The organism is Sphaerisporangium sp. NPDC088356 (assembly GCF_040685555.1).
Taxonomy (GTDB): Bacteria; Actinomycetota; Actinomycetes; order Streptosporangiales; family Streptosporangiaceae; genus Sphaerisporangium.
In genome coordinates this window covers 1-57,671 of the sequence record NZ_JBFBIK010000028.1, presented here as the reverse complement: position 1 = coordinate 57,671, position 57,671 = coordinate 1, and the positions used below count along the sequence as shown (strand labels likewise).

The window sequence follows — 57,671 nt, the reverse complement described above, 5'->3', positions numbered from 1 at the left end:
GGCGTCCGCGAAATCGCCGAGGCGGGCTTTCTGCCCGGCCCTAAGGGCGCAGGGAACCGCCCCCGCTCCCGGAGGCCGGGCCGTACGGGCAGGCGCCGAGGGTGCGCGCCTGCTCGTTCACCTGCTGCCGGCCCCCTGGCCGGGGGCGCGGGACCGGATGGGCGAGGCGCGGAACACGCCGTCGCCGCCGGAGCCGGACGATATGTCTGAGAGCCAATGGCGGACGGCCGTGACGTGCGTGAAACGGGCCCCTCCCGAAAGGTCGGGCCCGGCGATTCTCACCTGTGCCGGCTGGGCGGGGAGTGTGGGAATGGCGGGCTCCTAACGGGCGGCTCACACACGTGGCGGCCATCCACGCTTACCGGTGAACATGCCACGCGATGACGGGCCGGCTCAACCCCCTGCCGCGTTCCGGAACCCCTATTTCGTCCCTTACCGGAAAGCAGGGTCCTCGGGCGGTCCACCCCCTATTAACGTCGGGATGGCATTGTGCGGCGATCGGGGTATTCATCGCGGCGGGGCGGGCCGGCGGCATGCGAATCCGAGTCGACACCGACGCGCCGCCGCGGCCGGACGGGGGCCGCGGGCGGCTAACGGCCGCCCGTACGCGGACGTGAGGTCCGCTACCACTCACGTGCCGGGAAGCGAGGGGCGGCGACGGTCCCGGGCGCGGGTGGGGGTCGGCGTCCCGCTCGGCACCCGGGGCTCGGCGCGAGCGCGGCCACCCGGATAGGGGAACCCCTACCGGGAGGGGTGGGACAGGGGGGGTTACAGGGGGGATTAGGGGGTGACGTGATTCGGGGAACCCTTATTAGGTTTGCGACTAGCGCATACCCGCGTAATCTGCCGGAGAGATTTCCACATGACGCGACACTATTTTTTCATGTGTCATTCCGATCCCGTGGTCGCCGAATTGGTTCGCAGAGGAAACCGGGTCACCTACCTGACCGCGCAGAGCATGGCGGCCATAGTGGAAAAGACCGGCCGGCCCGACATGACCGTGTACGACACCTCTATCCTCATCGAGCAGTACCTGACGCGGACCGGCTGATGGGCGGGGCGCTCGAGTTCCGCGTCCTTGGACCGCTAAGAGTGTTCAAGGACGGTGCTGAGCTGCAGATCTGCGCGAACCGGGAGCTGGCGATCCTGGCGAGCCTGGTCCTGAACGCCAACCGCGTCGTCAGCGTCGACCGGCTGATCGAGACGGTGTGGGCGGGTTCCGCGCCGCGGAGCGCCTGGAGGCAGATCGCCATCTGCGTGTCGAGGCTGCGCCGGACGCTGGGTGCCGGCGCGATCGAGACGTCCAGTCCCGGCTACCTGCTGCGGGCGGGCGCCGACACCATCGACTGGCTCCAGTTCAGGGCGCTGGTGGCGCGGGCACGCGGCGAGGAGGCGGGGAGGGACAGGGAGGACACCGTCCAGCTGCTGCGCGAGGCGCTGGCGCTGTGGCGGGGGAACCCCTTCGAGGATCTCCGTGGCCTGCGCTACGACGTGGCGCGCATGGAGGAGTCACGCCTGGAGGCCATGGAGGCGTGCCTGGAGCTGGAGATCGAGCTCGGGCACCATCACGAGGTCATCCCGGAGCTGCTGGCCCTGGTGGCGGAGTGCCCGTTCCGCGAGCGGGTGCGGGCCCAGCTGATGCTGGCGCAGTACCGGGCGGGACGCCGGGCCGAGGCGTTGCGCACGTACCAGGAGACGCGCAGGTACCTGCTTGAGCAGATCGGCCTCGAACCGGGCCCGGCGCTGCGGCGGCTCCACGACCAGATACTCAGGGACGAGTCCGCGCTCATGCGGCCCCCGGCCCACAGGCCAGGCACGGGCCTGGTCGTCCCCTCCCAGCTGCCCCCGCAGGTCCTGCCGTTCGTGGGCAGGAACGAGGAGACGGTCGCGCTGGACGTGGCGATGCGTCCGGACCCGGGGGTCGCGGTGCCGGGCACGATGGTCGTGAGCGGCCCGGCCGGTGTCGGGAAGACCGCGCTGGTGCTGCGGTGGGCGCACAACCGGATCGACTGGTTCCCCGACGGCCAGCTCTTCGCCGACATGGGCGGGAACGGTGAGGGCCCGGCGCCGGAACCGGACGCGGTCGTCGACCGGTTCCTCAGGGCCCTCGGCGTGCCGGCCGCCGAGATCCCCTTGGACCAGGCCGAGAAGCTGGCCCTCTACCGCAGCTGGACCGCCCGGCGGCGGCTGCTGGTGGTGCTGGACAACGCCAGGGACAGCGAGCAGGTACGGCCGCTGCTGCCCGGCGGCGCGAACTGCCGGGTGATCGTCACCAGCGCCGATCCCCTCGACGAGCTCGTGGCCAGGCAGGGGGCGCACCGCGAGTTCGTGCGGCCACTGGCCGCCGAGGTGGCGAGGGAGCTGGCGGACATGCTCGTCGGCGCGGCGCACGCCCGGCTCGGTGCGCAGACGGTGACGGACCTCGTCGCCACCTCTTCAGGAAACCCCCTGTCCCTGCGCCTGGGCGCGGCCAGGATGTGCTCACGGGCGGGGCCCCGTCACGACCTGGCCAGGATCGCGGCCAGCGCGCCGGCCAGCTCGTCCTGCGACGCCTCCCCGCCGGGCGACCGCCAGCCGACGTGACCGTCCGGGCGGATCAGTACGGCGCCGGTCGCCGCCACGCCGTACTCGTCCGCCCAGGTGGGCGAGGTGAGCGGGGTGGAGCCGTCGGGGGAGATCTCGACGGTGGTGAGCGCGACGCCGTACTGGTGCGCCGCTTCCTTGGCGGGCTGGAGCCAGCCGCCGCCCGCCGGGGTCATGAGGGTGAAGCACGGGCCGAGCAGGTCGAGCGTGGACACCCGGCCCGCCTGCGCCGACAGCCAGACGTGCGGAGCCCGGTGACCTGGGCGGGCCGTCGGGACGTAGGTCCGGTAAGGATCGTCAGGCGCGGGCTCGGGCGTGCCGTCGGGAACCACGGCGTCCGACCGGTAGTGGAAGCCGAGGATCAGCCCTTCGGAGCTGCGGCGGCCGGCCTGCTGCTCGATCGAGTCCCGCATGGAGAGCCGTCCCCGCATCATGCGGAACGTGATGAGGGCGTTGACCAGGCTCTCCTCGACCGTCCGGCTCGCGATCGGACGGCGCTCGGCCTCGTAGGTGGCCAGCAGTTCCTGCCCGGCGGTCCCGCGGAGCACGGCGGCGAGCTTCCAGGCGAGGTTGTGCGCGTCCTGGATGCCGCAGTTCATGCCGAACCCGCCCTGCGGGGTCGCCACGTGCGCGGAGTCCCCGGCCAGGAAGACCGGGCCGTCGCGGAACCCGGTCGCGACCACGGCCTGCTGCAGCCACGGCATGACGCCGAGGATGCGGACGGGCAGGCCGGGGATGCCGACGGCCGAGCGGACGGCCGCCACGCACACGTCCTCGGTGAAGTCGTCCGCGCTCCCGCCCGCCGCCGGGTCGTACCCGGTCTGCAGCATCCACCGCCGCCGGTTGTCCACCGCCTCCACCGCGCACGGCGGGTCGCTGCGCAGGAAGGACAGCGCGGCCCGCCGGTCGGCGGGCAGGCCGCCGAGGTCGGCGTCGAACATGACGCTGATCATGTGGCCCATCGGGGGAGGCCCCTCGACCCCGATGCCGAGCCCGTCGCGGATGGTGCTGCGGCTGCCGTCCGCGGCCACAAGATACCGCGAGCGTACGAGCGTGCGGCCCTTCTCCGACTCGACGACCGTCTCCACGCCACTTGGGGTGGTTCGCGTCTCCGTCATGGCGGTCGCGAACCGGACCTCCGCCCGCGACTGCTCCTCGGCGTGCCGGCGGAGGATCACCTCGAGCAGGTCCTGGGAGCACAGGCAGGTGTACGTCGGGCTCTGCGGGGCGTCCTCCTGGATCGCCGCGGCGGCCCGGAGGAAGTCGGGGGCCGCCAGGGATGTGCCGACGCCCACCGCCAGGACGCCCTCGCGTGGCATGCCGGTGCGCTCGACCTCCTCCTGAATTCCCCAGGCGCGAAAGAGCTCCATGGTCCTGGTGGAAATGAGGCGCGCCTTCGGGAAAATCGACGTTCCCGGATGCTTCTCGACAAGGAGTGAGGATATTCCGTGCCGAGAGAGCTCAATGGACGCGGACAGGCCGACCGGGCCGCCGCCGACGATCAGAACTTCGACATCGAGCGTATCCATGGTGTCAGGGTGATATATGCCGTTATCTCAGTCAATGCAGAGATAACTCCATGATGCAGGCGTGATATCTCGCCCTAGTAGCTTTTCGAGCAGATCCCCAATTGTTTGATTCGCGGGCAAACCCCTGGAGGCGATGATGCTCTTTGCCGAAGGCTCCGTGGCCCTGGTGACGGGCGGGTCGCGCGGCATCGGCCGGGCCGTCGCGCTCGACCTGGCCAGGGAGGGCGCTCACGTCATAGTCAACTACGGCCGGTCCGAGCAGGACGCCAAGGACGTCGTGGCCCAGATCGAGAGCGAGGGCGGCGGCGCCACGGCCGTACAGGCGGACGTCACCGACGAGGACGCCGTGCGGCGGATGTTCCGGGGAGTGCGCTCCGACCACGGCCGGCTGGACGTGCTGGTGACCAACGCCGGCGTCACCCTCGACCGCTACCTCATCGCCATGAACCTCGACCAGTTCCGCCAGCCGATGGACATCAACGTCACCGGCACGTTCCTGAGCTGCCGGGAAGGCCTGCGGCTGATGCAACACCAGCGCAGCGGGGCGATCGTGACGATCTCTTCGAGCAGCGGGCTCGACGGCGGCTTCCCCGGCCAGACGAACTACGTGGCGTCGAAGGGCGCGATCATCGCCTTCACCAGGGCGCTGTCGAACGAGGCCGCCCCGCACGGGGTGCGCGCCAACGTCGTGGCGCCCGGCTTCGTCTCCACCGACATGACGCGCAAGGTGCCCACCGAGCTCAGGAAGCAGTACGAGTCGCGCATCCGGCTGGGCCGCATCGGGCGGCCCGAGGAGATCGCGTCGATCGTGAGCTTCCTCGCCTCGGACAAGGCGTCGTACATATCCGGCGCGGTGGTGGTCGCCCACGGCGGCGGCCTCTCGTGAGCCGTTCCCGCACCCTGAGCCGGACCAGAACCACAAGCCCGCCCCGATGCCCAAGGAGGATAGATGACCATCGATGAGCTCCGTGCGAAGGCCGCCGAGCGTCAGCAGACCTGCACCCAGATCAAGAAGATGATCGTGTCCCGGCTCGACCTGGAGATCCAGCCTGAGTGGATCACCGATGACCAACCGCTCTTCGGGCGCGGGCTCGAACTGGACAGCCTCGATGTCCTGGAGCTCTACGTCGCCATCGAGGCGGAGTTCGGCGTGGCGCTCTACGACAGCGAGATGGCCGTCTTCGGCTCGGTGTCCCGGCTCGCGGACGAGGTCAACCCCGCGTTACGGGCATCGGCATGACGCTCGACGTGGCGGCCGAGGTCGCGGCCGACCCCTCGGCGGGCACCACGGCCGCCACGCTGGCCGGCGCGGTGGCCGACACTGTGGCGCCCGTCATCTCGGGGCTGACGAACGACCAGATCCGCGAGGTGCTCCCGCACCGCTGGCCGATGCTCCTGCTCGACCGCGTGGGCAGGGTGGAGCCGGGCGTGAAGGGCACGGCCACCAAGAACGTCGCCGGGACCGAGCTGTGGTTCCAGGGCCACTTCCCGAGCGAGGCCGTGCTGCCCGGCGTGGTCATCGTCGAGGCGATGGCCCAGCTCGCCGGGGTGGTCTTCGCCCTCGCGGGTGCGAGCAGGATCAGCTACCTGGCGGGGGTCAGGTCGATGCGGTTCCGCCGGCCTGTCGTCCCGGGCGACCAGCTCGTCCTGTCCGCCGAGCGCACCGGGGGCGGCGGAGGCTTCGCCGAGTACCGGGTGTCGGCGCGGGTGGATGGCCACGTCGCCGCCGAAGGAAACCTCACGATCGCCGACCCGGCCGGCAACGTCTCCGTACGAAAGGTGTGAACCATGGCTACCGTCCTCGCGAACCTGCATCCGGAGGACACCGTTTACGGTCAGGTGGGCGACGCGTCCGTCCCGCTGCGCTTCTCCGCGGTCTCCGACGAGTACAAGGTGCTGAGGGAGCGCGCCGCCGTGCTCGACCTGAGCGGCCACAGCCTCATCGAGGTCACCGGTGACGGCGCCGTCGACTTCGCGCAGCGGGTGATCGCCCGCGACGTCGAGTACCTCACCTCAGAGCGCTGCATGATGAGCCTCGTCCTGGATGAGTCCGGCCAGGTCGTCGACCAGGTGCTGGCCTTCGGCCGGGAGAACGGCATGCTGCTGGAGAGCTCCTGCGGCGCCGGCACGCGCCTCCTCGCGCACCTGAGGGAGCACAACGACGAGGGCGTCGAGATCACCGACCGCTCGGAGGAGCTGACGGTCCTCGGCCTGGAGGGCCCCTACGCCTGGGGCGTGGTCGGCCGGCTGATCGACGGCGAGCTGGCCTCGCTGCCGTTCGAGTCGGTCGTGGACACGAACTGGGGCGACACCGAGATCATCTTCGCGCGGACCGGTTTCACCGGCGAGTACGGCTACCAGATGATCGTGCCGCGCGAGGCGGCCCCCGAGCTGTGGGCGCAGGCGGTCGAGCACGCCGGGGCGGCGGGGCAGGAGGCCCTGGAGCTGGCGATGCTGGAGGTCCGCCAGCCGATACCGCGCCACGAGGCCACCGACGGGACCTCGGTGATCGAGATCGGCGCCAACTGGCTCGTCGACGTCACCAAGGACGAGTTCATCGGCAAGGACGCGGTGCTCAAGGCGCTGGAGTCCGGCCAGGGACGCCGCACCGTCGGCTTCAGCGGCGGGGCGTCCGTCCCCGCGCCGGGAGCCAGGGTGCTGGCCGGCGGGCAGGACGTCGGCGAGGTGGTGCACGCGGTGCACAGCGTCGGCCTCGGCACGACGCTCGGCCTCGCGCGGGTCGACGCCGACCTCGCCGCCGCGGGACTGGAGTTCACCGTGGACGACGCCGAGGTCACCACGCTGACCAGCCCCTACATCGTTCCCAAGAGCTGGAGCATCCCGATCATCTGATCCGCGTCGATCGTCTGATGAGGAGACAAGCATGGCGCTGCGGCCCGTCGTCGTCACCGGCCTGGGAGTCATCTGTGCCATCGGCCGCGATCCCGCGGAGTTCTGGCAGCGGCTCATGTCCGGCCAGGGTGGCCTCACCCCGGTCGAGGACGAGACCTTCGCGGTGTTCGAGGCACGGCACGCGGGCCAGGTTCCCGACGAGTGGATCTCCGGGCAGCTGCCGGACTCCGACGCCGCCCTGGACCGCACCGCCCGGCTCGCCCTCATCGCGGCTCGCCAGGCGGTCGAGCAGGCGGGGCTGACGGACGACGACCTCGACCCCGACCGGTTCGGGATCATTCTCGGCAAGTGCCAGGCGACCCCCGACGCGGCGGGGCGCTACCAGCCCATGCACCGCACCGAGGACGTGGTCGCCGGGCGGCTGGGCATGCGTGGGCCACGCATTCTGGTGTCGACCGCGTGCGCGGCCGGCGGCAACGCCGTCGGCCTCGCCAAGGACAAGATCCTCACCGGCGAGGCCGACGTGGTCCTCGCGGGCGGGGTGGACCCGCTGCTCTTCGGAACCTACGCGGGGTTCGCCGGGCTGAAGGCCCTCAGCACCGGCCCCTGCCGCCCGTACAGCCACTCCGACGGGCTCAACCTCGGCGAGGGGGCGGCGTTCCTGCTGCTGGAGCCGCTGGACCGGGCGCTCGCCAGGGGTGCCACGCCGCTGGCCGAGGTCGCGGGGTACGGGCTGTCCGCGGACGCCTACCACGCGACCGCGCCGGACCCCACCGGGCGGGGCGGGGCGAGCGCCATGCGGCGCGCGCTCGCCGACGCCGGGCTGACCCCGGACGACGTCGGCTACGTCAGCGGTCACGGCACCGGAACCCCGGCCAACGACACGATGGAAGCCAAGGTCATGCGGGTGGTGTTCGGCGAGCGGGCGGGGCAGGTGCCCACGAGCAGCATCAAGTCGTTCGTCGGGCACACCCTGGGCGCCGCGGGCGCGGTGGAGGCGGTCGCCAGCGTGCTGGCGCTGCGGCACGGCACCGCGCCGCCCACCATCGGCTTCGCCGACGACGCCGTGCCCGGTGACCTCGACTTCGTGCCCAACGTGGCCAGGGAGATGGCCATCGACACCGTCGTGTCCAACAACTACGCGTTCGGCGGCAACAACGTCTCGCTCGTGCTCACGACGCCTCGGGGCGAGCGGGGCCACGACGAGCTGCCGCGGCGCGAGGCCGTGATCACCGGCCTCGGGCCTGTCAGCGGCCTCGGCGTCGGCATCGGCGAGGTGACCGAGGCGGTCGTCGCCGGCCGCCAGGCCCTCGGGCGGTCTCCCTCCCTGGACGGCAGGACGTTCGCGCCGCGCTCGCTGTGGCGGCACATGAACAACCTGTCCCGCATGGCGATCGCCGCGTCCCGGCTCGCCTGGGAGGACGCGGAGCTCAAGCTGCCGAGGAAGGACCTGGACAACGTCGGGCTGGTGTTCGCGACCGGCGCCGGGTCGGCCGAGAGCACGGGCGGCTTCGACGACAGCATCGCGGCCGACCCGAACAAGCCGGCCGTGCTCAGCTTCTCCAACGTCGTGCTGAACGCCACGGGCGGCGCGGTCTGCCAGACCCTGGGCCTGCGCGGGCCGACCACCACGATCTGCAACGGCGGGGCGTCGGCCTCGATCGCCCTGGACTGCGCACTCGAGATGATCAGGGCGGGCAAGGCGGACGTGGTGCTCGTGGTCGCGGCCGACGAGACGGTCGCGGCCGTCCCGAAGGACGCCGCGGTCTCCCCGTACGACAGCTGGCCCACCGGCACGGTGCCCGGGTCGGCGTCGGTCGCATTCGTGGTGGAGTCGGCGGAGCACTGCGCGGGGCGCGGCGGGCGGCCCTACGCCCGCGTCCTCGGCACCAGCCACGCCGGCGCCGGCGGGGACGACGGGCGCGAGCCCATCGCGCGCGGTCTCACCCGCCTCCCGCAGGCCCGTCCCGACCTGGTGGTCGGCGCGGGCACCGGCGGCTCGCACGACGCCGAGGAGGCCGCCGCGGTGCTGGAGGCCGCGCCGGGCGCCGTGCTCACCACCTCTGCCGGGGCCACCGGCGACTGCCAGGCCGCGACCGGGGCGATGAACATCGCCCTGGCGGCACTGGCGATCCGCGACGGGATCGCGCCCGCCCTCACCGGCCTCGCGTCCCCGCACGTGGGCGACCTCGACTCCTACGTCACCAAGCCCAACCTGCCCGACCCGGTCGGCCAGGCGCTCGTGCTCACCTCAGCACCCGAATCCGTCCGGGGCGCCGTCCTGCTGGGGGCGCCATGACCGGACCGAGCGAGGCCGCCGGTGGTCACGGGGCAGGCGCGGGAAGCCTCATGACCGGCACCCCCTTCGACGTGACGGAGACCGACCGGCTGCTCACCACCACCCGGTCCGTGCGGCGCCGGCTCGACCTCGACCGGCCGGTGCCCCGCGAGGTCGTGGAGGAGGCGCTGGAGGTCGCCGTCCAGGCCCCGACCGCCAACAACCACCAGAACTGGCGCTGGCTCGTGATCGGCGATCCCGCCGTCAAGGAGAAGATCGCCGAGCTGACCCTGACGTCCTGGCAGTTCCACAGGAACGACATGTGGACCAACGCAGGCAGGCGCAGGAACAACAGCCAGGCGCGCAGGAACTACGAGTCTGCCGAGGCGCTCGTCGAGACGATCGCGCGGGTGCCCGTCCTGGTCATCCCGTGCGTCCTCGGCAGGCCGCCGGACGTCGCGGCCATCAACGCCGCGTGGGACGACCGGATGTCCGGCAAGGACGCCGACGACCCGGGGCACCTGGTGCGGCACGGCTGGATGCGGGCGAGCATCTTCTACGGCTCGATCTTCCCGGCCGTCTGGTCGTTCCAGCTCGCGCTGCGCAGCCGGGGGCTCGGCAGCACGATCACCTGCATGCACGTACCCCACGAGCGGCAGGTAGGCGAGCTGCTCGGGATCCCGACCGGGGTCACGCAGGTCTGCATGATCCCGGTCGCTTACACGGTGGGCACGGAGTTCCGCCCGGCCGATCGATACAGCGCCAAGGAACGCACGTACTGGGAGAGGTGGGAGGCATGACCGTCGACTACGCCGACGTCGTCATCGTCGGAGGTGGCATCTCGGGCGCGTCGGCGGCCTGCAGGCTGGCCGCCGGCGGGCTGTCGGTCGTGCTGCTCGAAAAGCAGGAGACCTACAAGGACCTGGTGCGCGGCGAGTGGCTCGCCCCCTGGGGCATCCGCGAGGCCCAGCGGCTGGGGGTCTACGACTGCTTCTCGGCCGGTGGCGGCTGGGAGATCCGCGAGTGGATGACCTGGGACGAGGCCGTCTCCGGCGAGGAGGTGGAGGCGGTGGACATGACCCGCTTCATCCCCGGCATCGGTGGGCCGCTGTCGTTCCCGCACCACGCCGTCTGCGAGCTGATGGCCGCGCAGGCCGTGGAGAGCGGGGCCCGGCTGGTCATGGACGCGGCCCGCATCGGCGTCACCGCGGGCGCCGAACCGGTGGTGACCTACCAGACCCCCGAGGGCGAGCACGAGATCAGGGCCAGGATGGTGCTCGGCGCCACCGGGCGCGGCTGCACCGTCGGCCGTCAGATCGGCATCACGATGCGCAACTCCATGCACCACTGGGGCGGCGGCATGATGGTCGAGGGCATGGACGGGTGGCCCGCCGACGTGCAGGCCATGGGCACCTCGGGCGACGTCATGTTCATGGTCTTCCCCCAGGGGTACGGCCGGGCGCGCCTCTACCTGAACTTCCCCACGGTGAACAAGCACCGCTATCGCGGGCCCGGCGGCGTGGAGCGCTTCCTCGCCGCCTTCGAGCTCGAATGCCTGCCCGACCGGGGCAAGGCGGTGACCGAGGCCATCCCCGCCGGGCCGCTCTCGGTGTGGCCGTCGGTGTCCAGCGTCCCAGAAGGGCCGCCGCTGAGAGAGGGCGTGGTCCTGATCGGCGACGAGGCCGGAAACGCCGACACGGTGCTCGGCACCGGGCTGTCGTGCGCCATGCGGGACTCAAGGACCGTCTGCGACATCCTTCTCGCCGGCGACGACTGGTCGCCGGCGGCGTTCGACCCCTATCTGGAGGAGCGGGCGTTCCGCCTGGAGCGCCTGGACTTCGGCGCGTCGATCATCAGCAGGCTGCACGTGGAGTTCGGTGAGGCCGCCGTCGAGCGACGGCGCCGGGTCCGCCGGCTCATGGCGAAGAACTTCGCCGCGCAGGTGACCGGGCTGCTCAACATGGTCGCCCCCGAGGACGTACCCGAGTTTGGCTTCAGCGAGTTCTTCGCTGAGCGGCTGTTCAGGGAGACGGCATGAACGAGAAGAAGACGGCGCGGGTCAACGACGTCGACATCGCCTACGTCGACGAGGGCGAGGGCGACCCCGTCATCCTGCTCCACGGCTTTCCCGACTCCTCCTACCTGTGGAGAAACCAGATACCAGCGCTGGCCGAGGGCGGCTTCCGGGTCATCGCGCCGGACCTGCGGGGATTCGGCGACTCCAGCAAACCGCAGGAGATCGAGGCCTACGGGATGCAGACCATACTCAACGACGTCGTCGCGCTGACCCTCAAGCTCGGCATCCGCAAGCCGCACATCGTCGGTCACGACTGGGGGGCGGCCATCGCGTGGATGTACGCCTTCCTGATGCCGCGCAGGGTCGACCACCTGGCCGTGCTGTCGGTGGGGCACCCGGGCGTCTTCGCCAACCCGTCGATCGAGCAGCGGGCCGCCTCCTGGTACATGCTCTTCTACCAGTTCCCCGGCGTCAGCGAGGAGCTGCTGCGCCGCAACGGGTGGCGGCTGTTCAAGGAGATCATGGGCAGGGACGGCGACTACGACCGCTACCTGCGCGACCTGGCCAGGCCCGGCGCCCTGACCGCCGGGCTGAACTGGTACCGGGCCAACCGGTCGCCCGAGGCCGAGCTGCGGCCCGCCAGGCCGTTCCCGCCGGTGCTGTCGCCGACGCTCGGCATCTGGTCCTCCGGGGACAAGGCCCTGCTCGAAGAGGGCATGTCGGCGTCCGGCAAGTACGTCAAGGGGCCGTGGCGCTACGAGCGTATCGAGGACGCCGGCCACTGGATCCCGCTGGACGCCCCCGACCAGGTCAACAAGTTGCTCCTCGGCTTCCTCGGCACCGAGCGGGCCGCCACTGACGAAAGGCGCCCTCGGCGACGGCTGTAGGCGGAAGGGGGTGGGCTCATGCTTGGCTATCTGTTCCCCGGACAGGGCACCGTCCGCGTCGGGATGGGCGCGTGGCTGCGCCGCAGGCCGGCGGCGCGCGACCGGCTCGACGAGGTCGACGACCTGCTGTCGCGGCCGATCTCCCCGGTGTGCGCGCGGGGGCCGCTGGAGCGGCTGGTGGCGACCGAGCACGCGCAGGTCGCGGTGACCGCGTGCAACCTCGCCGCGCTCGCCGTGCTGTCGGAGGAGGGGTTCGAGCCGGGCGTGGTCGCCGGGCACAGCGTCGGCGAGCTGAGCGCCCTGCACGCGGCCGGCGTGCTCGGCCTGGCCGACACCGTCCGCCTGGTGGAGCTGCGGTCCCGGCTGATGGCCGGCGTCGGCGTCATCGGGGGGATGCACGCGGTCATGGGCCTGCCGGTCCCGGAGGTGGAGGAGCTGGCAGCCGAGGCGGGCACCGACGACGAGCCGCTGGTGGTGGGGCTGGAGAACGCGCCCGGCCACGTGGTCGTCTCCGGCGCGCTTCCCGCCCTCGAACGGCTGGGGGCGATCGCGTCCGGCGCGCGCAAGATCGTGCCACTCCAGGTGGGCAACGCCTTCCACTCACCGCTGATGGCCGCGGCCGTACCCGGCTGGGCCGAGGCGGTGCGCGCCGCGCCGATGAGCCCCCCGCGCGTCCCTGTGGTCCCCAACGTCACCGGCGAGCCCACCACCGACCTGGAGGTGATCAGGGAGGCCCTGGTCGCCCAGCTCACCGGGCGGGTGCTGTGGACGCGCACCGTGGCCGCCGTGGACGAGATCGCCCCGGGCGTCGAGGTGGGCGACAGCAAGGTCCTCGCCGGGCTCTCCCGGCGCGCCGGCGCGCGCTGCCTGAGCATGGCGGACCCGGCCACGCTCCGGCGCCTGCCGAGGGAGCGGGCGGCATGAACCGGTGGGGGAGCGCGATGGTCGGCTTCGCCGGGCTCTCCAGGCCGGAGGAGCTGGTCGGCGACATGCGGCTGGAGGAGGTCTACACCCCGGCCGAGCGCCTGCGGTCGGGGTCCGGCCGCTCGCTCCAGCACTGGGCCGGCCGCCTGGCCGGCAAGTACGCGGTCCTGCGGCTGCTCGGCGTCCCGCCGACGGCCGAGCACCTCGGCCAGGCCGAGGTGCTGCCCCGGCCCACCGCCAACTGCGCGAGGACCGCCGCGTGCCACGCAGGGCACCCGCCCGCCGTACGGCTCGGCGGGGCGCTGGCGGCCGCGGCCGAGCCCGGCCGGCAGATCCGGCTCTCGCTCAGCCACACCTCCGGCCGGGTGCTCGCGGTGGCGGTCGCCTCGGGGCGGCTGCCCGAAGACGAGATCGGCGGGGACTGACATGGACGTGAGGAAGATCGCGCAGGAGCACCTGGAGGCCTGGCAGGCCGGTGACGCCGCCGCCGTGGCCGCGTCGGCCGCCTCCTACAGCGACCCGGACTCCGGCGGCGCGCTGAGCGGGGACGCGCTGGCCGCGCACGCGGCCGAGGTGCTGGCCCGCTTCAAGCAGCTCCGCTTCCTGGTCGACCGCGTGACCGGCGACGAGGAGGCGGCCACCCTCTGGTGGACGCTCCAGGCCGACCACCGCGCCCCCTACCTGGGCATGCCCGCGGTCGGCGGGGCCGTCAGCGTCACCGGCACCGATCTGGTGACCCTCGGCGAGGACGGCGTGCACGTACGGCGGTGCTTCGATCGGCTCGCGGTCGCCGATGCGCTGGGCTACTCGGCGCGGTTCGTGCCGGAGGCCGACGAGGTGCGGGAGTTCGGCACCAGCGCCCGGGCCACCGCGGGGCGCACGGAGCGGCCCGGGGCCCTGACGCTGACCTGGCTGGAGATCCGCGACGACGCGGAGGCCGCCGACGTGGACCTGCTGAGCGTGGAGATCGTCAAGTCCCTGAGCGCCTCCAAGGGCTTCCTCGGCGTGGCCACCTTCGACATCGGGGACCGCAAGTTCACCCTGAGCGCGTTCGACCGCCCCGAGTCCGTCCGCGCGGTGCACGCGAGGCCGCACCAGCGGGCGATGCGCCGCTTCTTCAAGAGCGGGCTGTGCACCCGGGCGTTTACCAGCGTCTGGCTTCCCTCCGCCGTACGCGACTACGCCCGCTGCCCCGAGTGCGAGGGCGTCGTGAAGGCCGGGGAGGGCGCGGCCTGCGGCTGCGGGTGGGTTCCCGAAGACGTCTCCCTACTGTGACTGGAGCAGCCATGTCCGATTTCACCACCGAGCACAGGCTCGGCGACGGCACCCGGCCGGCCGTGGTGTTCATGTCCGCGCTGTTCGCCGGTGGCTGGATCTGGGACCACCCCTTCCGGCACCTTTCGGCGGCCGGCTGGGGGGTCCTGCGCACCAACGAGGCGATCTGCGCGCTCGACCGTCAGGTCGCCGGATCCATCGAACGCCTCGGCGACGCGCTGCTGGAGGCCTGCGACGCCGCCGGGGTGGGGGACGTCATCGTCTGCGCCAACTCGCTCGGCGGCCTGGTGGCGATCGACCTGGCCGGCCGTCGACCCGATCGGGTGCGGGGCATCGTCGTGAGCGGCGCCCCCGGCCTCACCGCCGACCCCGACGTCGGGCTGAGCTTCGACCGCAGGGGGAGCGTGCGGCCCGTCGGCGAGGAGTTCGGCGACCGCATGATGGCCGCCCTGTTCCACAGCGAGGAGCGCTTCTTCACCGACGAGCGGATGGAGGAGGTCGGGGCCATGCTCCTCCAGCCCTCCGCCATGGTCAGCATGGCCCGCAGCCTCAAGGCCACCCGCAAGTACCAGGTCAAGCCGGCGCTGGACAAGGTGGCGACCCCGTCGAAGTACATCTGGGGCCGGCACGACCGGATGACCCCGGTCGACCCGTGGCTGACCGTGCTCGCGGAGTACCCCGAGGCCGAGGTGGTGGTCGTCGAGGACAGCGGGCACATCCCGATGATCGAGCGTGCCGAGGAGTACACCGCCCACCTGGAGCCCTTCGTCACCCGCTGCGCCCAGGTCCCGGCATGACCTCGCCGGTGCTGATCGGTGTGGACATCGTGGAGGCCGACCGGCTCGCCCGGGCGGCCGGCCGCGGCGGGGCGGTGTTCAGCGGCCACATCACCACGCCCGCCGAGCGGGAGCTCGGCACCGGCGAGGAGGCGTTCCCCGTCAAGGAGAGCTTCATCAAGGCCGTGGGAGGCCGCCCGCCCGGGTTCAGCTGGCACGACTTCGAGGCCCTGGCCGAGCGGCCCGCCGGGTGGACCGGCCGGCTGCTCGACGAGGCGGCCGAGGAGCTGACCGCCTCGACCGGCCTCACGCTGACCGGCGGCGCGACCTACGCCGTACGCGGTGCCTGCCGCCGCGCCGCCCTCGTACGGCTCGCGTCACACCAGGCCCCCATGGAAGGCGCGGTGGCGGGCGCGGCCCGGTGGGGGCACAGCGCAGGGCTGCTCGTCTCATTGGCGATCGTCTTCGTCGACAGGAAGGGGGAGTGATGTCCCTTGTGAGGTCGGTCCAGCCCGGTGAGTCCATCCAGCGGGCGCTCGACGAGGCCGGACCCGGCGCGCGGATCCAGCTCGCGGAGGGCACCTACGCGGGGAGCGTGTGGATCAGGCACGGCGGCGTGACGCTGAGCGGCATGGGCCAGGGGCGGACCCTGCTGGTCCCCGGCGACGCACCGCCGCCGGACGTCCCCCGCCTCCACGACGCGTCCGAGGACGTCGTCAGCGGCGTGAGCGTGCACGGTGAGGGCGTCGGCGACGTCACGATCGACGGGCTGACGGTGAGCGGGTTCTCCGGCGCGGGCGTCTACGCGCACTCGGTCGAAGGCCTGGCGGTGAAGGACGTCGAGGCCAAGGACAACGCGGTCTGGGGCATCTACGTCCGCGAGTCCACCCGCTGCGAGGTGGTGGGCTGCCGGGCGTCGGGCAGCCAGTACGGCGGCATCGCGCTGAGCTTCTGCCCGAAGGCCGAGGGGCGGATCGCCGGGAACGAGACCTTCGCCAACGCCTTCGGCATCTTCGTCGACAACTCCTCCGCGGCCCGGGTCGTGCGCAACATCAGCCACGGCAACGCGATCGGCATCATGCTGCTGAATCAGACCTACGAGGGCGAGCCAGACGGCGGCGTCCGTGACTGCCTCGTCGCAGGCAACGAGATGCGCGGCAACGGGCTGGCCAGCGGCGCCGAGCCCGACGGGCTGGGCGCGGCCGGCCCGCCGATCTCCGGGGTGGGCCTCGCGCTGATCGGGACCCACCGCGTCAGCGTCGTGGACAACCTGATCCACGACAACCACCCGAGCGGCGAGTCCGTCATGGGCGGCGCGTTCGTCCTCGGCTCGTCCAAGGACTGGGGAGGCGATGAGGCCGTGGACAACCACATCCTGTGGAACCAGGTCACCGGCAACAGCCCGCTCGACTTCCAGATCGACGCCGACCTGGACCGGCAGACCTTCGCCGGCAACCTGGCGGACAAGGGCGTCCCCGAGGACGCGGGCGGGTGGCGACGATGACCACGGCAGTGCCCCCGATGCCGGCCATGTCCTGCGCGGGCCTGAGCAAGAAGTACGGTGACGTCGTCGCCGTCCAGGACGTCGGCTTCTCCGTCGCCCCCGGCGAGGCCTACGGGCTGCTCGGCCCCAACGGCGCGGGCAAGACCACGACGATCGGCATGCTCGTCGGGCTGCTGCGGCCGGACACCGGCACCGTGCTGGTGGGCGGCACCGACCTCGCCGCCGACCCGATGAAGGCGAAGTCGAAGATCGGCTACGTGCCGCAGGAGATCGCCCTCTACCCCGAGCTGACCGGCCGGGAGAACCTGCGCTTCTTCGGCAGGCTCTTCGGCCTGCCGCACCGCGCGCTCGTCAAGCGCATCGACGAGGTGCTCGAACTGGTCGGGCTGTCCGACCGGGCCGACGGCAAGCTGGACACCTACTCGGGCGGCATGAAGCGGCGGATCAACATCGGCGCCGCGCTCCTGCACGAACCCGAGGTGCTGATCCTGGACGAGCCGACCGTCGGCGTCGATCCGCAGAGCCGCAAGGCCATCCTCGACGGCGTGGAGCGGCTCGTCGCCGGTGGCATGGCCCTGCTGTACACCTCCCACTACATGGAGGAGGTGGAACGGGTCTGCGACCGGGTCGCGATCATCGACCACGGCAGGATCGTGGCCGACGGCACCCGCCACGAGCTCGTCTCCATGGTCGGCAGCGCGGACAAGATCGAGCTGACGCTCGACGGGGACGTGGACGTCGCCTTCGCGAAGCTGCGGACCGTGGAGGGCGTCATCGAGGCGGTCAGGACCGGCACCGGCTCGGTACGGCTGATCGCCGAAGGCGGCAGGTACCTGCTGCCCGCGATCATCACCGCCGTCGACGGCATCGCCACCGTGACCGCCGCCGAGGTCATCGAACCCGACCTGGAGGCCACCTTCATGCACCTCACCGGCAGCACCCTGCGGGACTGACCATGCTGAGATCGCTTCTTACGGTAAGCGCCCTGGAGCTGCGCACCCGGCTGCGCGACGGGACCGCCCTGGTGATCGCGCTGATCGTCCCCGTGGCCCTGGCGACCCTGTTCGGCCTCGCCCTCGGCGGGGACGACCCGCCGCTCCGGGCCACCGTGGGCTTCGTCGACCTGGACGGCGGGGAGTTCCCCGCCAGCGTGCGCAAGGAGGTGATGGCCACCAAGGAGCTCCAGGGCACGCTGACGCTCCGCGACCTGCCCAGCGCGCAGGAGGCGCGGAAGTCGCTCGACGCCGGGGACATCGGGTCGGCGATCGTGTTCCCCCAGGGGTTCAGCCGCAGCGTCGGGGCCGGTGACGGCGGCGAGGTGAACGTGCTCACCTCGGCGGAGGCCCCGCTCGCCGGCGTGGTGGCCAACGCCATCGTGGACCACATCTCCGCGCTGGTGGACGCCCGTACCCTCGCGGTCCGCGCGTCGCTCCAGGCAGGGGTGCCCGGCGACCAGGTCAAGGAGTTCGTGGAGCGCAACGGCGCGGCGGGACCCGCGCTGACCCTGACCAACGACCCCATGGCCGGCGGCAAGGTCGACCTGTCGGTCTACTACGGCTCCGGCATGGCGGCGCTGTTCGCCTTCTTCGTGGTGGGCGCGTCGTTCAGGAGCCTGCTCACCGAGAGGAAGCAGGGCACCCTCAACCGGATGCTGGCGGCGCCGATCCGGCCGTGGGTCCCGATCGTGGGCAAGGCGGTCGTCGGGTTCGCGCTGGCGGTGGTCAGCGTCTGCGTAACCTGGGCCTCCTCGGTGCTCATCTTCGGCTCGACCTGGGGCGACCCGCTGGCGGTGTTCACGCTGCTGGTCGCGCACGTCCTTGCGGCCACCGCGATCACCATGCTGGTGGCGAGCAGGGCCAGGACGGACGCCCAGGCCGACGGGGTGATCATGGTCATCTCGTTCGTGGCCGCGTTCTTCGGCGGCAGCCTGGTGCCGATGTACAACCTCCCCGACGTGCTGCGGAAGGTCGCCCTGCTCACTCCGAACGGCTGGACCTCGACGGCGCTGACCGGGCTGGCCGGCTCCGGCGGCGGCCTGGTCACGGTGGCCGTCCCGATCGCCGTCCTCTGCGCGATCGCGCTCGCGGCGAGCGGCCTGGCCGCACTCGGATTCAGGAAGGGGCTGCTCATATGACGGCACGTCCGATCGCGGGCCGGCTGAGGCCGCGTCCGGTCCTGGCGCTGGTAGCCGCCAACCTGCGCCGTCACTCCCGGGACAGGGTCGGCCTGTTCTTCATCGTGATCATGCCGTTCGTCACCATCGTCTTCGTCGGGATGGCGCTCGGCGGCGGCGCGACCGGAGCCTCCAGGCTGCCCGTCGGGGTGGTCGCCCACGGCACCGACCCGGTCACCGGCGCCGTCCTGGACGAGCTGCGCAAGCACCCCGACCTCGCGATCACGCCGGTGGACACCAAGGACGACCTGCGGTCGGCCGTCCGGGAGGGCTCCCTGGCGGCGGGCCTGGTCATCCCGGCAGGGTCGACGAAGTTCGAGCTGGTCATGACCCAGGCGAACGGCAGCGGCATGGCGGCGCGCAGCGCCGTCGACGTGGCGATCGGGAAGGTGGCCGCCGTGGTGGAGGCCACCCGGGCGGCGAGGACGGCCGGCGCGTCCCCGCAGCAGGCCGAGGAGTACGTGCGCGAGGCGCAGGCCCAGTCGGGCCGCGTCGCCGTGGTGTCGTCCGGCACGACGAGCGCCCATCCGCGTGGGTTCGCCTACACGGCCCCGGCCAACCTGCTGCTCTTCACCTTCATCAACTCCATGGCCGTCGCCGCCGCCCTGGCGGAGAGCCTCAGGCTGGGGATGATCCAGCGTTCCCTCACCGCGCCCGTCCGGCGGAGGTCGGTGCTCTTCGGGGAGGCGCTGAGCAGGTTCATCGTGGCCGTCGCCCAGGCGGTCCTGATCATGGTGGTGAGCACCGCGGTGTTCGGCGTCTCGTGGGGCGACCCCCTTGGAGTCGCGGCCGTCGTCGGGGTGTTCGCGCTCGTGGCCACCGGCGCCGCGATCCTGGTCGGCACCCTGGTGCGCTCGTCGCAGCAGGCCCCGGCGATCGGCCCGCCCCTCGGCATCGTGCTCGGCATGCTGGGCGGCTGCCTGTGGCCCAAGGAGGCCGCGGGAGAGCCCCTCAACACGATCGGCCACTTCTTCCCGCACGCCTGGGGCATGGACGCGCTGCTCACCCTGTCGAAGCCGGGCACGGGCATCGGCGCGGTCGTCCTCCCGGTCGCCGTGCTGGCGGGGATGGCGGCCCTCCTGCTCGGCCTCTCGCTGGTGCTGTTCGGCCGCCGTACCCGGACGCTCACCTGATCCGCCATCCGTATGTTGCACACCGGCCGTGACAAGACAACGAGGGGGAGTTCATGAAGACGATGGCCAGATTACTCGCGGGCACGACGCCGGTCGGCGCCGACCATGTGAGAGACGTGTATCGCTACGCCGCGAGAAAGGGCTCGATCGAGGCCCTGGAGGTGGCGGCGGCGGATCTCGGCATCGGGATCCACGAGATGCAGGAGGCGGTGGACCACCTCGTCGCCAGCCGCCTGCTGCGGACGGAGGACGGCGCGGGCCGGCGGTTCGTCCCGGTCGATCCGGAGGTCGCGACCGCGTCGCTGGTCTCCTCGGTCGAGCGCGAGATGTACCAGCGCCGCGAGCTGATCGACCAGATCCGCGAGCGCATCGACGTCTTCCGCCAGGACGACGCCGGTTCCGGCGGGCAGAGCTCGGGGTCCACCTCCATCGAGTACCTCGTGGGGTCCATGGAGGTCAGGGGCTTTTTGAAGATGGCGGGCGACGCGTGCCGCGACGAGGTGCTCATCCTGCAGTCGAGCAAGAGCGACGCCGAGGAGCTCTCGCCGGCCTACCTCCCGCTGCTCGGGCGGGGGATCACCGTGCGCATCATCTGCCAGCACCGCGACCGCGCGGACCTCTCCACGCGGATGAAGATCAAGAAGCTGACGGACGCGGGCGCGGCGGTGTGCACCACCAGCCACATACCGAGGTCCGCGGTCGTCTTCGACCGGTCGCTGGTGGTCCTGTTCGGCCTGTCCGACGGGGAGACCAACGTCGCCCGGGTGCACAACCACGGGGTCGCCCAGTTCTTCCTGGACCTGTTCGACCATCTGTGGGACGGGGCGACGCCCCTGGAGGGCGTGGAGTCCGGGTACGCCAACGTGGCCGACGACCTCCTCCAGGCCATCGCCGGGCTGATGGCCAAGGGCTACACCGACGAGATCGTCGCTCGCAAGCTCGGCATGTCGGTCCGCAGCTGCCGGCGTCACATCGCCACGCTCATGCGCGACCTCGACGCGACGAGCCGGTTCCAGGCCGGGGTCCAGGCGGCCCGCAGGTTCTCGGCGAACATCACATGATGGCGCCCGCGTTCGCTCGTCCGGCCCTGTCCGCCCGGCGACATCGGGTGTCATCGCGCGCGCCGCGTCCTGCCCTCCGAGGGCGCGCCGCGATGCCACCGGCGGCAGAGGTCACCGCGCGCCCTGCATCGCGACGGCCACGCCGGCCAGGCCCTCGGCCCGGTCGCAGACGAGCTCGATGCCGCGCACCAGCTCCTCCATGTCCATGCCGGGGTCCAGGCACATGCGGATGGAGCTGTTCGCGTCCTCGGGGCCGACCCCGATCGCCGTGAGCACGGGCGAGGGCTCCTGGGACGCCGAGTTGCACGCCGACCCGGTGGACAGCGCCACGGAGTGCAGGCTCGCCACCAGGCTCTCGCCGCGCACCCCGGGCAGGACGAGGTTCAGGATGTGGGGCACCCCCGCGTGGGGGCACCCGTTCAACCGCACGCCCGGCATGCGCGCGGTGAGCAGTCGCAGCGCCGTGTCCCGCAGCCGCGTGACCCGCTCCCAGTCGGCGTCGAGCCGGCGCAGCGCCAGCTCGCACGCCTTGCCCAGGCCCACCACCAGGTGGGTGGGTACCGTCCCGCTGCGCAGCTCGTACTGGCCGCCGCCGTAGGTGGTCGGGTGCAGGCGGCGGCGGATCTCCGGCCGCACGTACAGGGCGCCGATCCCCTTCGGCCCGCGTATCTTGTGGGCCGAGATCGAAAGGGTGTCCATCGCCGCGTCCGCCACGCTGATCGGGATCCGGCCGGCGGCCTGGGCGCCGTCGACGTGCAGCAGGCACCCGGCGGCGTGGCCGAGCGCGGCCATCTCCGAGACGGGCTGGATCGTGCCGATCTCGCTGTTGACCCAGGCGACCGTCGCCACCCGGGAGTGGACGTCGAGGAGCCCGGCGAAGCCGGCGAGATCCACCAGCCCGTCCGGGCGCACTTTCATCGTGCGGATGTCGATCCCCCTGCTGCCCAGCGCCCGGCCGATCGCGAGAGACGACTTGTGGTCGGTCGGGCAGAACAGCGCGTTGACCGGCGCGCGGTCGGCATGCGCGAACATCCCCAGCAGCGCGATGTTGTTGCTCTCGGTCGCGCCGGAGGTGAGGACGATGCTCTCGGGGGCGGCGCCGAGCAGCGCCGCCACCGACTCGGTGGCGGCGTCCACGGCCCGGCGGGCCCGCTTGCCGAGGACATGCGGCGACGACGGGTTCCCGAAGTCGTCCCTCAGGTAGGGCAGCATCGCGTCGAACACTTCGTCGTCCACGCGAGTGGTGGCACAGTTGTCCAGATAGATGACCTTCATTGTCCCGTTCCGTCACCGTCGGTGTTTCGCCTGCGCTGCCGGGTGCGTCAGCTGCGGAAGGTGCTGACCGTCACGAGCTTCGAGTAGATCTCGTCGGTGGACATCTCGCCGCTCCCGCCGGGGTCGGCGATGACGACGAGCATTCCCGGCAGCCGGTAGAGGTTGAGCGCGATGTCGACGCCCGTCTGTACGGGCGCGAGGCACTCGCCCGGCGCGAAGATGACGATGGCCCGGTAGCCGGCGCGGTAGACCTCCGAGATCATCTCGGTGATCTCGCCCGCGCATCCGGTGATGCCACAGCTGATCAGCGTGCGGTAGTTCCCCTCCGGGTCGAGGAAGGCCACCTCGGTGTCGTTCCTGGCGGAGTCGAGGACGCGCTTCTCCAGCAGCCCCTGCTTGACGAACTTGTCGGCGGCCTTCTGGAAGCGGTACTTCAGCCACGTCTCGGGGAACGACAGCGCGTGCTTGCGGCTCGAAAGGACCCGGTCCGGCGAGAGGCCGGAGTTGCGCAGGACCTTCTCGTACTCGGCGGGCAGCCGGGTGAACTCCTCGAAGAACTCGGCCCGCAGCTCGCTCGCGGGACGGCCCGCCGCCGGCACGTACTGCCAGTCGTTGATCAGCAGGAGCAGCCGTACGTCGTCGCAGGTCTCCGAGTAGGACTTGAGCAGGTCGACCGACATCGTCCAGCTGTAGCCGGGGAAGATCCCGACGCGGCCGGCGATCCTGCGCCGCATGGTGTCGGACTTCTGCTCCTCGATGACCCCGGGCACGAGCCGGCCGGAGGTCTCGTCCTCGAAGAGCATGAAGTGGCCACCCATGATGACCAGCTTGTCGAGGTCGAAGGCCGACAGTTCACGGTCGAGCGCCCGCCGGAGCTCCTGCTCCGAAGCGACCAGCTGGTGCGTCTTGGAGACACCGTTGGAGGGGCGGTCCGCGAGAGCGTCATTCATGTGAAACCACTCCGTCTTGCTCAAGTTCTGGGTTGGGGTAGAGGGCCCGATCGGGGTGATCGGGGTGATCGGGGTGAGCCGGGCGGCCAGCGCGCGTAGCGGCCGGGCACTGGTGAGCTGGTGGACGGAGATGCCTTCCCACCCATGGCCGGCGAGCGCGGCCAGCACCCCAGGGATCCGCAGGGCCCTTCCCCCGGCGGCCGTGTAGCTGCCGGACAGGTCGACGTCATCGAGCCCGTTCACCTGCCGCACGACGGCCGCCAGGATCCGCTCGGCCTCGCCCATCGGGGTGGCGGCCTCGTCTCCTGCGGCCTCGTCTCCTGCGGCCTCGATCCGGCCGAGGCCGGCCAGGTCGTCCCCGGCCGGCGGCGGGGGCGCGAAACCCGCCAGCCGGGCGACGTCGCTGATCCGCAGGTCCGCCGACGGGTCGTCGTGCGCCTGGAACACGGCCTCGTAGCCCCGTAGGAACCGCTCCATGGCATCGGCGTCCATCACCGTGGAGACGGCCTTGAGCGTGACGACGACGGCGTCCCGCCACTCGTCGATGCGGAAGTAGGTGTCGCCGCCGTGGTGAGCCCAGCCAGACGGCGTCGCGCTCCAGGTGAACTTGGTGCGCCTGGCCTTGGTGTCCCGGGACGCCTGCTTGATGAAGTTCAGCTCCGACCCGATACGCACGTCCTGGCCGCGCCGCGAGCTCTCGCGTGACACCAGCTCGACGACCTCGTCATAGGGGACGTAGGAGTTGGCCTGCGCCCGCTCGAAGTGCCGCGCGACGCGCCGCAGCAGCTCCGTGAAGGTGGGGTCGTCGTGGCAGTCGACCCGCATCAGCAGGGGCGAGAACATGCAGGTCATCACGTCGGAGTACTGGCCTGAATCGCGATTGCTGGTGAAGGAGAGGTGGCCGACCGTGCCGCTGCCGGTGTAGGCGGCCATGAGCATGGTGTAGGCGGTCACGTGGACCAGCGACGGCCACGCCTGGTGCCGGGCGCCGATGCGGCGGCTGGCGTCCAGCATCGACGGCGAGGTGAGCGTCGCGCCGCGTGCGGACGGCTCGGCGTCGTGCACGCGCCTCGCGCCGAACGTGTCGGCCGGCAGCTTCGAGATCTCCTCTCTCCAGAAGGCCATGGCGCGTCCGGCCATGGCGGCGGCCTCCGGCGAGGACTCGTACCGGGTGAGATCCATCGGCTGGTGGCGCACCGGCTCCAGGGCGGCGGGCCGCCGGGAGCTGAAGCCGGCGCACTGGACCTTGAGCTCACGCTTGATCTGCCGGACCGTCCAGACGTCGACCGCCAGGTGGTTCAGCACCAGGACGAGCTGCTTCGGAACGCCGCCCGTGGTGATGACGCAGGCGCGTATCGGCCATTCGGTGGAAAGGTCGAATTCGGTGGTGGTGAGCTTTTCCACGACCTCGCCCGGTGCGGCCGTGCCGTCCCTTTCCGTGGTCACCTGAATGACCGGGACGGCGGCCGGAGAATGCACCCGCTGCCGCGGGTCGCCGTCACCGTCGAGGTGATATGTGGTGCGCAGCGCCTCGTGCCGGCGGGTCAGGTAGTTGACCGCCGTCCGGCAGTGCGCGAACGTGACGTCGTAGGGCATCTCCAGGTGCAGGACGATGTGCGTGTCGTGTCGCTCCCGCGGCGGCAGCTGGTGATATCTCAGCCACATGTAACGCTGGCCCCAGCAGAGATTGGCGTTCTTGGCAGCGGACAACTCAGCCTCCAACAGTCGGTCGCGACACCCACTCCGCACGATTGCGCAGTTCGCCGGTGGTGCGACTCACCGGTCGCCGGATCGACAGCGCTTCTCAGGATAGTTGCATGCGATTGAGAATTGGCGTTTCAGGAGGGCGTTACAACGACGGGGCGGTGTCATCTTCAGGAACGTGACAACCTGCCACCGGAGCGGTCCTTTTTAAATGAACGACTCGCTTGACCGTACCCCCGCGCCCGGCGAGCCTGGGTGGGGCAACATTTCTCGATGTCGTCCGATGCGCTGGGCCCTCACTGCGAGGTGGCACGATGACCATGGTTGAAATAGAAATACCTCACGAGTTCCAAAATATCCTCCGGCCCCATTTGCCTTATGCAGAATCCGGTGACCTCTCCCCGTTCGACGACCTCGCCGGGCTCGGCCTCGACTCGATGGGCGTCGTCCAGCTGCTGGTCGCACTGGAGGACGGCTACGACATCGAGCTTCCCGACGACATCCTCGACGAGGAGACGTTCGCGACCGTCGGCTCGCTCTGGCGGGCGCTCTCGGCGCTGGTGGCCACGAAATGAGCGGCGGGTGGCACCCCGGCCGGCCACGAGCGTGAGGACCGCGCATGCTGACTCGAGTCGATGATCTGCTGGGGTGCGGCGACCCGGAGGGCCCGGCGCTGACCTTCAAGGACGAGACCCTCACCTACGGCGAGCTGGCCCGTCGCGTCGGCAGGGCCGCCGCCGGGCTGCGGCGCCTCGGTCTCCGTCGTGGCGAGCGGGTCGTCGTGTACCTCGAGAAGCGCGTCGAGACGGTCGTCGCGATGCTGGCCGTTTCCTCGGCCGGCGGGGTCTTCGTCCCGGTCAACCCGCTGCTCAGACCGCGGCAGGTGGAGTACATCGCCGCCGACTGCGACGCCCGCGTGGTGATCACCACGTGCGAGCGCCACCGCACGCTGGCGGGCCGGTTCGAGGTGGGCCGGTCGCCGCACCTGGTGCTGATCGGTGACGCCGCGGGCGACGGCCCAGGGGTGACCACCTGGGCGCGGCTGTGCGCTGAGGATGAGCCGGCTCACGGCGACGGTGACGGGGTGATCGACGCCGACGTCGCGGCCATCCTCTACACCTCCGGCAGCACCGGCTCGCCGAAGGGCGTCGTCCTGTCGCACCGCAACCTGCTCGCCGGCGCGCAGAGCGTCGCCGCCTATCTCGGGCACACCCGCGACGACGTGGTGCTCGCCGTGCTCCCGCTGAGCTTCGACGCCGGGTTCAGCCAGCTCACGACCTCTTTCGTCGCCGGCGCGCACGTGGTCCTGATGAACTACCTCACGCCCGGCGAGGTCGTACGCCTGTGCGCCCGGCACGGTGTCACCGGGCTGACGTGCGTACCGCCCCTGTGGCTCCAGCTCGCGACCAGGAAATGGCCGCGGGAGGCCACCGGGAGCCTGCGCTATGTCGCCAGTACCGGAGGTCGCATGCCCGGGACCACCCTGGCCTGGCTGCGGGAGACCTTTCCCGAGGCGAAGCCCTACCTGATGTACGGGCTGACCGAGGCGTTCCGCTCCACCTACCTCGACCCGGCCGAGGCCGGACGCCGGCCCGGCTCGATCGGCAAGGCCATCCCCAACGCGGAGGTCCTGGTGGTGCGGCCGGACGGCTCGGTCTGCGACCCCGGCGAGGAGGGCGAGATCGTGCATCGCGGCGCGCTCGTGTCGCTCGGCTACTGGAACGACCCCGAGCGCACGGCCGAGCGGTTCCGTCCGTTCCCGCCGGGGCGCGGTCCCACGCGCACCGAGATCGCGGTGTGGTCCGGCGACGTGGCCTACCGCGACGAGGAGGGCTTCCTGTACTTCGTGGGGCGCACCGACGACATGATCAAGACCTCGGGATACCGGCTGAGCCCCACGGAGGTCGAGGAGGCCGCGTACGCCACCGGCCTGGTGTCCGAGGCGGCCGCCTTCGGCGTGCCCGACGAGGAGCTGGGGCAGCACGTGGTGCTCGCGGTCACCGGCCCGACGGGCGAGGCCTGCGACACCGGCACGCTGATGAAGGCGCTGGAACGCGACCTGCCGAGGTACATGGTCCCCCGGCGCGTGGTGGTGTACTCCCAGCTGCCGAGGTCGGGCAACGGCAAGTTCGACCGCGGTGAGCTGCGCCGGATGGTGGCGTGATGTCCGGCCTGCCGGAGGGATGGGCGGGAAGGCACCACGGCGCGCTCACCGTCGGCGGCATCCCCGTCGAGCGGCTGGCCGCCCGGGTGGGCGGCACCCCGTTCTTCGCCTACGACCGGGAGCTGATCAACCGCCGGGTCGCGGCCGTGCGCGCCGCGCTGCCCACCGAGATCGACCTGAGCTACGCGGTGAAGGCCAACCCGATGCCGGCCCTGCTCCAGCACATGAGCGGTCTGGTCGACGGCTTCGACGTGGCCTCCGCGCTGGAGATGCGGCACGCGCTCGACACCCCGGTTCCGGCGGGCCGGATCGGCTTCGCGGGGCCGGGCAAGACGGTCGAGGAGCTGACCCAGGCGGTCGCCGCCGGGGTCACCATCGAGCTGGAGTCCGAGCTGGAGATCGCGCGGGTCCGGTCGATCAGCGCGGCCACCGGCATCCCGGCCCGGGTCGCGCTGCGGGTCAATCCCGACTTCACGGTGCGGGGTTCCGGGATGCGGCTCGGGGGCGGGCCGCAGCAGTTCGGCATCGACGCGGAACGGGTGCCGGAGGTGCTCGCGAGCCTGACCGGTGCCGAGTTCGACTTCCAGGGGTTCCACGTGTTCGCCGGCTCGCAGAACCTGCACGCCGACAGCATCTGCGAGGCGCAGCGCAGGACCGCCGAGCTCGTCCTCGGGTTCGCCGGGGCGGCGCCGGGACCGGTGCGGTACGTCAACCTCGGCGGCGGCTTCGGCATCCCGTACTCCCAGAGGGACAGGCCGCTCGCCCTCGAACCGGTCGGGCGCAACCTCGCGGAGCTGGTCGACGGGATGATCCGCCCCCGCCTGCCCGAGGCGAGGATCGTCGTCGAGCTCGGGCGCTACCTGGTGGGCGAGGCCGGCGTCTACGTCACCCGTGTCGTGGACCGCAAGGAGTCGCGCGGCAAGACCTTCGTCGTCGTGGACGGGGGACTGCACCACCAGCTCGCGGCGTCCGGCAACTTCGGCCAGGTGATCAGGCGCAACTACCCGATCGCGGTGGGGAACCGCATGGGCGACCCGGCCGCCGAGCCCGAGACCGTGACCGTGGTCGGCTGCCTGTGCACCCCGCTCGACCTGCTCGGGGACGACGTGACGCTGCCGAGGACCGAGGTCGGGGACCTGATCGTGCTGTTCCAGGCAGGCGCGTACGGCCTGACCGCGAGCCCCACCGCGTTCCTGAGCCACCCCGCCCCGCCCGAGGTCCTCGTCTGACCAAAAATGACCCGCTCTGGGCCCTTAAGGTGCTAATGATCGGTGCAACACCTGACCTATCAGAAGTTGTGATGTTCGAGGTCAGGCGGCCCTCAGGTCGGCAAGCTGAAACAGCTCCGTGGTGTGCTCGGCCAGCAGCTCCGCGATCGGCTCGGGCTTCAGGGCGATCTGGGCCAGGGCCGCAGAGGTCAAAGGCACTTCCTCGACGATGTACTCACCCCGCGCGGGGTCGGCGAACTCCGGGCCGCTTCGCCGGGCCGGATCCCACTGGCGAATCCTCGCAAGGAAAAAGTACTGACGCTCGCCGCTCTGGTCCTCGATGTGGACGAGCGAGTGCACCATGGCTTCGCCGGCGAGCTCCTCGCGGATCTCCCGGTGCAGCGCGGACTCCACGCTCGCGTCATCCCGCTCGACGCCGCCCCCGGGCAGCACCCAGTAGGGCGCCATCTGGGGCCGAACCCGCTTGATGGTCAGCAGGTTCCCGCCGGGGGTGATGAGGATGGCTCGGACACGTTCTCTCATCAGGGCTCCTTTCGGTCAGTGCAGGAGCCAGCCGCCGTCGACGTGCAGGGACCGACCGGTGATGAACCCCGCGCCAGGGCCTGCGAGGAACGCTACCGCCCCCGCGACGTCATCCGGCTGACCTCGCCGTCGCAGACACTGACGCGCCACCTGCAGGTCCGGCGATGTCCGCCGGCTCATCGGCAGCAGCCTCTCCCGTTCCACCTGGATGGGGCCGGGCACGACGGTGTTCACCGTGATCGCGTGGGGCGACGGTTTCCTCGGCGAGGGCGTCGTGCTGGGTGAGCGCGCGGGTCAGCGATGCTTCGGCCGCTGTTACCGCGGTCGTGAGCTGGTTCAGGAGGTCGGCGGGTACTGACTCTTTCCCCAGCCCCGAGGTGTCAACGAGCCTGGTGAACGTGCTGATGGCTCGTGCGGAGAGCTGGGATGCGCAGGTTGCGGGGGTGGAGACTTCGCGGGCGGCGTAGGCGTCGCCTGAGCGCAGTACGTCGGACTCGATGGCGTGAGCCAAAGGGGAGATGGCGTCGGTGAGGTCGATCGCGGTGAGTCTGAGACGGGTGCGGAAGAATACCTGCCCGGGTGCGTCGTCGAGTGCGAGAACGCTGTCGGTCATGGCTTTGGTGTCGGTGCTGCGGTCGCTGGTCAGGACCGCCAGGCAGGTTGCCACGACCTGCTCCCAGGGGGTTTGCATGGAGGTTTCGGCCAGGAGATGCGCGGCGAGCCGGTGATCTCCGGCCACGTGGTGGGCGATGATCGCGATTTGGCGGCCGTCGAGAAGCCGCTGCCCGACACCGTTGTGGTCTTGGAGGTGCTGGAGCGCTTGGGCCCATCGGCCCGCCTGGGCCAGGGCCCGGCTTCCATCGGCGAGGAGCACGGTCCACAGCCACTGGAGGACTTCCCGGTGAGCTGTACACGGTGGGTAGTGGGAACGCGTGGACACGGCGTGTGCTCTTAATATCGATCAGCGTCCCCTGGGCGATCAAGTCCGCGTCGGCCGGGAGATCGGCGCTGCCATCGAAGGTGGTGCCTGACTCGCATCTGTCCGACGCAGAGGCCTGCCGGAGGAGTTCCATCGCGCTGTCTCCCTGAGATGGGCCACTCTGTCACGCCTGACGGCGGCTGAATAAAACGTCGCTCGTCCAGGCGCGATTGCCCCTGCGACCTGGGCACTCCCTGTTGTAACAACGCCAGAACCATCGCCCGTCCGACCGTCGCCGCAGGTCCACGTCATTTCGTTGGCATCCGCCGCAGCGGGGCGGCCGGCTGAAGTCTTCGGCGTGCTCGTGCTCGAGGATTTTGCGCGCGAAATGTCCACCACGGACGGTCAGCATGATTTCGCGCGTCCACCTCTGCGAGAGCGCGTTGAGACTGCCCAGCATCACCGTGTGCTCGTCGATCACGGCGATCTTCTGATGCATGTAGTTGACTCGGACGACCGCCGGAACGATCGCCTGTAGTTCGGTCAGGCAGTCGGTGAAGTTCGTTTTCTGCTGCAATGTGTCGCTGGGATCTCGGACGAAGACGGTCACACGTACCCCTCGGCCGACGGCCTCCCGCAGGACGGGCAGCAGGGTGCGTACACGTGCGGCCACCCAGGGAGACCACAGCCAGATCGATGACCTGGCCTCCGCGAGGCGGGCGGTGAACGCTTCGTAGAACGAGAGCTCGTCGTGGACGTCAGTGATCTCGACATGGCGGGCGAGCGTCTCGGCCAGACGAGCGCCGAACGGGCCCAATTCCGCGCCGGCCGCTGCGGGCGGAGCGATCAGTGCGGTCGCTTTGACGAACCGGACCTTCTGCTCGCGGAAGAGCTGAGCGATGTGGCCGAATACGGTCGTGGGCGGTGCGTTCAGGATACGTTCGCGGCTGCCCACGACGTACAGCCGAGTCTGGACACGTGTGACCGCGACATTGAACAGGCGGCCGCCTTTCTGCTGCCATCCGCTCGCACCCGGCATCATGGAGGCCTGTGCCATCCACATGCCATCACCGTATTGTCCTTCCACGGTGTCGAAGATGACGATGGGGAACTCCCGGCCCTGGAAACGGTGGGCCGTGCCGACCTCCGCCAGCTGGCCGTCCGGCTGTTCGATGTCGCGAAGCGCCTCGAGGGTCGCCGCCGCCTGGTCACCGTAGGGAGTGACCACCCCGGCGATTTCGCCGTCGTCGTTGTGGAGGTCGAGCAGAGCCCGGGAGAGCAGTGTCCCGGCGGGCCACCATCCTCTGCTCCGTCCGGTGCGTTGCACTTGGGCGAGTTCGTGCAGCCCGTCGGTGTCGATGAGGACGATTTCCGGATCGTCGGCGGCACGCGGCCGGACGGTGCCGCCGATTTTGAGGACTCCCTTGTACGCGAGCCGGTTCGCCACCTCCATGATCTGTGGGCCGAACCGGTGCTGCGTGTCCATGATCAGGCAGCCCGGATGGTTCGTGGCGTCCTCGGGGGTGGTGATGCCGCAGTGCCGGTAGACGTCGGGGATGAGCCAGCGGCGTATGTCCGGGCGGTTGCTCTCTTCGATGACTTTGGGCAGAACCGCCCCGAGTTGCAGGAAGTCGCCCAGTAGTACGGCGCACGCCGACGCCTTGGCCGTGGCCAGCAGCACCTCCGGCAGGGTCGCGGCGCCGGCCTCGTCGATCAACACCACGTCATAGGGGCCATCGGCCACCGCTTTGGTGATGCGGAACCGGGCCAGCGTGGTGGCCACCAGCCGCGCGCCCTTGATGATCTCTCCTTGGGCGTCACGGGCCAGCGTCTCGTACTCGTTCTGTAAGGCCTCATGGCTCTTCTTCAGAGGCTCAAGGCGGGGAGCGTTCTGCGCGACTCTGCGGTGCAGGTCTTCAGCTTCGTCATGCTGCTTCGGCCAACGACGGCGGTCGCATTCGGCGATGAGTTTCTCAGCGGTCTCGGACGACGAGAGCTCATGGTGCAAGGTCGCCAGCCGCTCCACCGTCTTCTGCTGGGCCAGGCGGAGATCGTGGAGACTCTTGCGTGCGTCATTGGCTTTCTCGATGCGGTCTCGGATCTCGTCGAGCTCGAACCCCGCTCGTGCGATCGATTCCCTGATCCACGCCTCGGTGTCGCGCTGGAAGCGATCTGCCGTGGCACGCGCCGCTGCGGCCCGCGAACGGAGTTCGGCCGACTCTGACCTGGCGACGGCGATCTGGCGCTCGATGTCCGCGAACGCGCGGCGATCCCGCCATCGGGGTTTGCCGGACGGCTGTAACAGCAGGGCGGCCTCCTCTTCCAGCAGTCCGCAGCTGGCCTCGGACGTCAGAGCACGAGCTTCGGCCTGGGTCGCGGCGTTCGCCACCTCCGCCGCCTCGTGCGCTTTGGCTTCGACCTGCTGCCACAGCCGCTGCGCCTCAACCGTCTCCGCCGCCCGCTCATCGGCGGCCTTGAGTCGCCGCTGTGCCCGGACGAGCGCGACAGCTCCCGCATCCAGGGCCTGTTCGCATTCCGCCAGCGCGGATGTGAGCGGTGCGCAGGCGAGTTCCGGTCTCCGCAGCCGCAACCGGGCGTTCGAATATGCTGCCGCGTCGAAGCCGGCCAGCAGGGCCCGCAAATGGTGCAACCGCTCCTCGTCGCGAAGCATCTCCTTGAGCTGTACGGCCGCGTCACGGCGCTTCTTCTCCACCTTCGCCAGCCGCGCGCGCACGATGAGAGGAAGGCAGACCTTGGGATCATCGGCGACCTGCCGGAGCTGCGGTGGCCCCACCCGGACGATCTGCCCGGCGGGAGGACGGTGCTGCCTGAGGACACCCAGCAGCGCGTTGTCCACCGCGATATTGGTGGCCGACACCAGGAGGACCCTTTTCCCCTGGGCGATCAGGTCGCAGATGGCGGCCTGCAGCAGCCGGGTCTTTCCCGTCCCGGGCGGACCCCACACCAGCCACACACCCGTGCCAAGACAGGCGTGGTATGCCTGCGCCTGAGCGGGCAGCAGCCCAGCCGGAGCCGGACCGCGCGCCAGTGTTCCCCCGATTCGGGCATGGGCGAGAAGGTTGGCGAGTCCGGCGTCGCCGATTCCGCCGATGCCGTCACGTAACGCTCTGACGAGGAACCCCGGCGGCTGACGGAACGACCAGAGGTATGGATCGGAGTGTGCCGCGAACTCCGCCACCCGAACCTGCAGAATCTGCCCCTCGACAACCGTTTCCATGACTGGAAACCCGGCCTGGACGCTCGTCTCCTCCGAACCGGCCAGACGTAACCCGTCGAGCTGATCGGGGCTCACGTCCATCCCACGAAGATCGACGACGAAGACGCCCGGCTCCGCAGCCGCCCGCGCCGCGCCGATACGCCGCCACCTGCCCGACTGCTGAGCGCCACCTTCGACGGAGAGCCACTCGTTCAACGCGGTGGTCATCTCGTCACGCCAGCCCAATAGCCCTCCAACATCGGTACTCGACGTGCACTCAATAGATGACCTTAATCTTCTTCGGGCTACTCGGCAGCCACCGTGCCCTTACTTCGGATTCGACCGCACACATCAAAGGCCCTCTCCCGTTCCGGGAAGAGGGCCTTTTTTCATGCTCAGTTGTACGGGTTGTCGTACGTCCCGCTGCTGCGCGTCCGCACCATGTACTGGCCCATGGACGCGAACCAACTACCCGTAACGTCGAAGCGGACGTTCCGGACAGTGCTGCCGAAGTTGCGCGGCATGCACCTGGGCCAGCATGTTGTCAATCAGGTGATGGTGGGGGTCGCAAGTATCAGGAAGGCGAAGGGATTGCGGTAGGCGAGGGCGTACCACGCGGCGGCTATCAGCATCCGAGCCACGTGCTCTTCCTGTTCATCAGTACGTGCCGGCGGCCGGTTCCGGTCGTCCAGTCGCAGAGTCTCCACGGTGTCGGTCAACTGCTGAAGCAGATGTGCACCGACCTCGGCAACCGCACTGACGGCGCCGAAACCTTTGCGCCTTGTGGCCGCAACGCGGCAGTTCTCCCAACCCTGCTCGGTGGCGGCGTCGACGGGCGGAGCACAGGTGAAGGCGAGCCGCAGTCGCTGATCAACTGCGGTACTCACCGTTCCAGCCTCGAAGCCGACGCCCGAGCCGGGAAGGATCAGCGGTCCGGCGGGAAGGCGTGTTCGATAGGTCTGCCGCAGGCGCCGTACTCCGGCGGACAATTCGCGGTCGAGAAACAGCAGCAACGGCGGGGCTTCACGCTGGTGGAGCGGCCGGTCGACCAGCCGTGGGGCGAGCGCGTGTCGCTGGTGCTCGATCCGTTCGGCATCAGGGTGCGGCTGGGGCAGTCCAGCGACTAGTCCATTACCTGGTCTGTACCGAAAGCCTGAAAAGCTGCCAAGGCCGCTTGAACGGGACTGCGGCGGTCGCTGCGCCGATGTGCGGCATGGAAGATCACGGGGGCGGCGCCGGTCAGCGTCACCGTCCGCAAACGAGGGCTCAGGAGCATGGTGGCCTCCGCCGAGACGACCAACGCGGCTGCGCCTTCGGCGGTTTGCTGCAGAACGCGGCTGAAATTCTCGGAGTAGATCCCGATTAGGCGTGCCTCCCGGCGTGGCCGTATGTCCCCGAGCCAGAACTGGTTCATCTAGTCGCCGGCGCAGTAGGGGCCGGGTCGTAGTGGATCGGGTGCTGGCTGAAGTCCTCCACATTCATCGTTCCGGCGCCTGCGAGGGAATGCCGGTCGGCCCCCACGCCAATGCGCGGACTTGTGCTGGTCAGGGGGAACGAGTCCACGGCGGGATGCCGCACAGGCGCCATTGCCCACAGGATGTCGACCTAATACTCGGCCAGGCAGTGAGTGAGGGCGGGCAGGGGGATCTCCCGGCTCACCAGCCGGGTCTCGGGAAAGCTGCGGCGGACCTCTCGCGCGACGAGCCGCATGTCGGGTTGTCGGAGGGTCGGGCCGAGGCCGACAGGGATGCCAACGCTTCTTGATCGCTCCTGTACGGATCATGCCCTCGAGCGCAGCCGCAGCCAGCCGGATTGACCGGTGAGCTACCCCTGAGTTGTTCACCCAAGCAGGTTCGGCGCAGTCGCGGGGGCTTACAACAGCGGATCAGTCGTGATCTCACCCAGAGTGTCAGTGGTTCGTGGTTTGCTAAGCCTCCTGGTGAGGGCTAAGGGGGCGGGATGCGTATCCGTGAAGTGTTGATTCGTTGGTATAAGTCGTTCAACTACGACTATGAGTTGAAGGCGAACCCCGGATCAACCAAGAGAGCATGGCAGGAGACACCCGACGGGTGGCTCCCGCATGTGCGCATCAATCTTGAGAAAGATATCACCGCGGTAGTCGGCGCGAATGAGTCAGGAAAGTCGCACCTCCTCGACGCGATCAACATCGTCCTCACCGGCGAAGGCCACAGCCAGAGCGACTTCTGCCGGTACTCGACGCGGTTCTCCGTCGAGAAGGACCTGCGCCTGTTCCCTGAGGTCGGTGCCATCTTCGAACTCACTGAGGATGACGCCGCTGCCATGAGCGCCCTGGAGATCCCGCTTCTGGCAAACGGAGACCTGCTAATGCTCCGGCGAGCCCCACACACGATCGAGGTCATCAACGACGCCGAGGAGCGCGTCGAACTAGACGATGATCAGAGCAAAGGCCTCGAACAACTTCTTCCTCATGCCTACCAGCTTAAGACGCAGGTCGAACTGCCCGACTCGGTGTCGATTGCGGCACTTGCGCGGACAGGTTCACGCCTTGCCAGCCGCAGGGACCGCGTCAAATTACTCGACCTCCTCAACGCGATCGGGACTGTCGAGGACGTGGGGTCCCAAGCATCAGTCCTGTTCAGCATTCTGAGTGCTGCGGAGGCCGCCGAGACCGAGCAGCAAAGACTTGGTCGCCTCCTGCTTACCAAGGTGGCCCGTATCGAGGCTTCTGCTTTCAAGGATCTCCAAAACGCGATCAAGGATGAGCGTGAGGGATTGGTCAACGCCCTGATCCAGGAGATGAACAAGTCCATCGCGCGACACCTCAACATCTCCAGGTGGTGGAGCCAAGACGAGGACTTCCAGCTTCGAGTCTCGCCTCGCGAGCATGAGCTGGTTTTCACCATCAGAGACCGAACCGGTACCGACTACTCGTTCAGCGAGCGTAGCCGCGGCCTCACCTACTTTCTCAGCTACTACGTCCAACTCAGGTCGCATGATCGTCCCGCCGACCGTCCTGAGGTCCTGCTCATGGACGAACCGGACGCTTACCTATCCGCTCTCGGGCAACAAGACCTCTTGCGCGTTCTGGAGGACCATGCCCGCCCCGAGGACTCCGACCGGGCTGACCAGGTTGTCTACGTCACGCACTCACCGTTTTTGATTAACCGCAACGCCGGGCATCGGGTCCGTGTCGTCGACAAAGGCTCCCGCGATGAGGGGACGCGCCTGGTCAAGGACGTCACGCAGAACCACTATGAGCCGCTTCGCACCTCACTGGGTGCCTTCATCGCCGAGACCGCATTCATCGGCGGCGATAATTTGTTCATCGAAGGAATCGCCGACCAGGTGCTTATCTCTGGCATGAACGCCCGGTTGCGCCGCGCGGGCAAACCACCGAGCGAGTGCCTTGATCTCAACCAGGTCACCCTTGTTCCCGGTGGCTCCAACGTGCCATACATGCTGTACCTCGCACGCGGACGCGACCAGAACAAGCCTGCCTGCGCGGTTCTCCTGGACAGCGACTCGGCTGGCGAGAACGCGCGGAAACAGATCCGCAGAGGCGGCGCGAAGGGCAGGCCAACCGTCGCCGACGACCTCATTGTCATGGTCGGCGAATGGGCAACGGAAGTGAATGCGAAGGCCGAAGCTGGTGTCACGATCGAGGAACCCGAAGACCTGGTCCCTCTGACGCTTGCCGGCATCGCCGCACGCCGCTACGCCTCTAGCCTTCTGGGATTGAGCGGAGCAGATACAGCAAAGCTCACCGACAAGGCCATCAAGGCCGGCATCGACGCCGACAACACGTCGATGTGGGATGCAGTCGAGGCCGCATTCGAGAGGGCGTTCAAGACCGATATCGGCAAGGCAGGTTTCGCCAAGGAACTCCTCGCCTACCTGCAGGAGCACGAGGAGGACAATACGCTTTCTGACGATGTCGCAACCCTCGACACGAACTTCGCCTCCCTTTTCAAGAAGCTCAACGAGACCCTCCAATTGGCACGCGAGCGAGAGTCCGACAGCCGACGAGACCAGCGCGTTGAACGGATTATCGAGGAGTTCGCAAACGACCACCCCACTGGGTGCGTGCGAGACAAAGCCTCCATCATGCTACGCCGCGTTGACGCAGCGGCCGACGACACCATCGCGGGTGACACCATCCGAGCAGGGACAGCTGTCCTGCGACGCGACTTCAATCTAGGCACAGACCCTCTCAACCGAGTGCCTGACTACCAGTCTTTCCTGCAGCGCCTCAGGCACATCCCGGTCCTCGTGCGTCTGCGAGACCAAGGTCAGCTCAGCACGGAGGAGCTTAAGGGATCTGCTCCGGCCGCATGTCGGTGAGCGTGACCACCAGTTGGGTGGCGAGTACGAAGGGATGCCGGGCGGGTTCGTCGTACCTGACGAACATGTTGTGGCCGGTGCGGCGAGCGACCTTGTTCGTGTCGGGCTCGAAGACCTCGGCCAGTACGCCCGCGGGTTCGGCGGACGTGGCGGTGTAGACCGCCCAGGATTTGTGCAGTTGCGGGCAGGAGGCGAGCGACTCGGGGATGCACGCGGGGCAGGTGGGCGGGGCGTTGGTGAGCCCGCCGTTCTGGCTGGTCGCCCGGAACCCGGTCTTGGTGATCACCCACCAGATCCGCCCGGTCTCCAGGTCCCTTCCCGATGTCCCGCATACCTGGCACAGCAACGCCTCCATGCACAGCCACTGCCTGCGGACGTTCAGCATCCGCCACATCGGTTCGCCGCCTCGGTCCACGCCGATGCGGGCGCGTAGCATCCCGTCCACCCAGTCCGCCGGTCGCGGGTCGATGTAGGTGAGGCGCCGGGTGTGACCCTGCTCGGTGAACACCAGTGGGTGCGCGACAGCCTCCTCCGACCATGCGATCACGTACGGGACGCGCAGCACCGGCCGCGGGCCGCCGCGCTGCGGCGGCCGGCCGGGGTCCGCCTGGCAAGCGGGACGGCCCCCGGGCCTGTTCATGGGGCCACGTCGATCGATGGCGGGCCGTCCTGCAAGACGATCACGCCGGTCGTCTTGTCGCGGTAGGCGTGCATCAGGACAGGCCCGTAGCGGTAGCAGGGGTAGGGGTAGGCGAATACGTCCAGCCAGGCCTGGCGGATGGTCCCCTCGCCCTTGTTCGGCATGGTGTTCAGCGCGGCCAGCAGTGCCCGGCGTGCGCGCCCGGGGATGTTGGTCACGCCGCGCACTGTGCGCCCGTTCAGGTCGTCAGCGGACCACGTCCACAGCTCCTGCGGCTGATGGTCGTCATCGCGTCGAGGTCCGGTCATCACGCCGCCTCCTGCCGGTGCGTCTGGTGCCGGGGCAGCCCGATGTCGGGGCGACGGCCGGGCGGGGTGCTCGCGCACGCGGGCAGTTGTGGCCTGACGGCCGGGCGCACCCTCGCCGAAGGGCGCAACGCGGGCGGTGCCGGGAACGAACCGCTCAGCGCGAGGCGGCGGCGCGCGTCGAGACGGGCGCGCACCTGGGCGTTGGTGGGGTGCTCCCACTGGTGGTGGCGGCGGTGCGGCAGGCTGCCGGCGTCGTGCGCGTAGGGAGGGTGGCCGCACCAACGGCACCCCAACGGCCGGGGCGGATGGTCGGCGTGCCAACGGATTCGAATGGTTCTAGGCTTCTGCACGGGTCGGACCTCCAGTGTCCGGTCAAGGGATCCGTACGGCGTGGCATCGCCTGCGGATCCCGCTTTTTTCGCCGGGCTTCTCAGTCTCCGGAGAGTCCGCCGGTAGATAGAGCCCCAGAACAGTTAGCACCGCCCGACGTCCTGACCTGCGCGTAAGCGTTAGGTGAATCCTGTCGGTTAGCTGCGATGCGGCGAATACGGCGCGTACACTGCGAGTAGCTGACGTCTCATCACTCTCTCGAGATTGAACGAGTTATGGACAAATCCGCTGAACCCGGTCGTCGGCAACGCGCCTACCGCTCGCAGCGGCTTCGGGCTCGAGGGCTAGCGTGGGAGCAGATCGCATCCGTCTGGGAAACCGACTTCCCGGAGATCGGCCCGCGCGTGGCGCTACGTTGGGCGCACAACCTCAGCCATCAGGAGGTGGCTGACCGGTGGAACACAGCCGACGCCGGCGAGTCCACGATGGTGAAAGCGCGGATCTACCAGTTCGAGCACTGGCCCGTGAAAGGGCGTCGGCCGAGCGTCGCAGCATTGCACGCTCTCGCCCGGATCTACCAGGTCACGGCACGACGTCTTCTTACCGATGCGGAGTATGCGCTCTACAACACCGGCGACCGGGCAGAGATCGACCAGATCGACTACCGGCAGGCTGACTCAAATTTCAATGGCCGTTCCCATTCCTCCCCAGGTGCCGCGCCCGCATTTCCCGGGACGGCCGAAGTAGCGTTACCGACGCTTTCGCAGATACGTGATAGGCGGCCTTTGTCCGCCGGTGAGCAGTTGACCCTTTACGCACGGGAGTCGGATCTCATCTTGTCCGAGGCTGAAAGCAGCAATGTCGGTGGATCGACGATTGAACGTCTGAATCGTGACCTACGGCGCATCGCCGACAGCTATCTAAAGACCCCCACGGGGCCACTGCTGGCTGACCTGCGACGCCTCCGCGATGAGGCGCTACGGCTGCTGGAGGGACACCAGCCGCTGCGTCATCGCCGGGATCTGTATCTCATCGTCGGTTGGGCGATGACCTTCCTGGGATGGGTCTCGACTGACCTTGGCCGCCCAGACGCTGCCGAGAACCACGCCCAGGCTGCGCAGCACTTCGGCGTAGAGGCCGGGCACGAGGGTCTTCTCGCCTGGACATGCAAGACGAGGCAGGTCGCCGCCTACTGGGAAGATCGCAAGGCAGAAGCCCTCGCATGGGGCGAGCGTGGTCTCCGCTTCGCCACGCGGGCCGGTGGAGAGACCGAGGTGATGCTGGCGAGCACTCTCGCCCTGGACTACGCACGGCTCGGCCGGGTTCAGGACGCTCATGCCATGCTCCGCCACGCCCAGGGGGTCGCGCCTGGACGGACGAACCACCCCGGTGGGCCGCTGAGCTGCACCCCGGAGCGGGCACTCAGCTACTGGGCCGATGCCTACCTGGTGCTGAACGACCCGGCTCGTGCTCTGGAGATGGCCACCCGATCTGTGGAGATCTCCCAAGGTCGGCCCGAACGGACCCGGAACCTCGGGACAGAGCGGATGACCACCCTGCACATCGCCCGCGCACACATCGACGTTGGAGCCCTGGACGGCGCGGCTGAGGCACTGGCCCCAATCCTGCAGACCCCTGTGGAGCTTCGTGCGGCACCGCTGCTACTCCAACTGGGCGAGGTTGAGGGGCGTGTGCCGCTCCCGTTCCGCAGTGGCGGACAGGGAAAAATGATCAGGGAGGCCATCGGCGTGTTCCGCGCCGAGACCAGGCCGCACACGGAAGGGTGACCGTTGGCTGGAGACGACACCGAGACTCGTAATCACTGGTGGTGGCGGCCAGGCTGGTGCCCCGGCCGGAGCTTCTACACCTGGCACTTCCTCATGGACCGACAGCCCGAGCTGCACGATTTCGTAGAAAGACTGCGTCCCGAGCTGGACAAGTTCCCCGTGCTGGATCCGATCCCTGTCCAGTGGCTGCACATGACGACTCAGGGCGTTGGTTTCATCGACGAGACCACCGAGGAGAACCTGGCGGCCATCGGCGCGCAGGTGGCCGGGCGCATGGCCGGCCGCGGGCCGCTTCAGGTGCAGCTCGGTCCGCTCGTTGCCGACGCCGAGGGCATTCACCTCCCGGTCAGGCCGACCGAGGCCGTGGGTGAAATCCGACGCGTCATTCGAGGTGCCATCGGCGAGGTATGGGGAGACGAGCGGGTACCCGAGGCGGCCGACGGTTTCCATCCGCATGTCAGCCTTGCCTACGCCAATACCAGCGGTGCGCCACTTGCTCCTATCCGGGAGGTGCTCAACCGCTATGCCGATGTGCTATCTGTCACTCTGATGCACGTTGCCCTGATCGACTTGAACCGGGATGAGGGCATGTATCGCTGGCGGACCGTTCTGACGCCGTCGCTGGGTCGGGGCCTGGGCGACTGAACGCTTGTGCCTGAGTGACCCCCTCGCCTGGGTGGAAGGCCCCGAAACAGGGGACGCCCCGCCGATCGAGTGACCCGCGGGGGCATTAACCGCCCCGGGCCTACCAATCATGGAAGGGAGCCCCGATGCCCGAGACCGCCATCCCAGACATCGCCCTCAACGACGGAACCACGATCCCGCAGCTCGGCTTCGGCGTGTTCCGGGTGCCCGACCACGAAGCCACCTCCGCCGTGGCCGCGGCCCTCGACGCCGGGTACCGGGCTATCGACACCGCCGCCTACTACCGTAACGAACCCGGCACCGGCGCGGCGATCGCCGCGTCCGGAATCCCGCGCGAGCAGCTTCATATAACCACCAAGGTCTGGCACACCGACCTGGGCTACGACGCCACCCTTGCCGCCCTGGACAAGAGCCTCGCCAACGTCAAGCTCGACTACCTCGACCTGTACTTGATCCACTGGCCGGTGCCGTCCCGTGGTCTGTTCATCGAGACCTGGCAGGCGCTGGAGAGAATCAAAAGCGACGGCCTGGCCCGCTCCATCGGCGTCTCCAACTTCACCCCCGCCACGTTGGAGCGAATTCTCACGGAAACGGACACGGTGCCAGCCGTCAACCAGGTCGAGCTGCATCCACGACTGCCTCAAGCCCAAGTTCGCGAGTTCGACGCACGTCACGGCATTGCCACCCAGGCATGGAGCCCCCTCGGGCACGGCCAGCTTGTCTCTGACCCGACCGTCGCCGCCGTCGCCAAACGCCACGAGAAGACCACGGCACAGATCCTGCTGCGCTGGAACATCGAACTGGGCAACATCGTGATCTCGAAATCCGTCACACCGGAACGTATCCGATCGAACATGGACGTGTTCGACTTCCAGCTGACCAACGACGACCACCGCGACCTGGCGACACTCGACACCGGAACCCGCACCGGCCCGGACCCCGACGTCTACGGGGCCTGAAGCGCAAAGCCATCCGCTCCGAACGCGGTCACTTCGCCGCCGCCGACTGTCGCCATGCATCCGCCGAGAACGGCTGCCGCGACGACGCTCGCGCTAATGCTCGTCCCGGGAGAGTCCGTCGTCTACGGAGCCGATCGGCAGGCAGAGGATCGACTGGCGGCTGAGTTCACCGTCCTGGCGAGGAAAGAGGTAGGCAGAACCGACCCGGCTCTCCTGACCGAGGAGATCGAAGGGCCATGCCTCCTCCTGCTCGGCGGGCGTACCTGGCGGGTCGTCATAGCCCTTCAAAGCCCCCTGGCCGCCTGTGCGCTACTCCTCGGCCTAGTTCGGCGGCGTGGGGAGCTCGTGCGGGAACAGTGACGGTGCGAGGTCCTCGTTCCGGACGCTCCAGAGATCCTTCAGGCTGCTCTCGGGGTTGGTCGCCGCCAGCTGCGCGCCGAACGCCACGGCCCGCATGATACCGATCATCGCCTCGGCGGGGATGACGGTGGGGTCCGCCAGCAGCAGGACGCTGGTGCGGCCGGCCTGGACCGACACCCGCACGCGGAACGGCTGGCCGTACTGCTGCGCGAGGGGTGTCCACAGCAGCTCCGCCGGAGCCTGGTCGGCCGGGTCCGAGGGGTGGCGGTCGAGCTGGACGTAGTTGATCCAGCTCCGGAACAGGTGGTTGACCCAGCAGTCATGGGCCGGGCTCTTGCCGTCCCTGGCCGCGACTTCGGCGGCGATGGCCGCCACGCGGTCGAAGTCGTAGCAGGAGTACCGGTACGACCGGGCGCCCGCCCAGTGCAGGCGCTTGACGTGCTCGGCCAGCGAGGATCCTTGGTCGACGGTGGCGACGACCGGGATCAGCTGGTTCATCGTGCTGACGATGTCCTGGTGTTCCGGGGCGAACCGGTTCGAGGCCATCAGGCTCAGCGTGACCCGGTCGGTGCCGGTGTACCGCGCGAGGCCCGCGGCGATCAGGGCCGTCACCACCGACGGCGCGGTGACCCCGAGCCGCCTGGCGGCCTCGGCGGCCAGCCCGCCCAGCCGGCGCGAGTGCAGCGTCAGCTCCAGGCGGTTGCGCTTCACGCCCGCGGGCAACGTCGGGAGCTCGTCCATCAGGCCCTCGGCCAGGACGCGCCGCCAGTAACGCTCGGAGCTCTCCTGCCGCTCGCGCCACACCCCGCCGCTCCGCTGCCGCCGCGCCAGCTCGCGCGGCGCGGGTCCCATGCGCGCGGTTGCACGCGGGTCGGCGACCAGGGCCCGGAACTGGTCCTGGAGGTGGTGGATCGACCACACGTCGAGGATCAGGTGGGAGAACGACAGCGCGAGGAAGACCGGGGCGCCGTCGGTGGTGACGAGCACTCCCCGCCATCCCAGGGCGTCGGTCATCGGGAACCCGATGGCGGACAGCTCGTCCTTGGTGCGTTCGGGAACCTCGCGGTCGGCGACCACGCGGTCGACGCGCTCGATCGGCAACGTGACGGCCGGGTGGATCCGCTGCACCGGCTGCCCATCCCGCACGTGGTAGGTGGTCCGCAGCGGTTCGTGCCTGTCGACCAGCAGCCGCAGCGCGGTCGTCACCCGGTCGAGCGGGAGGCCCCGCAGGTCCCATGCCGTGGGGAGGTTGGCATCGCGCATCCAGTCGTCTGGATACCTCTCTATCTCTCGCCAGCTGAAGAGCTGGCCGTAACTGAGGGGGGCGTCGACGGACATATCGTCTCCTCCGGAGCACTCGTCGGGGCACCTGCCGTGTCTCGCCGCCCCATCCACAGCACCACCGCGGCGGCGCCGGCCGATATTTCAAGAAGCGTTACGAACGTGACAAGGGTCGCCGCGTCGGGGCTGGTCAGGGGCTGCCCCCGAAGCGCCTGCCAGGCGGCCACGGCGACGACCCCCGCGTACGTGCCGGCGGCCAGCCGGATCAGCCGTACCCGCACCCGCTCGGGGCGCAGCCACGCCGTGCGGAGCGCCAGCACTCCGAGCGCCACGGCCACCAGCGGCATCGCCTGGAGCGCGTGGATCCCGAGGAAGTGCGCCACCCTCAGGTCGCCCCCGGACGTGCTCCAGCCGACGACGGGCAGGCCCGGCCCTCCGTCGGGCACTCCCACACTGTGGGCGCCGGCGATGCCGTCCACGACGCCCGTCCGCAGGGAGTCGAGCGCCGGGGTGGACGTCGTCATGGAGAGGCCGAGCGCCATGCCGGCCAGCGACACGACCATGCCGAGCCTGATCGCCGACGCCACCGCGAGATCGGGGCGTTCCCGCCGCAAGTGGGACAGCATCCAGGCGAGCGTCACCGCGTACAGCGCGACGGAGACCGCGAACTTGAACGGCTTCATCCAGATCGGCTCGCCGGTGAGCATCCGGTCGTCCACGAGCAGCCCGGCGAGCGCGACGGCGCCGACCACGACCGAGGCGGCGACCGCCGCCAGCAATGGCCTGTGCGCTCGTATTCCGGATCGCGGGCGAGGCTTGAGAACGCTCATTCGAGGCCCCTCTCCTGAAGAGGCGGCTCTGCCGTCCATTACGGATCGCGCCGGCCACAGTACGAATATCCGGTGTTCATCCGAGGTCGAGGAAATGGGACGCGAGGGCCGTTCGTTTGAGGGAACGCGCCGGTGCCGCGTGGCGGGAATGGTCGCGACGGCCACCGGACCCGAACCCCTACGGCTCTCTCTGAAGCCCAGCATCTTGACCGTGAACGCCCACGTCAAGTGCGGATACCACGCGGGAGCGATGGCAGCTTGCTACTGGCAACAATGTGCCAACATGCGACCGTGGCCCAGGCCGGAGCGGTGCCATTAAGGTCGCAGTAACTAATCAATAGTCGCAAATTCACACTACTGTCCATCATTCCTGCGCGGTGTCTTTATGGAAACCGGCGGTGTCATGTTGGTGATGCCCGAGGCTTGAGGTGGCACGTTGATGGTTGGTGAGTCGATTCAGCTGACCGGCGCGACGGCCGACGATTCCGGCCGGCCGGACACCCGTCCTGATTTTTCGGCCGCGGAGCCGGTCGCCGTCGTCGGCATGGCCTGCCGGCTGCCCGGGGCGGACGATCCCGAGCGGTTCTGGCGGCTACTGCGCGACGGCGTGGACGCGGTGACGGCGGTGCCGGAAGGCCGGTGGCCGCACACCACAGCCATCGAGTACCCCCGCGGCGGCTTCATCGCGGACGTGGACCGCTTCGACGCCGGGTTCTTCGGGATCTCGCCGAACGAGGCCACGGCCATGGACCCCCAGCAGCGGCTCACGCTGGAGCTGGCGTGGGAGGCGCTGGAGAACGCGCGGATGGTGCCGGGCACGCTGCGCGGGACCGCCGCCGGCGTCTTCCTCGGAGCGATCTCCAACGACTACGCCGCGCTGCAGGACCGGCTCGGCGCCGGCGGGCTCGGCCGGCACACCTACACCGGCGCCAACCGTGCGATGATCGCCAACCGGGTGTCCTACTTCCTCGGGCTGAACGGCCCGAGCCTGACCCTCGACACCGGCCAGTCGTCGTCGCTGGTGGCCGTGCAGATGGCCTGCGAGAGCCTGCGCCGCGGTGAGACCCGGCTCGCGCTCGCCGGCGGCGTCAACCTCAACCTGCTGGCGGAGACCACCGCCGCCATCGGCAGCTTCGGCGCCCTGTCACCGGACGGCCGCTGCTACGTCTTCGACAGCCGCGCCAACGGCTACGTGCGCGGCGAGGGCGGCGCGCTCGTCGTGCTCAAGCCGCTGCCGGCGGCGCTCGCCGACGGGGACGCCGTCCACTGCGTGATCCTCGGCGGCGCGGTCAACAACGACGGCGGCGGCGACGGGCTGACGGTGCCGAGCGGGCGAGCCCAGCGGGAGGTCATCACGCTGGCCCGGGCGCACGCCGGGGTCGGGGCCGCCGACGTCCAGTACGTGGAGCTGCACGGCACCGGCACCAAGGTCGGGGACCCCGTCGAGGCGTCCGCGCTGGGCGCGGCGGGCGGCGCCGAGGAGTCCGCGCCGGCCGCCGGCGGCGACGTCCGGCCGGACACCGGCCCGTTGCTGGTCGGCTCGGTGAAGACCAACATCGGCCACCTAGAAGGCGCCGCGGGCATCGCCGGGCTCCTCAAGGTGGCGCTGAGCCTCAGGCACCGCGAGCTGCCGCCGAGCCTGAACTTCGAGACCCCGAACCCCGAGATCCCGCTGGACGAGCTCGGCCTTCAGGTCGTGCGCTCCGCCCGCCCCTGGCCCTCGGCCGGGCGGCCCCTGGTCGCGGGCGTCAGCTCCTTCGGAATGGGCGGCACCAACTGCCACCTGATCCTGGCCGAAGCACCCCCCGCCGAACCTGCCGCATCCCCCGGCGAACAGTCCGCGAACCCTGACGACCCCGCCGTTCGGACCGATGAACCCGCCGCACCGGCCGCGCCTGCGAGTGAGGACATGCCGTGGGTGCTGTCCGCGCGTTCCGCCGCCGCGTTGCGGGGCCAGGCTCGGCGGCTGCACACCCGCGTCAGCGAGGACCCGTCGCTCGGGACCGCCGACGTGGCGCTGGCCCTGGTCCGCAGCCGGACCGGGTTCGAGCACCGGGCGGTGGTCCTCGGCGCGGACCGCGACGCCCGGCTCGCCGGCCTGGAAGCGCTCGCCGCCGGTCTGCCCGGCGCATCCGTGGTCACCGGTTCCGTGACCGCCGGCCGCGGCGCGTTCGTCTTCCCCGGACAGGGGTCGCAGTGGCCGGCGATGGCACGTGAACTCCTCACCGGCTCGCCCGCCTTCGCCGAGCGGATCGCGGAGTGCGCGGAAGCCCTCGAACCGTTCACCGACTACTCGCTGCTCGACGTCTTGCGGGGACCGCACGGCGCCCCCGGCCTCGCCCGCGACGGCGGGCCCGCCGCGGGCGGAGGAGCGGCGACGCTCGACCGCGTCGACGTGGTCCAACCGGCGCTGTGGGCGGTAATGGTCTCGCTCGCCGGGCTCTGGCGGGCCCACGGCGTCGAACCTCACATGGTCGTCGGGCACTCCCAGGGGGAGATCGCGGCGGCGACCGTCGCGGGCGCGCTGTCCCTCGCGGACGCGGCCAGGGTCGTGGCGCTGCGCAGCCGCGCCATCGCCGGCATCACCGGCCGGGGCGGCATGATGTCGATCGCGGCCCCGCTTGACGTCGTCGAGCAGGCGGTACGCCCGCTGGACGCGCACGTGGCCGTGGCCGCCTACAACGGGCCTCGCTCCGTGGTCGTCTCCGGGACGCGGGAGGCGCTCCCCGAGCTCGGACGGCAGCTCTCGGCCGCCGGGTACCGCACGAAGCTCCTCCCGGTCGACTACGCCTCGCACTCCCCCGAGGTCGAGGGGATCCGCGACGAGGTGCTCAGGGCACTGGCCCCCATCCGGCCGGTCAGCACGGACACGGTGTTCATCTCCACGCTGACCGGCGAGCCGATGGACACCGCCGGGCTCGACGCCGGCTACTGGTACCGGAGCCTGCGGCAGCCGGTGCTGTTCGCCCAGGCCACCCGGCGGGCGCTCGACGAGCGCTGCGGCCTGTTCGTCGAGTGCAGCCCGCACCCGGTGCTCACGGCCGGGGTCGAGGAGACGATCGAGGAGGCCGGGCGGGACGCGGCGGTCGTCGGCACGCTGCGCCGCGGCGACGGCGGGCCGGACCGGTTCCGGCGGGCGCTGGCCGAGGCGTACACCCGCGGAGCCGGCGTCGACTGGGCCGGCCCGGGTGACTCCGGCCAGGGTGATTCCGGTACGCGTGATTCCGGTGGGGGCGACGTGCCGGGCGCACGGCTGGTCGACCTGCCCACCTACGCGTTCCAGCGCCGGCGGTACTGGCCGGAGACCGACGTGCGGCACCCCGTCCAGACCGGTCACGAGCCGTCCGCACCCGCGATGCCCACCGGCCCGGAGATGCTGACCGGCCCGGCAAAGTCCACCGGCCCGGCAAAGTCCACCGGCCCGGCAAAGTCCACCGGCCCGTGGAGCGAGGACGGGCTCTCGCGGCGCGCGGTGCGCGAGCTGGTGCTGACCGCCGCCGCCGGGCTGCTCGGACACGAGGACACCCGGGCCGTGGAGCCGGCCAGGACCTTCAAGGACCTCGGCTTCGAGTCGGCGACCTTGGAGGACCTTCGCAACCGGCTGCGGTCGGCGACCGGGCTGCGGCTGCCGACCGGCCTGCTGTACGACCAGCCGACCCCCGACCGGCTCATCGACCACCTGTACGGCCTGCTCCACGACGGGCCGTCCGAAGCGGCGGCCGAGGTGAGCGCGCGGGACGAGACCGACCCCATCGTGGTGGTCGCCATGGGCTGCCGCTATCCCGGAGGTGTCGCCTCGCCGGACGATCTTTGGCGGCTCGTCCGCACCGGCACCGACGCGATCACCGAGTTCCCCGAGAACCGCGGCTGGGACCTCGACGCGCTGTTCGCCCAGGGGCCTGAAAGATCCGGCACGAGCGACACCAGGCACGGCGGCTTCCTGCACGACGCCGACCAGTTCGACGCCGGGTTCTTCGGCATCAGCCCCCGCGAGGCGGCCGCCATGGACCCCCAGCAGCGGCTGCTCATGGAGATCTGCTGGGAGACCGTCGAGCGGGCGGGCCTGGACCCCGCCGAGCTGCGGGAGTCGGCCACGGGCGTGTTCGTGGGCGCCATGGCCTCCGACTACGGCCCCCGGCTGCACCAGTCCACGGGCACCGCCGACGGGCACCTGCTGACCGGCACCGCGCTCAGCGTCGCGTCCGGGCGGATCGCGTACGCCCTGGGCCTGCGGGGGCCCGCGATCACCGTGGACACCGCGTGCTCGTCCTCGCTGGTCGCGATCGTCCTCGCGGTGCAGGCGCTGCGGCGCGGGGAGTGCTCGCTGGCGCTGGCAGGCGGCGCGACGGTGATGTCCAGCCCCGGGATGTTCGTCGAGTTCAGCCGCCAGGGCGGTCTGGCCCCCGACGGCCGCTGCAAGGCCTTCTCCGCCGCCGCGGACGGCACGGGCTGGGGCGAGGGCGCGGGAATGCTGCTGCTGGAGCGCTCGTCCGACGCGCGCCGCCGGGGGCACCCCGTACTCGCCGTGATCCGGGGCGGCGCGGTCAACCAGGACGGGGCCAGCAACGGCCTGACCGCCCCGAGCGGCCAGGCCCAGCGGGACGTGATCAGGCAGGCGCTGGCCGACGCCCGCCTCACCGCCGGCGACGTCGACGTGGTGGAGGCGCACGGCACCGGCACCAGGCTCGGGGACCCCATCGAGGCCGAGTCGATCATCGCCGCGTACGGCGAGGACCGTGACGCGGAGCGCCCGGTCTGGCTCGGCTCGCTCAAGTCGAACATCGGCCACACCCAGGCGGCGGCCGGCGTCGGCGGCGTGATCAAGATGATCAAGGCGCTTGAGCACCGGACGTTGCCGCCGACCCTGCATGTGGAGGAGCCGACGCCGCACGTCGACTGGAGCGGCGGCTCGGTGCGGCTGCTCACCGAACCGGTCGAGCTGCCGGACGACCGTCCGGTACGGGCGGCCGTCTCCGGGTTCGGCATCAGTGGCACGAACGCACATGTGATCTTGGAGGGACCGCCGGAGGCCGTCCCGGTCCCGGTGGAGCCGCAAGGCCCGCTGGTCTGGGTGGTGTCGGCGAAGTCCGAGGCGTCGCTGCGCGCTCAGGCGGGCCGCCTGCGGACGTACGCGGCGGACGCCGAGCCCGGTGACCTGGTGGCCGCCGGGCGGGTGCTGTCGCGGCGGCCGGGGTTCGCCCACCGCGCCGTGGTGGTCGCGGAGGGCCGGGACGAGCTGGTCGCAGGCCTGGCGGCGCTGGCGGACGGCGCGCCGCACGCGACCGTGGTACGCGGGGTGGCGGGCGCCGACGTGCGCCCGGTGTTCGTGTTCCCCGGGCAGGGGTCGCAGTGGGCCGGGATGGCCGTCGACCTGCTGGACTCCAGCGAGGTGTTCCGCACCCACCTGCGGCGGTGCGAGCGGGCGCTGGAGCCGTACACCGGCTGGTCGGTGGAGGGGGTGCTGCGCGGCGAGCAGGGCGCGCCGCCCCTGGAAGGCTCCGACGTGATCCAGCCGGTCCTGTTCGCGGTCATGGCGTCGCTCGCGGAGCTGTGGCGGTCGCTCGGGGTCGACCCCTCCGCCGTGATCGGGCACTCCCAGGGAGAGATCACCGCCGCGTGCGTCGCGGGGGCGCTCGGGCTGGAGGACGCGGCGAAGGTCGTGGCCCTGCGCGGCCAGGCGCTGATGAAGCTCGGGGACAGCGGTGGCATGCTCGCCGTGTCCCTGCCGGCCGCGCGGGCGCGGGAGCTGCTGGAGCCGTGGCCCGACCGGCTCTGGGTGGCCGTGCACAGCGGCCCGGCCAGCACGGTGGTGGCCGGTGACCTGGACGCGCTGGAGGAGTTCGCCGCCGCCTGCGGCGACACCGTGCAGACCCGGCGGGTGGCGATCGACTACGCGGCCCACACCCCGCACATCGAGGCGCTCCGCGAGGAACTGCTGGCCACGCTGGACGAGGTGACACCCAAGCCCACCGGCGTCGCCTTCTGCTCCTCGCTGGCCGGCGCGTTCATCGGCCACGCCGAGCTGAACACCGCGTACTGGTACAACAGCCTGCGCAACCCGGTGCGCTTCGAAGAGGGGATCCGTGCCTTCGCCGGGCACGGCACCCCGCTGTTCATCGAGACGAGCCCGCACCCCGTGCTCACCGGGCACATCCAGGACACCCTGGAGACCGCCGGCATGCCCGGAGGCGCCACCGGAACCCTGCGCAGGGGCGAGGGCCACTGGCGGCGGTTCCTGCTGGCGGCGGGCCAGGCGTACGTGCTCGGCGCCGACGTCAACTGGGCGAAGGCCCTCGGCCCGGGGCCGTACCGCCACGTCGACCTGCCCACCTACCCCTTCGAGCACCGCAGATACTGGATCGACGGCGCCGCCGCCACCGTGGACGTCGCCGCGAGGGGCATGGACGCCTCCCGGCACCCGCTGCTCGGCGCGGTGGTACCGCTGGCCGGGGACGACGGGTTCCTGCTCACCGGGCGGCTGTCGCGCGGCGCGATGCCGTGGCTCGCCGACCACGTGGTGGACGGCGAGGTGCTGCTGCCGGGCACCGCCTTCGTCGAGCTGGCCATGGAAGCGGCGACCACGGCCGGCTGCGACGAGATAGAGGACTTGACGCTCGAAGCGCCGCTGATCCTGCCCGAGGCCGGGGCCGTCCAGGTGCAGCTCACGGTCGGCGGCCCGGACGCGGACGGCCGGCGCGGCCTGACCGTGCACGCCCGCCACGCGGGCGACGCCGAGGCCACGTGGACCCGGCACGCCACCGGCACGCTCGCCACGGCTCCGGCCGCGCCCCCTGAGCGGCTCGCCGGCCGGCCGCCCGCGGACGGCGTCGCGGTCGACCTGGACGAGGTGTACGAGCGGCTCGCCGAGCGCGGTTACGAGTACGGCCCCGCGTTCCAGGGGCTCCGGGCGGCCTGGCGCGTGGACGGCGGCGCGTACGTCGAGGTGGCGTTGCCGGAGCACGTCCGCGGGGACGCCGGCCGGTTCACCTTCCATCCGGCGCTGCTGGACGCGGCGCTTCACCTGCTGGTGCTCGACTCGGCCGAGGCAGGGAAGGACGTGCCCTCGCTGCTGCTGCCGTTCTCCTGGAGCGGGGTGCGCGTGTCCGTCCTCGGCGCCGAGGCGTCGCGGGTGCGGATCTCGGACCTCGGCGACGACCGGGTGTCCCTGGCCCTCCACGACAGCGACGGAAACCGGGTCGCGGGTGTCGACGCGCTGACGCTGCGCCGGGTCCCGAGAGACGGCGGGGCCTCGCGCACCGCGCCGGACGCCGCCTCGTACACCGTCGACTGGATCGACCTCGCGGTGCCGGAGACCGACCTCGCCGACCGGCGATGGGCCGTGGTGGGGTACGACGCCTTCGCCGACGACATCGGGGCGGAGCTGCGCGGGGCCGGACTCAACGCCCCGCGCTACTACGACCTCGCCTCGCTCGCCGAGATGACCGCGGGCGAGGTCCCGGGCGTCGTCCTCGTTCCTTACCTGCCGGAGACCGACGCGGACGACGTGCCGTACTCGGTGCGCGACGGCATGTACCAGGCCCTCGACCTCGTGCAGGGCTGGGTCGGCGACGAGCGGTTCTCTGGCTGCCGCCTGGTGTTCGTGACCCGGGGCGTCTTCGACCCGGAGGGCGGCATGGTCCCGGCCGTGGTAGCCGGACCGGTGTGGGGGCTGGTGCGGTCGGCGCAGGCCGAGCATCCGGGACGGTTCGTGCTGCTGGACGCCGACGAGGGCTTCTCCGCCTGGGGGCTGGTCGCCTCGGCGGTGGCCTCGGGCGAGTCGCAGCTGGTGGCGCGGGACGGGAAGCTCCTGGTCCCCCGCCTGGCCCGCCGGACGGCCGAGACGCCGGCCGGGTCCTCGGACGTGGGCTCGGGAACCGTGCTGGTGACCGGTGGCACGGGCGGGCTGGGAAGCCTGGTCGCCCAGCGGCTGGTGGAGCGGCACGGCGCCAGGAACCTGCTGCTGGTGTCGCGGCGCGGGCCGGACGCGCCCGGTGCCGGTGAGCTGGTGTCCCGGCTGGAAGGACTCGGGGCGCGGGTCACGGTGGCGGCGTGCGACGTGTCGGACCGCGACGCGCTGGAGGCACTGCTGGAGTCGATCCCCGCGCAGGGGCCGCTGACCGGTGTGGTGCACACGGCGGGCGTCCTGGACGACGCCACCGTGGAGGGGCTTTCCGCGCAGCGGCTCGACTCGGTGTTCGCGCCCAAGGTGGACGCGGCCTGGTACCTGCACGAGCTGACGCGGGAGCTCCCGCTGTCGTGGTTCGTGGTGTTCTCCTCGGTCGCCGGCGTGGTCGGGAACCCGGGCCAGGGCAACTACGCCGCGGCCAACGTGTTCCTGGACGTCCTCGCGGCGCACCGTCGCGGGCTCGGCCTGCCGGCGGTGTCGGTGGCGTGGGGCCTGTGGGACACCGTCGACGCCGGGATGTCGGGGCAGATGTCGGCGGCGGACACGGCCCGCCTCGCCCACGCGGGCATCGCGCCGCTGACCGTCGAGCAGGGCCTTGAGCTGTTCGACTCCGCGCTCGCCTCGCCCGGCCCGCTGGTCGTCGCCGCCAAGTGGGACAACACCGCCCTGCGTGCCCGCGCCGAGAGGGGTGAGCTGCCGTCGGTGCTGCGAGGCCTGGTACGCGCCCTGCGCCGCGCGGCCACCGCCACCGCGGCCGGGGCGGCGTCCACCGCCGCCGGATCGGCGGGCCTGGTCGAGCGCCTGGCCGCGATGGCCGAGGCGGAGGCGCGCGGTCACCTGGCCGACCTGGTGCGCTCCCACGTGGCCGCCGTCCTCGCCCACGGCAGCATAGAGAACGTCGGGGTGGACCGGGCGTTCAACGAGCTGGGGTTCGACTCGCTGACCGGGGTGGAGCTGCGCAACCGGCTCAACGGCGACACCGGACTGCGGCTGCCCGCGACGCTGGTGTTCGACCATCCGAACGTCACCGCCCTGACCGACTACCTCTTCCGCACCCTGGCGCCCGCGGCCCCCTCACCTGAGGACACCCTGCGCGGGGCCGTGGAACGGGTCGAGTCCATGCTGTCGGGCGCCAGCGAGGACGCGGAGGCCATTCGCGGCAAGCTCGTCGCCATCGCGCAGAGCGCCGTCACGAGGTTCGGCGCCGGTCTGATCACCAGGTTCGCCGCCGGCACGAGTGGCACGAGCGGCGCCGAGGACGTGGTGGAGAAGATCGATTCCGCTTCCGATGAGGAGATCTTCGCGCTCATCGACGACCGAACTATGACGTCTCCCCTGAGATCCTCCCTGGAAAGGCCCGATCATGGCCAATGAGGAAAAGCTGCGCGACTACCTCAAGCGTGTGACCGTCGAACTCGCGGAGACCCGTCAGCGGCTGGCCGGCGTCGAGGATCGGCGTCATGAGCCGATCGCCATCATCGGGATGGCGTGTCGCTATCCGGGTGGTGTGGCCAGTCCCGAGGATCTGTGGGATCTGGTCGTCTCGGGTGGGGACGCGATCGGTGGTTTCCCTGTCGATCGCGGCTGGGACGAGGGGTTGTACGACCCCGACCCCGAGGCGCTGGGCAAGTCGTACACGCGGCATGGCGGGTTTCTCTACGACGCGGGCGACTTCGACGCCGGCTTCTTCGGGATGAGCCCGCGTGGTGCCCTGGCGACCGATCCGCAGCACCGGCTGATGTTGCAGGCGGCCTGGGAGGCGTTCGAGCGGGCCGGTATCGACCCGGCGACCCTGCGCGGCAGCCGTACCGGCGTCTACGTGGGCAACATGTACAACGACTACTCGCTGCGCTTCACCAACGGCTCCGTACCCGAGGCGGTCGAGGGCATCCTCATGGTCTCCAGCGCGGCCAGCGTCCTGCCCGGGCGGGTCTCGTACACCTTCGGGCTGGAAGGCCCGTCGATCGCGGTCGACACGGCGTGCTCGTCGTCGCTGGTGGCGATGCACCTGGCGGTGCAGGGCCTGCGGCGCGGGGAGTGCTCGCTGGCGCTGGCCGGCGGCGTGACGGTGATGGCGACCCCCGACTCGTTCGTGGAGTTCTCGCGGCAGCGTGCGCTGGCCCCGGACGGGCGGTGCAAGTCGTTCTCCTCCACGGCGGACGGCGCGGCGTGGGCCGAGGGCGTGGGCGTGCTGGCGCTGGAGCGGCTGTCGGACGCCCAGCGCAACGGGCGGCGGATCCTCGGAGTGATCCGGGGGTCGGCGGTCAACCAGGACGGCGCGAGCAACGGGCTGACCGCGCCGAACGGCCCGGCCCAGGAGCGTGTGGTGGAGCAGGCGCTGGCCGACGCCCGCCTGGACACCAGGGACGTGGACGCCGTCGAGGCGCACGGCACCGGCACCAGGCTGGGAGACCCGATCGAGGCCCAGGCCCTCATGGCCACCTACGGGCGCAACCGCCGCGCCGAGCGTCCTCTGTGGCTGGGCTCGGTGAAGTCGAACATCGGCCACACCCAGGCCGCCGCCGGCGTCGCCGGTGTGATCAAGATGGTGATGGCGATGCGGCACGGGGTGCTGCCGCGGACGCTGCACGTCGACGAGAGCGAGCCGCACATCGACTGGTCGGCGGGCGGGGTCGGGCTCCTGACCGAGGCCAGGGAGTGGTCGCGTGACGGCCACCCGCGCCGGTCCGGGGTGTCCTCGTTCGGCATCGGCGGCACGAACGCCCACGTCATCCTGGAGGAGGCCCAGGAACAGCCGAGCACTCCCGCCGCCCCGCCCCTCGTGACCGCCGGCCCCGGCGCGGCACCGCTGGCCTGGGTGCTCAGCGCTCACAGCGCCCCGTCGCTGCGTGCGCAGGCCGCCCGGCTGCACGACTTCGTCACCGCCGACGCGACCCTGCGCCCGGCCGACGTGGCGCACTCCCTGGCCTCCGGCCGGTCGCTGTTCGAGCACCGTGCCGTCGTCCTCGGCCACGACAGGGACGCCCTGATCGCCGGCCTCGCCGACCACCTGCGGGACAAGCCGGTGGCCGAGGTGGTCAAGGGCTTCGCCCAGGAGAAGCCCAGGCTGGCGTACCTGTTCACCGGCCAGGGCGGGCAGCGGCTCGGGATGGGGCGCGAGCTGTACGCCGTGGCGCCGGTGTTCGCCGAGGCCCTCGACGCGGTCTGCGCCGCGGTCGACGCCCACCTCGACCGCCCGCTGCGCGAGGTCATGTGGGCGGAGCCCGGCACGCCCGAGGCTGAGTGGCTGAACGAGACCCGCTACACCCAGCCGGCGCTGTTCGCCTACGAGGTGGCCGCCTTCCGGCTGCTGGAGGCGCTCGGCGTCACGCCCGACTTCGTGGCCGGGCATTCGGTGGGCGAGTTCGCCGCCGCGCACGTCGCGGGCATCTGGTCGCTGGCCGACGCCGCGCGGCTGGTCACCGCCCGCGCCCGCCTGATGCAGGCCCTCGACGAGCCCGGCGCGATGATCGCCATCGAGGCCGCGGAGGAGGAGGTCGCGCCCACCCTGGCAGGCCGGGAGCTCCTGGTGGGGATCGCAGCGGTCAACGGCCCCACCAGCGTGGTCGTCTCCGGTGCCGAAGAGGTGTGCCTCGCGGTGGCCGACGAATGGCGTGAGCTCGGCCGGCGAACCCGGCGGCTCCCGGTCAGCCACGCCTTCCACTCCCCGCTGATGGAGCCGATGCTCGCCGAGTTCGCCGCCGAGCTGGGGAGCGTGCGGTTCGGCGAGGCGCGGATCCCGTTCGCCACCAACGTCGGCGGCGACGCCACCTGGACGGCACCGGAGTACTGGATCGAGCAGGTCCGCCGGCCCGTGCTGTTCCACGCGACGATCGGGCGGCTGGAGTCCGAAGGGGTGAGCACCTACATCGAGGTCGGGCCGGACGCGGTCCTGTCCGGCATGGCGCACGACTGCGTCACCCAGCAGGACGCCTCGGTCGTCTCCCTCAACCGGCGGCAGCGGTCCGAGCCGGACGCGCTGGTCACCTGCCTCGCGCAGGCCTGCGTGGCGGGCGTGGCCGTCGACTGGCCCGCCCTGTCCGGCGGTGCGGACGTCGACCTTCCGACCTACGCGTTCGACCGCGAGCGCTTCTGGCTCAACTCGCCGGTACGCGCTTCCGGCGTCTCGTCGGCCGGGCTGCGCGGGCTCGGGCATCCGCTCCTGGGCGCGGTGGTCGACATCGCCGACGACGGCACGACGGTGTTCACCGGCCGCCTGTCGGTCACCGGCTCACCGTGGCTGGCCGACCACGTGATGCTCGGCGCGACCGTGCTGCCGGGCGCCGCGTTCGTCGACATCGTCCTGGAGGCCGGCGGCCAGCTCGGCTGCGACCTGGTCGAGGAGCTGATGTTCGAGGCGCCGCTGGTGCTGCCGGAGCAGGGCGCGCTGGCGTTGCAGGTCGTCGTCGAGCACGCGGACGACGCAGGCACCCGGCCGGTGCGGGTGCACTCCCGCCCCGCCGACGACCACGAGGCGCCGTGGACCCGCCACGTCTCCGGCGCCGTGACCGTGGACGGTGGTACGGCCGGTGCTTGTGACTGGGCGGGGGTGTGGCCGCCGGTGGGTGCGTCGGTGGTGGCGCTTGATGGTGGGTACGAGCGGTTGGCTGATCTTGGTTATGAGTATGGTCCGGTGTTTCAGGGGGTGCGGGGGGTTTGGCGGCGGGGTGGTGAGTTGTTCGCCGAGGTGTCGTTGGACGATGAGGTGGAGGTGGCGGGGTTCGGGTTGCATCCGGGGTTGCTGGATGCGGTGTTCCATCCGTTGCTGATCGCCGGTGGGGTTGATGGGCTGCGGTTGCCGTTCGAGTTCCGTGGTGTGCGGCTGTCCGCCGCCGGTGCCCGCGTGCTCCGGGTCCGGCTGGAATCCGTCGGCACCGACGGGTGCGCCATCGAGGCCGCCGACGTCTCCGGCCGGCCGGTCTTCTCGATGGAGTCCCTGCGGGTCCGTTCGGTTCCGCTCGAGTCGCTGGCCGGTACGGCCGGCGGCCAGGCGGTGGCCGTACCGCACGGGGTCGACTGGGTGGACGTCGCGGTCACCCCGGACGACGGCGGCTCCCGGTGGGTCTTCCTGGGTGAGCCGGTGGCGGGCCTGGACGGCTACCCGGATGTGGACGCGCTCGGTGTGGCGGTGGCGGCGGGTGAGCCGGTGCCCGGCTTCGTGGTGGCCTCGTGCGTGGCCGATCCGGTGGACGTGCCGGCCGGGGTGCGGGAGCTTTCCGGCCGGGTGCTGGGTTTGGTGCGCGGCTGGGTGGCCGATGAGCGGTTCGCGGGTTGCCGTCTGGTGGTGTTGACCCGTGGTGCGGCGGGTCCGGATGCGGGTGCCGATGTC

42 protein-coding genes are annotated in these 57,671 nt (G+C 70.6%); 30 read left to right on the top strand and 12 right to left on the bottom strand.

The genetic code is table 11. From position 1 onward, the window contains the following. The first annotated feature begins 862 nt into the window (after positions 1 to 862). On the top strand, positions 863 to 1,051 hold the full coding sequence (locus AB0O34_RS13625; RefSeq protein ID WP_363915657.1) for a hypothetical protein: 189 nt from the start codon (positions 863 to 865) through the stop codon (positions 1,049 to 1,051). Then, the gene (locus AB0O34_RS13620; RefSeq protein ID WP_363915656.1) at positions 1,051 to 2,583 is read left to right on the top strand and encodes a BTAD domain-containing putative transcriptional regulator; all 1,533 of its coding nucleotides are present in this window, start codon (positions 1,051 to 1,053) and stop codon (positions 2,581 to 2,583) included. Before AB0O34_RS13625 ends, AB0O34_RS13620 begins: the two co-directional genes overlap by 1 nt. Here AB0O34_RS13620 and AB0O34_RS13615 read toward each other — a convergent pair. Then, on the bottom strand, positions 2,499 to 4,112 hold the full coding sequence (locus AB0O34_RS13615; protein WP_363915655.1) for an FAD-dependent monooxygenase: 1,614 nt from the start codon (positions 4,110 to 4,112) through the stop codon (positions 2,499 to 2,501). The two genes, AB0O34_RS13620 and AB0O34_RS13615, sit on opposite strands and share 85 nt — an antisense overlap. Before the next feature lie 136 nt (positions 4,113 to 4,248). Here AB0O34_RS13615 and AB0O34_RS13610 point away from each other — a divergent pair, with 136 nt between their 5' ends. The 18 genes from AB0O34_RS13610 (at position 4,249) to AB0O34_RS13525 (ending at position 20,993) form a co-directional block, all read left to right on the top strand. Further along, the gene (locus tag AB0O34_RS13610; protein ID WP_363915654.1) at positions 4,249 to 4,998 is read left to right on the top strand and encodes a 3-oxoacyl-ACP reductase family protein; all 750 of its coding nucleotides are present in this window, start codon (positions 4,249 to 4,251) and stop codon (positions 4,996 to 4,998) included. Between the two features lie 63 nt (positions 4,999 to 5,061). After that, entirely contained in the window at positions 5,062 to 5,352 is a 291-nt protein-coding gene (locus AB0O34_RS13605) for a phosphopantetheine-binding protein (protein WP_363915653.1), read from the top strand. After that, a complete protein-coding gene (gene fabZ / locus AB0O34_RS13600) occupies positions 5,349 to 5,897 on the top strand; it encodes a 3-hydroxyacyl-ACP dehydratase FabZ (protein WP_363915652.1) in 549 nt (182 codons plus the stop codon). Before AB0O34_RS13605 ends, fabZ begins: the two co-directional genes overlap by 4 nt. A gap of 3 nt (positions 5,898 to 5,900) precedes the next feature. Further along, entirely contained in the window at positions 5,901 to 6,965 is a 1,065-nt protein-coding gene (locus AB0O34_RS13595) for a glycine cleavage T C-terminal barrel domain-containing protein (RefSeq protein WP_363915651.1), read from the top strand. 31 nt (positions 6,966 to 6,996) lie between these two features. Further along, positions 6,997 to 9,264 (top strand): beta-ketoacyl-[acyl-carrier-protein] synthase family protein, encoded by a 2,268-nt coding sequence (locus AB0O34_RS13590; RefSeq protein ID WP_363915650.1) that lies wholly within the window; start codon positions 6,997 to 6,999, stop codon positions 9,262 to 9,264. A 50-nt stretch (positions 9,265 to 9,314) separates the two neighbouring features. Next, entirely contained in the window at positions 9,315 to 10,043 is a 729-nt protein-coding gene (locus AB0O34_RS13585) for a nitroreductase family protein (protein WP_363915649.1), read from the top strand. Further along, positions 10,040 to 11,281, top strand: coding sequence for an FAD-dependent oxidoreductase (locus AB0O34_RS13580; RefSeq protein WP_363915648.1), 1,242 nt, complete (start codon positions 10,040 to 10,042; stop codon positions 11,279 to 11,281). The genes AB0O34_RS13585 and AB0O34_RS13580 overlap by 4 nt, the downstream gene beginning before the upstream one ends. Continuing rightward, a complete protein-coding gene (locus AB0O34_RS13575) occupies positions 11,278 to 12,147 on the top strand; it encodes an alpha/beta hydrolase (RefSeq protein WP_363915647.1) in 870 nt (289 codons plus the stop codon). Before AB0O34_RS13580 ends, AB0O34_RS13575 begins: the two co-directional genes overlap by 4 nt. An 18-nt stretch (positions 12,148 to 12,165) precedes the next feature. After that, positions 12,166 to 13,071 carry an ACP S-malonyltransferase gene (locus AB0O34_RS13570; protein ID WP_363915646.1) on the top strand — a complete coding sequence of 302 codons (906 nt, stop codon included), beginning with the start codon at positions 12,166 to 12,168 and terminating at the stop codon, positions 13,069 to 13,071. After that, positions 13,068 to 13,496, top strand: coding sequence for a phosphopantetheinyl transferase (locus AB0O34_RS13565; RefSeq protein WP_363915645.1), 429 nt, complete (start codon positions 13,068 to 13,070; stop codon positions 13,494 to 13,496). Before AB0O34_RS13570 ends, AB0O34_RS13565 begins: the two co-directional genes overlap by 4 nt. A 1-nt stretch (position 13,497) precedes the next feature. Continuing rightward, complete coding sequence (locus tag AB0O34_RS13560) at positions 13,498 to 14,346, top strand: ester cyclase (protein WP_363915644.1); 849 nt, start codon at positions 13,498 to 13,500, stop codon at positions 14,344 to 14,346. An 11-nt stretch (positions 14,347 to 14,357) separates the two neighbouring features. Next, positions 14,358 to 15,143 (top strand): alpha/beta hydrolase, encoded by a 786-nt coding sequence (locus tag AB0O34_RS13555; RefSeq protein WP_363915643.1) that lies wholly within the window; start codon positions 14,358 to 14,360, stop codon positions 15,141 to 15,143. Next, positions 15,140 to 15,610: a hypothetical protein gene (locus tag AB0O34_RS13550; protein ID WP_363915642.1), complete on the top strand. Its 471-nt coding sequence runs from the start codon at positions 15,140 to 15,142 to the stop codon at positions 15,608 to 15,610. Before AB0O34_RS13555 ends, AB0O34_RS13550 begins: the two co-directional genes overlap by 4 nt. Then, positions 15,610 to 16,626: a right-handed parallel beta-helix repeat-containing protein gene (locus tag AB0O34_RS13545; RefSeq protein ID WP_363915641.1), complete on the top strand. Its 1,017-nt coding sequence runs from the start codon at positions 15,610 to 15,612 to the stop codon at positions 16,624 to 16,626. Before AB0O34_RS13550 ends, AB0O34_RS13545 begins: the two co-directional genes overlap by 1 nt. Further along, positions 16,623 to 17,579, top strand: a complete 957-nt coding sequence (locus AB0O34_RS13540; RefSeq protein ID WP_363915640.1) for an ABC transporter ATP-binding protein — start codon at positions 16,623 to 16,625, stop codon at positions 17,577 to 17,579. The genes AB0O34_RS13545 and AB0O34_RS13540 overlap by 4 nt, the downstream gene beginning before the upstream one ends. 2 nt (positions 17,580 to 17,581) lie before the next feature. Beyond that, positions 17,582 to 18,760 carry an ABC transporter permease gene (locus tag AB0O34_RS13535; protein ID WP_363915639.1) on the top strand — a complete coding sequence of 393 codons (1,179 nt, stop codon included), beginning with the start codon at positions 17,582 to 17,584 and terminating at the stop codon, positions 18,758 to 18,760. Next, complete coding sequence (locus AB0O34_RS13530; protein WP_363915638.1) at positions 18,757 to 19,932, top strand: ABC transporter permease; 1,176 nt, start codon at positions 18,757 to 18,759, stop codon at positions 19,930 to 19,932. Before AB0O34_RS13535 ends, AB0O34_RS13530 begins: the two co-directional genes overlap by 4 nt. Positions 19,933 to 19,985: 53 nt before the next feature. Then, entirely contained in the window at positions 19,986 to 20,993 is a 1,008-nt protein-coding gene (locus AB0O34_RS13525) for a hypothetical protein (protein WP_363915637.1), read from the top strand. Between the two features lie 111 nt (positions 20,994 to 21,104). Here the strand turns inward: AB0O34_RS13525 and AB0O34_RS13520 are convergent, their stop codons facing one another. Both AB0O34_RS13520 and AB0O34_RS13515 read right to left on the bottom strand, forming a co-directional pair. Next, positions 21,105 to 22,268, bottom strand: a complete 1,164-nt coding sequence (locus tag AB0O34_RS13520) for a cysteine desulfurase family protein (RefSeq protein ID WP_363915636.1) — start codon at positions 22,266 to 22,268, stop codon at positions 21,105 to 21,107. A 47-nt stretch (positions 22,269 to 22,315) separates the two neighbouring features. Continuing rightward, complete coding sequence (locus AB0O34_RS13515; RefSeq protein WP_363915635.1) at positions 22,316 to 24,928, bottom strand: condensation domain-containing protein; 2,613 nt, start codon at positions 24,926 to 24,928, stop codon at positions 22,316 to 22,318. Positions 24,929 to 25,293: 365 nt separating this feature from the next. On the opposite strand from AB0O34_RS13515, the gene AB0O34_RS13510 reads away from it, so the two are divergent. The 3 genes from AB0O34_RS13510 to AB0O34_RS13500 are packed head-to-tail and all read left to right on the top strand — an operon-like array spanning position 25,294 to position 28,315. After that, positions 25,294 to 25,497 (top strand): phosphopantetheine-binding protein, encoded by a 204-nt coding sequence (locus AB0O34_RS13510; RefSeq protein WP_363915634.1) that lies wholly within the window; start codon positions 25,294 to 25,296, stop codon positions 25,495 to 25,497. Between the two features lie 44 nt (positions 25,498 to 25,541). Next, a complete protein-coding gene (locus tag AB0O34_RS13505; protein ID WP_363915633.1) occupies positions 25,542 to 27,086 on the top strand; it encodes an acyl-CoA ligase (AMP-forming), exosortase A system-associated in 1,545 nt (514 codons plus the stop codon). After that, positions 27,086 to 28,315, top strand: coding sequence for a pyridoxal-dependent decarboxylase, exosortase A system-associated (locus tag AB0O34_RS13500; RefSeq protein ID WP_363915632.1), 1,230 nt, complete (start codon positions 27,086 to 27,088; stop codon positions 28,313 to 28,315). The genes AB0O34_RS13505 and AB0O34_RS13500 overlap by 1 nt, the downstream gene beginning before the upstream one ends. An 81-nt stretch (positions 28,316 to 28,396) precedes the next feature. On the opposite strand, the gene AB0O34_RS13495 is transcribed toward AB0O34_RS13500, so the two are convergent. The 4 genes from AB0O34_RS13495 to AB0O34_RS13480 form a co-directional block, all read right to left on the bottom strand. Then, positions 28,397 to 28,837, bottom strand: coding sequence for an NUDIX domain-containing protein (locus tag AB0O34_RS13495; RefSeq protein ID WP_363915631.1), 441 nt, complete (start codon positions 28,835 to 28,837; stop codon positions 28,397 to 28,399). A 15-nt stretch (positions 28,838 to 28,852) separates the two neighbouring features. Continuing rightward, positions 28,853 to 29,026: an SDR family oxidoreductase gene (locus AB0O34_RS13490; protein WP_363915669.1), complete on the bottom strand. Its 174-nt coding sequence runs from the start codon at positions 29,024 to 29,026 to the stop codon at positions 28,853 to 28,855. Then, positions 28,947 to 29,711, bottom strand: coding sequence for a hypothetical protein (locus tag AB0O34_RS13485; RefSeq protein WP_363915670.1), 765 nt, complete (start codon positions 29,709 to 29,711; stop codon positions 28,947 to 28,949). Before AB0O34_RS13485 ends, AB0O34_RS13490 begins: the two co-directional genes overlap by 80 nt. Positions 29,712 to 29,940: 229 nt before the next feature. Continuing rightward, a complete protein-coding gene (locus AB0O34_RS13480) occupies positions 29,941 to 33,201 on the bottom strand; it encodes an AAA domain-containing protein (RefSeq protein WP_363915630.1) in 3,261 nt (1,086 codons plus the stop codon). Positions 33,202 to 33,614: 413 nt separating this feature from the next. On the opposite strand from AB0O34_RS13480, the gene AB0O34_RS13475 reads away from it, so the two are divergent. Both AB0O34_RS13475 and AB0O34_RS13470 read left to right on the top strand, forming a co-directional pair. Beyond that, on the top strand, positions 33,615 to 34,100 hold the full coding sequence (locus AB0O34_RS13475; RefSeq protein WP_363915629.1) for a hypothetical protein: 486 nt from the start codon (positions 33,615 to 33,617) through the stop codon (positions 34,098 to 34,100). Positions 34,101 to 34,932: 832 nt separating this feature from the next. Further along, positions 34,933 to 37,296, top strand: coding sequence for an AAA family ATPase (locus tag AB0O34_RS13470; RefSeq protein WP_363915628.1), 2,364 nt, complete (start codon positions 34,933 to 34,935; stop codon positions 37,294 to 37,296). Here AB0O34_RS13470 and AB0O34_RS13465 read toward each other — a convergent pair. The 3 genes from AB0O34_RS13465 to AB0O34_RS13455 are packed head-to-tail and all read right to left on the bottom strand — an operon-like array spanning position 37,265 to position 38,594. After that, positions 37,265 to 37,936 carry a hypothetical protein gene (locus AB0O34_RS13465; RefSeq protein WP_363915627.1) on the bottom strand — a complete coding sequence of 224 codons (672 nt, stop codon included), beginning with the start codon at positions 37,934 to 37,936 and terminating at the stop codon, positions 37,265 to 37,267. The genes AB0O34_RS13470 and AB0O34_RS13465 overlap by 32 nt on opposite strands. Then, positions 37,933 to 38,244 (bottom strand): hypothetical protein, encoded by a 312-nt coding sequence (locus tag AB0O34_RS13460; RefSeq protein ID WP_363915626.1) that lies wholly within the window; start codon positions 38,242 to 38,244, stop codon positions 37,933 to 37,935. The genes AB0O34_RS13465 and AB0O34_RS13460 overlap by 4 nt, the downstream gene beginning before the upstream one ends. Beyond that, entirely contained in the window at positions 38,244 to 38,594 is a 351-nt protein-coding gene (locus tag AB0O34_RS13455; protein WP_363915625.1) for a hypothetical protein, read from the bottom strand. Before AB0O34_RS13455 ends, AB0O34_RS13460 begins: the two co-directional genes overlap by 1 nt. Positions 38,595 to 38,849: 255 nt before the next feature. Between AB0O34_RS13455 and AB0O34_RS13450 the strand changes: the two genes are divergently transcribed. From AB0O34_RS13450 to AB0O34_RS13440, 3 genes are all read left to right on the top strand, one after another. After that, the gene (locus AB0O34_RS13450; RefSeq protein ID WP_363915624.1) at positions 38,850 to 40,361 is read left to right on the top strand and encodes a hypothetical protein; all 1,512 of its coding nucleotides are present in this window, start codon (positions 38,850 to 38,852) and stop codon (positions 40,359 to 40,361) included. 3 nt (positions 40,362 to 40,364) lie between these two features. Further along, on the top strand, positions 40,365 to 41,006 hold the full coding sequence (locus AB0O34_RS13445) for a 2'-5' RNA ligase family protein (protein ID WP_363915623.1): 642 nt from the start codon (positions 40,365 to 40,367) through the stop codon (positions 41,004 to 41,006). 125 nt (positions 41,007 to 41,131) lie between these two features. Continuing rightward, a complete protein-coding gene (locus AB0O34_RS13440) occupies positions 41,132 to 41,965 on the top strand; it encodes an aldo/keto reductase (RefSeq protein ID WP_363915622.1) in 834 nt (277 codons plus the stop codon). Between the two features lie 321 nt (positions 41,966 to 42,286). On the opposite strand, the gene AB0O34_RS13435 is transcribed toward AB0O34_RS13440, so the two are convergent. Continuing rightward, entirely contained in the window at positions 42,287 to 43,663 is a 1,377-nt protein-coding gene (locus AB0O34_RS13435) for a condensation domain-containing protein (RefSeq protein ID WP_363915621.1), read from the bottom strand. Beyond that, positions 43,609 to 44,436: a hypothetical protein gene (locus AB0O34_RS13430; protein ID WP_363915620.1), complete on the bottom strand. Its 828-nt coding sequence runs from the start codon at positions 44,434 to 44,436 to the stop codon at positions 43,609 to 43,611. Before AB0O34_RS13430 ends, AB0O34_RS13435 begins: the two co-directional genes overlap by 55 nt. 439 nt (positions 44,437 to 44,875) lie before the next feature. Between AB0O34_RS13430 and AB0O34_RS13425 the strand changes: the two genes are divergently transcribed. Next, positions 44,876 to 53,716, top strand: coding sequence for an SDR family NAD(P)-dependent oxidoreductase (locus AB0O34_RS13425; RefSeq protein WP_363915619.1), 8,841 nt, complete (start codon positions 44,876 to 44,878; stop codon positions 53,714 to 53,716). Further along, positions 53,706 to 57,671 (top strand): beta-ketoacyl synthase N-terminal-like domain-containing protein (locus tag AB0O34_RS13420; protein ID WP_363915618.1); only part of this gene is annotated, 3,966 nt, incomplete at its 3' end. The genes AB0O34_RS13425 and AB0O34_RS13420, both read left to right, overlap by 11 nt.

Coding starts and splice junctions, on each gene's coding strand:
- AB0O34_RS13625 (WP_363915657.1), top strand. CDS start 863: ATGACGCGACACTATTTTTTCATGTGTCATTCCGATCCCGTGGTCGCC.
- AB0O34_RS13620 (WP_363915656.1), top strand. CDS start 1,051: ATGGGCGGGGCGCTCGAGTTCCGCGTCCTTGGACCGCTAAGAGTGTTC.
- AB0O34_RS13615 (WP_363915655.1), bottom strand. CDS start 4,112: ATGGATACGCTCGATGTCGAAGTTCTGATCGTCGGCGGCGGCCCGGTC.
- AB0O34_RS13610 (WP_363915654.1), top strand. CDS start 4,249: ATGCTCTTTGCCGAAGGCTCCGTGGCCCTGGTGACGGGCGGGTCGCGC.
- AB0O34_RS13605 (WP_363915653.1), top strand. CDS start 5,062: ATGACCATCGATGAGCTCCGTGCGAAGGCCGCCGAGCGTCAGCAGACC.
- fabZ (WP_363915652.1), top strand. CDS start 5,349: ATGACGCTCGACGTGGCGGCCGAGGTCGCGGCCGACCCCTCGGCGGGC.
- AB0O34_RS13595 (WP_363915651.1), top strand. CDS start 5,901: ATGGCTACCGTCCTCGCGAACCTGCATCCGGAGGACACCGTTTACGGT.
- AB0O34_RS13590 (WP_363915650.1), top strand. CDS start 6,997: ATGGCGCTGCGGCCCGTCGTCGTCACCGGCCTGGGAGTCATCTGTGCC.
- AB0O34_RS13585 (WP_363915649.1), top strand. CDS start 9,315: ATGACCGGCACCCCCTTCGACGTGACGGAGACCGACCGGCTGCTCACC.
- AB0O34_RS13580 (WP_363915648.1), top strand. CDS start 10,040: ATGACCGTCGACTACGCCGACGTCGTCATCGTCGGAGGTGGCATCTCG.
- AB0O34_RS13575 (WP_363915647.1), top strand. CDS start 11,278: ATGAACGAGAAGAAGACGGCGCGGGTCAACGACGTCGACATCGCCTAC.
- AB0O34_RS13570 (WP_363915646.1), top strand. CDS start 12,166: ATGCTTGGCTATCTGTTCCCCGGACAGGGCACCGTCCGCGTCGGGATG.
- AB0O34_RS13565 (WP_363915645.1), top strand. CDS start 13,068: ATGAACCGGTGGGGGAGCGCGATGGTCGGCTTCGCCGGGCTCTCCAGG.
- AB0O34_RS13560 (WP_363915644.1), top strand. CDS start 13,498: ATGGACGTGAGGAAGATCGCGCAGGAGCACCTGGAGGCCTGGCAGGCC.
- AB0O34_RS13555 (WP_363915643.1), top strand. CDS start 14,358: ATGTCCGATTTCACCACCGAGCACAGGCTCGGCGACGGCACCCGGCCG.
- AB0O34_RS13550 (WP_363915642.1), top strand. CDS start 15,140: ATGACCTCGCCGGTGCTGATCGGTGTGGACATCGTGGAGGCCGACCGG.
- AB0O34_RS13545 (WP_363915641.1), top strand. CDS start 15,610: ATGTCCCTTGTGAGGTCGGTCCAGCCCGGTGAGTCCATCCAGCGGGCG.
- AB0O34_RS13540 (WP_363915640.1), top strand. CDS start 16,623: ATGACCACGGCAGTGCCCCCGATGCCGGCCATGTCCTGCGCGGGCCTG.
- AB0O34_RS13535 (WP_363915639.1), top strand. CDS start 17,582: ATGCTGAGATCGCTTCTTACGGTAAGCGCCCTGGAGCTGCGCACCCGG.
- AB0O34_RS13530 (WP_363915638.1), top strand. CDS start 18,757: ATGACGGCACGTCCGATCGCGGGCCGGCTGAGGCCGCGTCCGGTCCTG.
- AB0O34_RS13525 (WP_363915637.1), top strand. CDS start 19,986: ATGAAGACGATGGCCAGATTACTCGCGGGCACGACGCCGGTCGGCGCC.
- AB0O34_RS13520 (WP_363915636.1), bottom strand. CDS start 22,268: ATGAAGGTCATCTATCTGGACAACTGTGCCACCACTCGCGTGGACGAC.
- AB0O34_RS13505 (WP_363915633.1), top strand. CDS start 25,542: ATGCTGACTCGAGTCGATGATCTGCTGGGGTGCGGCGACCCGGAGGGC.
- AB0O34_RS13500 (WP_363915632.1), top strand. CDS start 27,086: ATGTCCGGCCTGCCGGAGGGATGGGCGGGAAGGCACCACGGCGCGCTC.
- AB0O34_RS13495 (WP_363915631.1), bottom strand. CDS start 28,837: ATGAGAGAACGTGTCCGAGCCATCCTCATCACCCCCGGCGGGAACCTG.
- AB0O34_RS13480 (WP_363915630.1), bottom strand. CDS start 33,201: ATGACCACCGCGTTGAACGAGTGGCTCTCCGTCGAAGGTGGCGCTCAG.
- AB0O34_RS13470 (WP_363915628.1), top strand. CDS start 34,933: ATGCGTATCCGTGAAGTGTTGATTCGTTGGTATAAGTCGTTCAACTAC.
- AB0O34_RS13465 (WP_363915627.1), bottom strand. CDS start 37,936: ATGAACAGGCCCGGGGGCCGTCCCGCTTGCCAGGCGGACCCCGGCCGG.
- AB0O34_RS13460 (WP_363915626.1), bottom strand. CDS start 38,244: ATGACCGGACCTCGACGCGATGACGACCATCAGCCGCAGGAGCTGTGG.
- AB0O34_RS13450 (WP_363915624.1), top strand. CDS start 38,850: ATGGACAAATCCGCTGAACCCGGTCGTCGGCAACGCGCCTACCGCTCG.
- AB0O34_RS13440 (WP_363915622.1), top strand. CDS start 41,132: ATGCCCGAGACCGCCATCCCAGACATCGCCCTCAACGACGGAACCACG.
- AB0O34_RS13435 (WP_363915621.1), bottom strand. CDS start 43,663: ATGTCCGTCGACGCCCCCCTCAGTTACGGCCAGCTCTTCAGCTGGCGA.
- AB0O34_RS13430 (WP_363915620.1), bottom strand. CDS start 44,436: ATGAGCGTTCTCAAGCCTCGCCCGCGATCCGGAATACGAGCGCACAGG.
- AB0O34_RS13425 (WP_363915619.1), top strand. CDS start 44,876: ATGGTTGGTGAGTCGATTCAGCTGACCGGCGCGACGGCCGACGATTCC.